The following is a 57,671-nucleotide window of genomic DNA, read 5'->3' on the forward strand; positions in this document are numbered from 1 at the left end:
ACCCTTGGGAAATAGGACAACTAAAGAAGCATTAACAAAAAAATAAATTAACTTAGCAACTGATACTTTTGGTCCAACAAATGGGGAGTGTTATAATATTACCAATCAAGTCCAATGTCGTGTAGTCTTTTGATTGCTTGTATAAGTAGTAAAATGATGGTTGTGATTAGGACAATTCCAAATGCAACGAAAGATATCAGGTCTGATAATATGTAAATCTCGTATAATTTAATCATTGCGATTACATTTGTCCAATAAAAAATCAAAAACAGAACCCAGTATTTTCTTCTTGAAATTCTTCCTGTTAGTTTAAAGAAACCATTAGGATTATTCATAATAATATAACCTAAAAAAGATATAAATATTCAATAGTTTCTTTTTTAGGTATATAAAACATAGGAATAATTAAATTTTAATGCGTTTCATAGACTGTCTGTGGCTCTTCCACTTCTACAGTTCCATTTTCATTCATAGAAGCAAGAGTGACAGTTTTGAGCTCGTTGATCAGAATTGGGTCATATTTAGCAGTGACTCTGATGTAATTCTCTGTAAAACCATGCATTTTACCGTTTTCTACATCATCTTCAAAAAGCACCGTAAATGTTTTGCCTAGATTTTCTTCGTAGAACTTCCTCTTCTTTTTCTCAGAAAGGATTCTCAACATTTTAGATCTTTCATTTCTCACTTTGATAGGAACTATACCTGCCATATCTACTGCCCGGGTATTTGCACGTTCTGAGTAAGTAAATACATGAAGGTAAGAGATGTCTAATCCGTTTAGAAAATTATATGTCTCCAAAAATAATTCATCCGTTTCTCCAGGAAAACCTACAATGACATCCACGCCAATACAGCAATGTGGCATTAGGTTTTTGATTTTGCTGACACGGTCTTCATAAAGTTCTCTCAAGTATCGACGCCCCATCTTTCTCAATACTTCATTTGATCCAGATTGTAAAGGAATGTGAAAATGTGGAACAAATCGCTTCGATGTGGATACAAACTCTATTGCTTCATTGGTTAATAAATTAGGCTCTATAGATGAGATCCTAAATCTATCAATTCCTTCTACTGTGTCAATCTCTTTAATTAGGTCAATGAATTTTTCTTTTCTCTTTCCTTCTTGAATTCCAAAATCACCAATATTGACTCCTGTTAATACCACTTCCTTGACATCGGTTTTGGCAATTTCTCTGGCTGAGATAAGAATGTTTTCGATGGTGTCACTTCTGCTTTTGCCTCTTGCTAGTGGGATTGTACAAAATGCGCATCCATAATTACATCCGTCCTGAACTTTCAAAAAGGTTCGAGTTCTATCGTGCATAGAATAGGCATTGTTGAAAGTATTAGCTTCTTGAATTTCTGAAGCAAGTACTTTTGTCTCTTGGGCTTTGGCAAATCCATCTAAAAGTTCAATCAATCGGAATTTTTCTGCGGCACCAAGGACAGCATCCACACCTTTTATTTCAGCAATTTCCTGAGGTTTAAGTTGCGCATAACACCCAATGATGGTTACATAAGAGTTTGGGGATATCTTTTTCGCCTCTTTGACGATTTTTTTACACTTCTTATCAGCATTTTCGGTCACTGAGCAGGTGTTGATGATAAAAATATCTGGGTTTTCTTCAAACTCCACTTTCTGATAACCTTTATTTTCAAACATTCTACTGATGGTAGAGGTCTCAGAATAATTCAACTTACACCCCAATGTATAAAACGCAACTTTTTTCACTATACCTCTTGATTATTAAAGCCACAAAGTTAATTAATTAGATTAAGTTTTCAATTTTCTATTTTTTTGACCAAAAACATATAAAAATCGATCAAGTGTATCGTTTTTAACCTTCATTTATTGAAAATAATGTATTTTTATCTGAAAATTGGGTTTAAAATTGACTCATAAGTGAGAAATCACAAATATTTTCTATTTTTGTAGGTGTAAAAATAAACCACTTATTGTAGAAATGGCAACTTTAAGACAAAAAGCGCTTTTGTTAGCGCAAAACAGACCAAAAGTGAGTGTAACAGCACCATCACTTAAAATTTCTGATTACTTTGGAGTAAATGTATTTGGAACCAAGCAGATGAAAGAGTCCTTGGCGCCTTCAGTTTACAAAAAAGTAGAGGAAGCTATAGAGAAGGGTTCTAAGATTGACCCATCTACAGCAGAAGAAATTGCATCAGCAGTCAAGACATGGGCATTATCGAAAGGTGTAACGCATTACACTCACTGGTTCCAACCTTTGACTGGTTCTACTGCTGAAAAGCATGATGCATTTTTTGATGCGCATGCAGGGATAGAAAAATTCAAAGGTTCTGCTTTGGTACAGCAAGAACCCGATGCATCTTCTTTCCCCAATGGTGGTATCAGATCTACCTTTGAAGCAAGAGGTTACACAGCTTGGGATCCTTCTTCTCCGATCTTTATTTTTTCCAACACACTTTGTATTCCTACGATATTTGTAGCTTACACAGGGGAAGCATTGGATTATAAAACACCGCTTTTAAAGTCTATCGAAGCTATCAATGAGGCTTCTGTAGCAATTTGTCAGCTGTTTGATAGGAATGTTAGGAAAGTAACACCTTCATTGGGGGTAGAGCAAGAGTATTTTGTGATTGATAAAGCCCTTTTTGCTACAAGACCTGATTTGGTAATGGCAGGAAGATCTGTTTATGGTCATAATCCGGCTAGAGGTCAACAGCTTGATGATCACTATTTTGGATCTATTCCTACTAGGGTGAAGAATTTCATGTTGGATTTTGAAGTTGAAGCTTTAAAGTTGGGTATTCCAGTTTCTACTCGTCATAATGAAGTAGCTCCTGGTCAATTTGAGGTAGCTCCTTTGTTCGAAGAAATCAATAAAGCCGTAGACCATAATCAGCTTTTGATGGATCTAATGGACAAAGTTGCTGAGAAACATGATTTGAAAGTTTTATTTCACGAAAAGCCTTTCGCAGGTGTAAACGGGTCTGGAAAACATAATAACTGGTCGTTAATTACTGATACTGGAATCAACTTATTTCAGCCGAGTAATTCAGCTAGAGAAAATTTACAGTTTTTGACATTTTTAGTGGCTACTGTTAAGGCTGTTTATGATTATGCAGATTTATTGAGAGCCAGTATTGCTTCTGCTGGTAATGATCATAGATTAGGAGCCAACGAGGCACCACCTGCCATCATTTCTGTTTTCCTTGGGTCTACTTTGACAGGTATTCTGGATGAGTTGGAGAAAAATGGGAACATCAAGATTGAGAAAGGTGATAACATGTATATGAAACTAGGTATCTCTAAGATTCCTGAAATCATATTAGACAATACAGATAGAAATAGAACGTCTCCATTTGCCTTCACAGGTAATAAGTTTGAATTTAGAGCTGTTGGATCCAATGCCAATTCTGCGGGACCAATGACAGTATTGAACGTAATTGTTGCTGAGGTTTTGAGACAGATGGCTAAGGATATCGACAAAGAAATAACTGCTGGAAACGAGAAGAAAATAGCTATAGTCAATGTCTTGAGAAAGTACATCAAAGATTCCAAGAAGGTAAGATTTGAAGGTGATGGATATTCAGAAGAGTGGGAGAAAGAAGCTGCTAAACGTGGACTTTCCAACCTGAAAAGTACTCCTTTTGCTTTAGATACTTATTTGGATAAAAAGGTGATGGAAATCTTCGCAAAGCACAAAGTGCTTTCATCTGTGGAATTGCATGCAAGACACGAGATCATGCTTGAAAATTATATTATGAAGGTTCAGATTGAATCTAGAGTAATGGGTGATTTGGCATTGAACCACATTATTCCTACAGCCATTCTTTATCAAAACAAATTGATTGATAATGCGAATGGACTAAAAGGACTTGGTTTGGACAATACTGCTGCTATAGAAACTATCAAAGATGTCAGCAGACACTTAGAATCTTTGAAATCCAATGTCAATCAAATGATTGAAGCAAGGAAAAGACTCAATAAAGAAGATGATATTGTCAAAAGAGCTAAAGGATACAGTACAGATGTCAAAGAGGCATTTTTTGATAAAATCAGATATGCTGTTGACAAGCTAGAGCTTTTGGTAGATGACGAGTCTTGGCCATTGGTGAAATATAGAGAAATGCTATTTATCAAATAATGAATTGATAACGACAACTAAAAAAGGGAGCCAATAGGCTCCCTTTTTTAGTTGTTTCCTCTTCCCCCTCGGCTACTTGTGCCAGTGGATCTTGAAGAGCTACCTCCACTAGACCTTACTGTACCGCTACTTCTACTGCTTGAAGAGCTATTAGCTCTTACCGCTGGACTAGAAGTTGTTCTACTTTTTTGAGCAGGAGCAGCTTTTGGTGTATTGCTGCTACTTCTTTGCTGCGTCACTCTTGGACTGGACTGTCTCTGCTGAGGTGCCGTCCTGACTTGCTGTTGTCTTTGTTGTGGTGCAGCTTGCCTTGTCTGTGTCTCTCTTTGTTGAGGCGCAGTTCTCACTTGCTGTTGTCTCTGTTGAGGAGCTGCTTGTCTCGTTTGAGTCTGACGTTGCTGAGGCGCAGTTCTAGTTTCAGCTTGTCTCTGTTGAGGAGTTGCTTGCCTAGTTTGAGCCTGCCTTTGTTGAGGGGTGGCTGTTCTAGTTTGAGCTTGCCTTTGCTGACCATTTACAGCTTCACCTCTAGTGGTACTTCTTTGAGTCGGGGTAGCTGCTCTTTGATTGATACGAGCATCGTTTGATTCTCTCATTCTGGTGTTTGCCGCTGCTCGACTCTGTACTGCTGGTCTGCTTCTATATTCTTCAGCATTTACAGCTCTAGAAGGTCTCGCTTGAGCATTTGCACTTCTAGAATTATCGATCTCAGGTCTGTAAATATTTAAACCCCTTCCATTGACTACTGCTCTTCCTGGTCTACCAGAGTCATTCACTTGATAAACTGGTACATTTCTCCTAGTTACTTGTTGAACTTCTCTTCTGCTTGGACCAGATACGTATGTTCTGTTATTGTAAACATAGGTATTGTTGATGATTGTAGTTCTATTATAGATACTGACTACATTGTAAGATGGTACATAATATCTATAGAAGTGTCTATGACCAAATCTTCTTTGAGGTATAAATCTCCAATGATGGCTATGAAAACCGAAAGAAACGTTGATTCCAATTCCAGGACCCAATGGCGCCCATCCATAGTAGCCACCACCAGTTCTCCAGTTTACCCAAGCTGGACCCCACTCGTAGCCAGGAACCCAAGCCCAGCCATAGTAATCATTCCAGAACCATCTTCCATAATGAAACGGAGCCCATCCCCAAGCATAATTAGAAACCCAAGTGTTGCCATAATTGGTCATTGCCCAGTATCCATTTGTTCCATAAGGGTGGAATTCTCCTCCCACATTAGGTATCCAAACGTAGCCATGGGTTGGATCCATTACCCAGTCACCATAAGGACTTAATTCATTGTAAAACACTTGAAAACTAACTCCCATTCTAGGAGGAGATGCTTCTGCTGTGTTCTTTAGAGTCATCCCAATGCCTAGCATCAAGACAAGACTCAGACGGATTAGGATTAGATTTTTCATGATAGTGTGGTTTAGTATTATAGTTTGTTTTACGGGAATTCATAAAAAATTGTTTTGAATAAAATAACAGTACCTTATTAAAACGTTGAAGAGAACACACTTACATTAATAAAATAATATATAAACGTTAATAAAACACTTAAAATATTGTAAAAAAGACAAAAATAAAGCCTGACAAAAATTGTCAGGCTGTTGTATCTACTTTTAGCTTTGGTTCTTTCTCAATTCATCAATTTTCTTAGCGATCTCCTCGGCTTCTGCCATCATTTTATCAGCAGCAGTTCTATTTGAATGTGAGATTTTGTGTGCTTTCTCTAATGTCTCTTTATAAAGGTCTTGGAGCTTCTCCATTTCCGATTTTTTCTTAAATAGTCCAAACATATCTTTTTCTTAAACAACATTGTCGAATACGCATTGTTTTTAATCTTCGAATGTTTTGAACTTAATCTCATCTTCTGGGCCCTTTGGAGTCACTACTTCATCATCTTTGAAAGTAATCACTTGCTCCAATCTCCCATTCATATTAAAGTATCTCCAAACACCTTCTTTTTTACCATCGATCATCTGACCTTCTGAAGCAATTCTTCCATTTTCGTGATAATATGACCATTTTCCTTCTGGTTTGCCTTCCTTGTAGTTGCCCTCAGATTCCTTTCTGCCATCTATGTAATAGGTGATTCGGGTTCCATTCCCATCTTTGAGCGTTCCTTTATTGAGCGTTTTTGATCCATCATATGTGTAATAATCTCCTACATTCATCAGTCGGCCGTTAGACCAAAACTCTTCTTGCGTCAGTTGTTTGTTGTCGTAAAAAAGTCCCCATGTTCCTTGTTCGAAGCCAAGAAAATAGCTACCAACAGATTTAAGCTGTCCCCCATCATAGTAATAAAACCACTGTCCACTTTCTGAACCTAGGCTATATTCACCCTCTGCAATCAATATTCCGATTTTATTGAAATATTTCCAAAGTCCTGTTTTCAAATCATTTTTATATTCTCCTATAGAATACAGCTCTCCATCAGGGAAAAAGTTTTTCCAAAGGCCATCTTTAACCCCACCTTTGTATTGACCACTAACTGAAACGGACCCATCAGAGTGATATTCAATATATTCTCCGACTGGAACTCCTAATTCATAGGTTTTTCTTTTTGCAAGATTCCTATTAGGGAAGAATTCCTCCCAAGTTCCTACAGGAATATCATTTTCATATTTTTCTATTCTAGCAGTTCGTTTGTTTTCATAGTAAAAGGTCCAAGTACCTACCTTATTACCTCTTTCATCATAAAATTTTTCAGACTCTAATGTTTTGCTACCTGGAAAATAAGCCTTCCATTCCCCAACTTTTCTCCCATTCTTGAATTGTCCCTCTTCCCAAATCATTCTTGGCCCTGCATACCGCTTGAAGTCTCCTTCTGGTTTCCCATTGACGTAGGCAACTTCTAGCATCAAATTGCCATCAAAATCAAATTCTTGATAACTGCCATTCAATTCTCCTGCTTGATAAGTTTCTTTGATAGCAATTGTTGGTGGTAATGTATTAAAATAGGTTAACCAAACACCATCTTTTTTCCCATTTACATAATTCCCTTCAATTTTTACTACGTTAGGATTAAGGTTAGATGCTCTGCTTGTTTTTGGAAAATACTCTCTGTAGGGACCAACAGGGATGCTGTCTTTGAATACTAATTCTAATCTGGGATTGCCGAATGTATCAAACTCCCTAAAAGTACCATTTAACTTATTTTGTTTATATTCAGCTTCTAGTCTTTTAATTTTTCCATCATGGTAAGCTACAGTGATTCCCTCTCTTGCCCCATTTACAAAATTTGATGTTTGAATCAATATACCTGTTTTTGGATTCTCAAATCTCCATAATCCATCCATTTGATTGTTTTTCATCACTCCTGTACCTACAAATGTGGAGTCGGCATTATACAATGTGACTATGGAAGAATTTTGGGCTTGAAGGAAAAACGGTACTAATAATAGAAATAGACTTCCTATTATCGTTTTGCTTAATAGTTGTTGAATAAAATGCATATAGAAGAATTCTGATTTAAGCTCTTGATTTAGATCAATAGATTACTTCAATCAATTGAGTGATTAGTATAAATCACAATTTATAGATACGGAATAGTCATTTTGTGGTTCTAAATTAGTTTAATTTCAAGAAAAAACGAACTTAATAGCTTTATATATCTATCAGGTAATTGAGTACATCTAGGATGTCTTTTTTAAGTGAAATTCGAGTTGGAAACGTAATTTTTTTGTAGACGATGACAATATCATTTGCAACAGTATTTACTTTATAATTTTCAGTATCTAATAATAAGGTTGATTGAAATATTTTAAAATAATCAAATGGCTGGTTATGTTGGCTTAGAAAAAAATCTTGTTGGATGAGTCTTTTGATTTTCTCGCCAAGATTACTATTTCTCCTTCCTATTTGTACAATGATGTAAAATCCTTGTCCCCACCAATTCAATAATCTAATGTTGAGTCCATTTTTGTCATCAAAATCTCTTATCAAATCTAAAACTTGATAGGGACGCTTTTCCAAATTCCATCCCTGACTTACTTTGGTTCCTTTTGATGCGGCATAAGTTTTCAAAAGCCTACTTTGAGGAAATTCATTGGCAATCTCAGTGAAAAGCATAACAAAAAGGTCCTTTTGAAAATGTATCTTTTCAAAAAGGACCTTATCATTTATAATATCAAGGTTGATTTCAGAATCCATTCTACCAAGTTAGTAGAGCTGAAGCCCAAGTAAAACCGCTCCCAAATGCTGCAAGGCATACCAAATCACCTTCTTTCAGCCGACCTTGTTCCCATGCTTCGCTCAATGCGATTGGTATTGTACCAGCTGTCGTATTGCCAAGTTTCATGATATTATTGAATACTTTATCATCAGATAAGCCCATTTTTTGTTGGATGTAATTACTGATTCTAAGATTAGCTTGGTGAGGTACTAGCAGGTCTATTTCTGATTTGTTTTTTCCGTTTGCTTCCAAAGCTTCTAAAATTACCTCGTTAAATCTAACTACGGCGTGTTTAAAAACTGTATTACCATTCATGAACATTTTGAAGCTAGGATTATCTACGATCTCAGGCGACAACCTTACTTCTCTACTGCTTCCTGGATCTTTGAGATAGAGTTCTTCTGCAAAGTCACCATCGGCATGTAGATGTGTAGATAATATCCCATCTTGATCCTGATCAACTGCTTGCAGGATAGCTGCTCCAGCACCGTCTGCAAAGATCACGGCACTAGATCTGCCTTGGTCTGACTTATCCAATGCTGAAGATTGAATCTCAGCACCTACCACCAAAATGGTCTTGTACATACCTGTCTTGATAAACTGATCAGCTACAGATAGAGCATATATGAAGCCTGAGCATGCATTTCTGACATCTAATGCAGGTACACCTTGAATGCCAAGTTCTCTTTGTAATAATACACCATTACCCGGCACAAAATAGTCTGGGGTAATGGTAGCAAAAACAATGAAATCAATGTCCTTATTAGCAATTCCAGCTCGCTGAATAGCCATCTTGGAGGCTGCTAGAGACATGCTAGTGACTGTATCTTTACCAGGTGTAAACCACCTTCTTTCTTCAATTCCTGTCCGCTCTACTATCCATTCATTGTTGGTATCCATGATAGAAGAGAGGTATTCATTTGTGATGATTTGATCTGGAACATAGTGACCTACGCCAGTTATTCTTGACTTTTTCATAAAAGTGATTTGATTACTTGGGCCTTATTCTAGATTTAATATTATTTGTTACAAATATACCATCCAGAATTGGGATTGTTTATTTCTGCCCTAAAAATTGAAATCCTTAGATTCTCCCTTGACTTTTTAGTTTCCAATAACGCAGAAGTCCAGCAACTGACATCCAGCTAGGATTTGCATACTCATATATTTTTATGGTTTCGGTACTTACACCTTTTGCAGTTAATTGTGACTTGGTGTATTCCATAAATGCCGGAATGATTTCTTGGGGGTTTTTATCTTGATCAAAATAAGGTTTCATCCAATTGGCCCAATCATCTAGTATCAATTCTAAATTTTCAAGGTGATTTTCAATGTCTGTAACCAAACCAAAATGTGTTAAATACAATGCTTTTGGATGCTGACTTTTAATTAGTGCAATGGATTTTTTCCAATCTTCAATATGTATGTCAGGGGGAGGGCAAGGGGGGACTACTGGTCCATTATTGATTTTTACTCCAGCTACATCACCAGTGAAAATCACATCATCTAACTTCCATGCTATATGGTGTACAGCATGGCCGGGCGTATGTAATGCCTGAAAAGTCACATCGCCAAATTCTAAAAACTCCTCGTGTGATACTCCATATAGTAGGGAATTATCAATTGGCTCCATCTTCCCCCAAAGTCTATCCATATCATCCCCATAAATTTGCGCAGCAGAATTCCATAATTTCTCAGGTGAATTCAAGTGGGGTAGACCTAGAGGGTGAACATAAATTTTTGCACCTTTATTGGCAAATTCCCACGCAGCTCCAGCATGGTCAAAATGAATGTGGCTAAGAAATATATGTTGAATATCTTCGATTTGATACCCAGTTTTCTCAATACCAGATTTTAATTGATCAAAAGTGGTTCTAGGGCCTGTTTCGATTAGTATAGGGCCAGCAGAAGTTTCTATCAGGAAACTTGCTATTGCCTCTGCTGTATCCAAAAAGCGTAAATCAATGAGGTGTATTTGCTGCATTAGCCAAAGAGGGTATAGTTGCCAAATTGATCCATAGGAGAGGTTTTTCTCAAAACTGCAGCGGTGTCGTTGCTGACACTGTTGACAAGTGGAGAGACCGGGTAGCTTGACATTTCTTCTGCTGGAAACGGTCTGAGCATCGCAATTAATTGCTCTTCAGTACTGTAGTTGTCAAGCCACTTTTTTTCATCTTCTTTGCGCAAGATAACTGGCATGCGATCATGCACTTCTCCGACATTTTTATTTGGTTCCGTAGTTAAAATCAGGAAGGTATGGTTAGTCTCTCCTTTGTCATTCTCATATTCCTCCCATATACCAGCAAAAGCAAAAAGGCCCTCATCGCTTAAAGTAAACCTGTAGGGTGTTTTTGTTTTTTTTCCAATTCTTTTCCATTCGAAAAAACCATTTGCAGGGATCAGGCAACGTCTTTTTTCAAACGAGGACTTGAAGGAAACCTTTTGAGTGATCGTCTCTGATCTAGCATTAATTAGTTTTTGTGAGACAGGTTTGTTCTTAGCAAAATCGGGGGTAATCCCCCAATAGAAAAAAGAGAACCCTTTAGGACTATCCGTAGTCAGTACAGGTAACAGCTGAGTAGGTGCTATGTTAAATCGAGGTTTAAAATCACCAAGCATTTCTGCTTGAAACCTCTCTTCCAATTCTATTTTACTTTTGTTGAGTGAGTATCTTCCACACATGTGATTCAGGATATATTGGGTAAATTACAGATCAGTATTGATAAATTCAAATGCTCTTTTTTCTGACCAGTAGATATCGGCTCTTTTTCTAGGGCTAAAACCGACATGACCACCATATTTAGGGAATTCCATCCATATTTGGTCTGACTTTTTTGCTTGAGAAATAGGAAAGCATTTTTCAGTCAAAAATGGGTCGTTTTGAGCATTTAAAATCAAAACAGGAATACTGATCCCTTCAAGAAAGTAAAGTGACGAATTTTGTTCGTAATAATCATGCGCATCTTTGAAGCCATGAATAGGACCTGTAAAATGATCATCAAAATCTTTGAGCGTTTTTATTTTTCTAAGTGTTCCTACGGGGATGTCATCGGGATAAATCAATGCTTTTTTGACTACCTTTTCCTTTAGGGTGGAAAGGAAGCGTTTTGCGTAAATGATGTTTTCTCCTGAGGAAATCTTTTCACAGGAAGATTCCAAGTGTAGGGGTACAGAGATAGCTACCGCTTTTTTGATTTTCGGGTTGATTTGCCTCTTTTCGCCTAGATATTTGAGTGTAAGGTTGCCACCCAAGCTAAATCCAACGAGGTAAATTTCTTGATAATCTTTTGAGGCGTGATTTACTACTGTATCGAGGTCATAGGTCGCGCCTGAATGATAAAATATTGGTTTCTTATTTAACTCATCACTACATCCACGAAAGTTCCAGGTAAGTACATCAAAGTTTTTTTTAAAAAATTGGTGAGCCATTCCTACCATATATGGTCTTCGGCTATTCCCCTCTAACCCATGACTGATAATGACTAGTTTGGACGCATCCGACTTCAACCAATCCAAATCCAAGAAGTCACCATCAGAGGTGTTAATCCTTTCTCTATCAAAGGGTAAGGGGATAGCCTCTCTGAAGAGACTTGGTATGATGGTCTGCAAGTGACCATTGAACATCCATTTTGGATTTTGGTATTCTGTTGTTTTAATCAGTGGCATTTCTGAACTATCCTGCTACTTTATCGATTTCAAATCATGAAAATACTATTATTAAATTTGAATAAAGATATTTTAACGACTATTTTTGACCTGCTTAAAAATTGACTAGGATAGTATAACATATGGCCGAAATTATAAGAATGCCCAAGATGAGCGATACCATGGAAGAAGGGGTGATCGCAGCGTGGTTGAAGAAAGTTGGAGATGAAGTAAAACCTGGGGATATCCTTGCTGAGGTAGAGACGGATAAAGCTACCATGGAATTGGAATCCTATGAAGAAGGAGTACTACTTCACATCGGTGTGCAAGAAAAAGACGCTGTACCTGTCAATGGGGTAATAGCCATCATTGGTGAAAAAGGAGAAAATATAGATGCGCTTCTAAAGGAAGCAAATAACGGGGAAAATGCTCCAGCGGAGCAAAAAGAAGACAAACCAGCTGCTAAAGAAGAGAAATCTGAAAAGGCTGAATCTTCGAAATCAGCTGAGAAAATAGATACTTCTGACATCAATGCCACATTGATCACCATGCCTAAAATGTCAGATACCATGACAGAAGGTGTGATCGCTTCCTGGCTCAAAAAAGTAGGAGATGAAATCAAAGCTGGTGATATCATCGCAGAAGTAGAAACGGACAAAGCTACCATGGAATTGGAATCCTATGAAGATGGTACATTGCTTTACATTGGAGTAGAAGCTGGAGATGCTGTGGCAATTGATGGGGTGATAGCTGTAATCGGTGAGAAAGGTGCTGATTATGAAACGCTAATTAAAGCTCATGCTCAGAAAGATGATTCAGCACCTGCTCAAGAAGAAAAGAAAGATGAGGAATCTGGCCCAAAAACAGAAAGCAAATCAGCACCTTCGGAGATAGTAGCTTCAAATAATAGTACAACATCAGACGGAGATAGACTTAAAGCATCTCCTTTGGCAAAGAAATTAGCTTCAGATAAAGGTATTGATATTTCTCAAGTTAAGGGTTCAGGTGAAGGTGGAAGAATCATCAAAAGAGATGTAGAAAACTTTACACCTGCAACTGCACAAGCAGCTACTGCACAGGCATCTCCTGCTGCACCTGCGCTTGGTCAGGAGTCATACTCTGAAGAGAAAGTGTCTCAAATGCGTAAAGTGATTGCTAAGCGATTGGCCGAGAGTAAGTTTACCGCCCCTCATTTTTACTTGACCATGGAAATCAATATGGACAAGGCAATCGAGGCCAGAAAAAGCATGAATGAAGTATCCCCAGTGAAGATTTCTTTCAATGATATGGTTATCAAAGCAGCAGCAGCGGCTTTACGTCAGCATCCGAAAGTAAATTCTTCTTGGTTGGGTGATAAAATAAGATACAATGACCACATCCACATAGGCATGGCTGTAGCTGTGGAAGAAGGACTATTGGTTCCAGTTATTAGATTTGCTGATTCTAAGTCCCTTTCTCAAATCTCCAACGAGGCGAAGTCTCTGGGAGGAAAAGCGAAAAATAAAGAATTGCAGCCAAAAGATTGGGAAGGGAATACATTCACTATCTCTAACTTAGGAATGTTTGGGATTGATGAATTTACAGCCATTATCAACCCGCCTGATGCATGCATTCTAGCCGTAGGTGGTATCAAAGAAACTGTGGTGGTGAAAAACGGCCAAATGCAGGTAGGCAACGTGATGAAGGTTACTTTGTCATGTGACCATAGAGTAGTAGATGGAGCTGTAGGTTCTGCCTTCCTTCAGACACTCAAAGGTCTACTCGAAGACCCAGTTAGAATCTTGATCTAATCAATTTCAAAATCATATGTCAAAAAGTCCTGTTTATCGGGACTTTTTGTGTTTTGTATGGTTATTGAAAAAAGGTAAGTCTAATCTCTTTAGTCTTAAGTTTTAAAACATCATAAACATGGAAAAAATCAAATCAACCACGGTAGTTGCTATCAAGCACAATGGTGAAGTGGTCATCGGAGCAGATGGTCAAGCTACTATGGGAAATACAGTGGCGAAAAGTACTGTCAATAAAATCAGAAGACTGCAAGGTGGAAAGATTGTCACTGGATTCGCAGGATCTACAGCAGATGCTTTTACACTTTTGGAAAAATTCGAAGAGAAGCTTGGAGCTTATGGCAATAATATGAAACGTGCAGCAGTAGAACTTGCCAAGGAGTGGAGAATGGATAGAATGCTGAGTAAGCTCGAGGCCATGATGATTGTAGCGGACTCTCAAGATATTTTGATCATATCAGGAACAGGTGATGTAATCGAACCAGATATGGAAATTGCAACTATTGGTTCGGGGAGTATGTATGCGCAGTCTGCTGGAAGAGCGCTGAAGAAGTTTGCTCCACAACTGACTGCAGAAGAAATGGTCAGAGAAAGCTTAGGAATAGCAGCAGATGTTTGTATCTATACCAATCACAATTTGGTAGTGGAGAAAGTTTCTCAGTAAGATAAATATTTCACATTATAGTCTTAAAAAGCTAGGAGTTTTATACTTCTAGCTTTTTTTGATTTGTCTGCTAGATACTTTTCGATCTTGCTCATATTTACTATTACTATTTGGCGTTCTGAGTTTAGCTTTAAAAAACTAGATTGTTTGCTAGTAATAATCTAGTTTTTTAAAACTTCATAGAGCTTTCGGTGGTTATAAGAATAGTAATAAATAGCATCATGGAAAAAGCAACTGCTAAAAAAAACACAAAATCAGATCCTAAACGTCAAATTATAGAAGGTTATGTTACTTATATTTTGGAGCAAGGACATGAACCCGCTTCCGTTTTTAAATTTGCCAAAGATTTAAAAATGAAGGAAGAAGAATTTTATAATCATTTCACTTCTTTTGAATCAGTAAAATCAGCTGTTTGGGGACATATTTTTGAATTGACAATACAGAATATAGAATCCCAAGAAGTATATAGGGAGTACAGCGCAAGAGAGAAATTACTTAGCTTCCTATTTACATGGATAGAAGAGCTTAAGAAAAACAGGTCTTATTTATTATCCCTATATGCTAATAAGAAGGACATGAAAAATCTACTTCCTTCCGAAATCAAGAATTTTAAATCCAAATTCAAGGATTTTGCAAATGAGATCATTCTAGAAGGAAAAGAAACAGAGGAAATCGCCAATAGACCAATCATAGCAGATCGCTATGATGAAGCATTATGGATACAGGTTTGGTTTGTGTTTCAATTCTGGTTGAAGGATACTTCACCTGCATTTGAAAAAACAGATGCAGCTATAGAAAAATCAGTAAACCTAGCATTTGATCTGATGGGCAAAAGTGCCCTAGATACTTTCATTGATTTTGCGAAGTTTTTATATCAAAACAAATAATCGAGAGGAATCATGGAGAGCAAGATCAGAGAGCAGGAAAGTATTCCTACTTCCAAAGTTCAGCGAGCAGCGAAGTTTATCAAAACTGGGGCGAAAGTAGGTGGTAACTACGTCAAGCACTACGCAAAGAAGGTGGTCAACCCATCATTGACGAAAGATAATTTACATAATGAAAATGCCAATGACATCTATAACTCCTTGAGCGAGCTCAAAGGCTCAGCTCTAAAGGTTGCTCAGATGATGTCGATGGATAAGAATATCCTTCCTAGGGCATATCAAGATAAATTCACGATGGCCCAATATAGTGCGCCACCTTTGTCTTACCCTTTGGTAGTAAAGACTTTTCAGAAGTATTTTAGCCAAACTCCTGAGAGTTTGTTTGAGTCATTTAGTAAATCTGCTGTCAATGCGGCTTCCATTGGTCAAGTGCATCAAGCTACCATGAATGGCAAAAAACTCGCAGTCAAAATTCAATATCCTGGAGTAGCCGATTCGGTAAGTTCAGATTTAAAATTAGTCCGTCCTTTTGCATTGAGATTACTCAATATGAATGAAAAGGAGCTAGACCACTACATGGAAGAAGTGGAGGAAAAGTTGCTTGAGGAGACGGATTATAAGTTAGAGGTAGCCAGATCTAAAGAGATTTCATCAGCATGTGCTCACATAGCTAATTTAAACTTCCCGAGCTATTATGAAGATTTGAGTTCCGAACGGGTCATTACCATGGATTGGATAGATGGTCTTCATATCAAAGAGTGGCTGGAGCAAAATAATCCGAGTCAAGAAGAAAGGAATAAAATTGGTCAAGCACTTTGGGACTTCTATCATCATCAGGTACACAATCTCAAGCAGGTACATGCAGATCCACACCCTGGAAACTTTATCATACAAAATGATGGTAAATTGGGTATTATAGATTTTGGTTGTGTGAAAGTGATACCAGAAGATTTTTATCAAGGATATTTTTCATTGATTAAAAGAGATTTGTTTATTAAGGAAGAGGAGCTCAATCAAATTTTCTATGGACTAGAGTTTATCTCTGATAAGGATACAGAAGAAGAAAAGAGTTATTTCAAGGGTGTTTTCAAAGAAATGATTTCACTTCTTGGAAAGCCATTTCATGTAGAGACTTTTGATTTCGCAGATGATAGTTACTTTGAGCAGATTTTCCAATTAGGCGACAGAATATCTAATGAAAAGATGTTCAAAAAATCCCGACAAGCAAGGGGCTCAAGACATGGTCTTTATATCAATAGAACTTATTTTGGAATTTATAATCTCCTCAATCAACTTCAAGCGAACATCAAAACGACAAAGCCTGACTGGTTGATATAATTTGAAGAATTTAAAATTGTGCACTTAAAGACAGAAAAGGGCAGCCACATTGGCTGCCCTGTTTCTTTTTGTCTCAGTTTGATCTAGGGTTAATTGACCAATCCTTCTTTTCTTAATTCTTTTTTAATAGCATCTACATATTCTTTAGAGAAACTATCAATATCGCTTGGGTTGAGTGTTTTGGATTGTGCAGACCATAGAAGCTCAAGTGTTGAAGCATCATACAGATTAGTTTCCATAAAGTATTTTTTATCCGTGGTAAAATAGCCTTGATTCCAACCTGCCCCATACCAATGGTTAAAATATCCGCCGAAATTCCCGTAGTATCCAAACCTACCCATTGGCGCAAAAACGGGGCCCACTTGTCCACCTGGGATATACCTTTCTTCCTCTTCTATATCGATCAAGGTGATGGTCATGATGGCTTCTGAACTGGTCGATTTTATAGCTTCTAGGATTTTATCCTTGCTAGGTTCTCCGCTATCAAAGAAATCAGGTGTGAGATTATCGATACTTTTTGTTGTGCTTACATTTCGATTTTGCAATCTGGATGCAAATTCATGTTCCACATTTTGTCTTATTTGTAGGTCTTCAGTCAAAGCTGCTATATAAATACTGTTATAGCCTGATTTGGCTTCTTCTGATTTCCATGTTGCTGTGATTTGCGTGGTGGGAGCACAGCTAGTTGACAAAATTAGAAGAGTGATTACTGAAAATAAAATAGTCCTTTTCATGGTAGTTTTTTATTGATTAAACATCTGTTTTTTCAATAGTGCTACATCTAAAGGAGCAAAGGATGTTCCAAATTACTTTTTATAGCTAATTCTATAAATGCAATTAGCCATATCATCAGAGACGAGTATACTTCCATCAGGGAGTTGGAGAACATCTACCGGTCTGCCCCATACATCTTGACTAGCATGGTCTAGCCAACCTTCAGCAAAGACTTCTTCTTTTTGTACTTTACCACTGTTGTCCAAGATTACCCTTGTAAGTTGGTAACCTGATTTCTTACTTCTGTTCCAGGAACCGTGCTTGGCTACGATGATGGAATTTTTGTATTGACTTGGGAATTGACTTCCTGTGTAGAATCGCATACCTAAAGGGGCGGTGTGAGCACCAAGTTTTGCAGCTGGAGCAGTATAAGCATCTTTGCCTTTTCCTTTATTGCCAAATTCTGGATCCTTCACATCTCCAGCATGCCAATATGGATAGCCAAAATGCATCCCTTTTTTCGGAGCATGATTCAATTCGCAGTCAGGAATATCATCCCCCATCATATCACGCCCATTGTCTGTAAACCATAATTCTTTGGTGACTGGATGCCAATCGAAACCTACCGTATTTCTAACTCCCTGAGCAAAAATTTCTGGTTTGATAACGCTGGCGTTGACATCAATTCTGGTGATAGTTGCATAGATTTCCTCAGGTTCACAGATATTACATGGAGTACCTATAGGGACATAAAGTAGGCCATCTGGCCCAAAAGCAATGAATTTCCAACCATGATGGGCCTTGTCAGGAAATTGGTCGAAGATGATTTCGGACTTTGGAGTGGCAAGGTTTTTCTCAATATCTTTGAAGCGATGGATTTTGCTCACTTCGGCTACATAGAGGTGTCCATCTTTGAAAGCCACACCATTGGGCATGCGAAGTCCTTCGGCAAGCGTGTACATTTTATCTGCTTTACCATCTTTGTTATTGTCTTGAAGTGCATAGACTTTATTGCCCTGTCTGTTACCTACGAATACGGTTCCATTATCGCCAAGAGCTAGAGAGCGAGCATTGGGTACATCCTCAGCCCAGACTGAGATTTCAAATCCAGCTGGAAGTTTGATCGTCTCCAGCTGGATGTAATTATTTTTTTGATTTTGACCATTACAAGCAAAGCTGATTAGCAAAGCTGTGATCAATAGCATGTTTTTATACATATATTTTTTTTTTAGCAATTCAATAGCTTAAATATCAGTAAAATCTTTAAATATTCCCTGTGACTGATATATGAATGTGAGAATCCTTATTTTTGCGCCATGTTATCAATTAATAATCTTTCGTACTTCATCGGAGGCAGAGCATTGTATGAAAATGCCTCATTGCATATCAAACCAAAAGACAAAATCGGACTTGTCGGTCTCAATGGGACTGGAAAGTCTACTTTGCTCAAGTTGATCAACGGTGACTATCAACCAAGCTCCGGAGAGATACAGAAAGCGAAAGATTGTACCATAGGATTTTTAAATCAGGATTTGTTATCCTATCAGTCCGAAGATTCTATTTTGGATGTAGCGTTGGAGGCATTTCAAGAGACGCTTAGGCTTCAAGAAGAAATTGATAAAGTCCTCAAGCAGATGGAGACTGATTATTCTGATCAAATCATTGACAAGTTAGCCAAACTTCAGGATCAGTTCGAAGCCAATGAAGGTTACACAATCAAAGCGAAAGCGGAGGAAGTATTAGAAGGGATTGGTTTCCAGACAGCGGATTTGCAAAGGCCTCTGAAGACATTCTCTGGAGGGTGGAGGATGCGTGTAATGCTGGCAAAGTTGCTTTTAGAGAAGCCTTCCTTACTGATGCTCGATGAACCTACCAACCACTTGGATTTGCCTTCAATACAATGGGTGGAAAATTATCTCAAAACTTATGAAGGTGCAGTAGTGGTGGTCTCTCACGATCAGGAATTTTTGGATAATTGTATCGAAAAAACAGTAGAGGTATCCCACGGGAATTTGACTTTGTATGCTGGCAACTATACTTTCTACAAGGAGGAGAAGAAGGAAAGAATGGAAATTCAGCAAAATGCTTACGAGAATCAGCAGCAGATGATCAAGCAAACTGAGCGCTTTATTGAGAGATTCCGAGCTAAAGCGACTAAGTCTAATCAAGTACAGTCTAGGGTAAAAGCGCTAGAGCGATTGGATCGTGTCAATGAAGTAATTGATGATAACATTGCTGTTAATTTCAAATTCAAATTTTCTCAGCAATCAGGACGTGATGTAGTGACATTGGAGAATGTCTCCAAAGCTTATGGAGACTTGGTAATACTTCGAAATTCTTCAGCTAGAATAGAAAGAGGAGATAAAATAGCATTGATTGGAGCTAATGGTAAAGGAAAATCTACTTTGCTTAGAATCGTAGACGGGACCGAGAAGATTGAGGGTAAGCGTGAAGAAGGTTACAATGTCATCAAATCCTTCTATGCCCAACATCAGCTAGAGGCGCTTAATGTGAATAATGAAATTCTTCAAGAAATGAATCAGGCTGGATCAGCCAAGACTGAGCAAGAATTGAGGAATGTGCTCGGCTGCTTTTTATTTACCAACGAGGATGTGTTCAAAAAAATCAAAGTACTATCAGGAGGTGAAAAATCTAGAGTAGCCTTAGCCAAAACTTTGATTTCTGAGGCTAATTTCCTTTTGTTAGATGAACCAACCAATCACTTGGATATGCAATCTGTGAATATTTTGATTCAGGCATTGGAGCAATACGAAGGTACCTTCATCACTGTTTCTCACGATAGGCATTTTATCAGAGGGGTAGCGAACAAAATTTGGTACATTGAAGACCAAGAGATCAAAGAGTACTTAGGTACCTATGAAGAGTATCTAAATTGGAGTGCTAAGCAGGAAGCGGAAAAAGCACAGTATGCATCTATTGCCAAAGAAGTTATCCTAAAAGAAGTCACTCCAAAGCGCAAAGAAGTAGATCAAAATGAAGCTAATCTTTTAAAAAAGGAGTTGAAGAAGAAGCAAAAGGATCTTGAAAAGCTAGAATATGAAATGATGGATATCGAAGAACAAAAGGGAAGCTTGGAAGAGAAGATGGCCGATCCTGATGTTTTTAGCGATAGTCAAGAGTTAGATAAATTGAATCGACAATATCAAAAAGTCATTGATAAAGAAGCCGAACTTACTGAAATTTGGGAGGCTTTGGTTGAAGAAATAGAAAATATAGAAATTGAGATAGGGTAATTTTAAAATTTATACAGAATGAAATAGCATTTATTCGTTAAGGTTTAGTAGAGATGTTGTAATTTGGTCTGAAACTTGAATTGAATTTAAAATGCGCTATTATTTTGTTTGTCTCTTTTCATTGATTTCATTTACCATCTTTGGACAAGGTCCAATTCAGGATCGTGTATATGAAGAGAATATCCAATCAGTAAGGTTATTTCCACAATCCCAGGATTTTGCTACTCAGATGAGTTCTCCTGCGATTTCATTGCAAGCGGCCTCTCCTTTGCTGCTGTCATTTGATGATATTGCCTATGATCCTGATATGTATTCTGCTAGGATCATACATTGCGATATGGATTGGACTCCATCAGATCTCAAGGAAAATGATTACTTAGATCAATTCAATGAGTTTAATGTAACGGATTACAATTATTCGATTGATACCCGAATACCTTACATACATTACAATTTTGTACTTCCTAGGGTCACCAAAAGTGGTAATTACGTTGTCCAAGTGTATCGCGGTAGAGAGCAGGATAAGACGATTATTACTCGGCGGTTCATGGTTTTTGATAATTCAATACAAGTAGGAGCGAGGGTAGTCCCGCCCAGTCAGACTGAGAATAGGAGAAAGCAACAGCAATTGAATATCAATTTGAATTATAAAGGCAGGGAAGTATTAGATCCTAGGACTGGTTTCAGAATAGTGATTAGGCAAAATCAGCGCTGGGATAATTTAGTAACTAATCTTAAGCCTACCATGGTCAGAGAAGATCTTAAAACAGTCGCTTATGAATTGTTTGATGGATCAAATGCTTTTTTTGCCGGCAATGAATTTCGATTTGTAGACCTGAGATACGTAAGAGCTAGAGGAAATAACGTGGCACGTGTTCAGATGGAAGAAGATGTAGTATTTGCAGAAACTTTGGTAGAAAAATCCAGACCTTCTGCCGCTTATTCTCAATATTTAGACATGAATGGACAGTATGTGATTTATAATTTTGAAAGAAGAAATCATGATCTGGAAGGGGAGTATATGCTAGCTACATTTAATCTAAGTCCTGAAGGTATTACAGATACGCCATATATCGTAGGTGCGCTTACCAATTGGGGTCGCATTCCCGAGGCAAAAATGGAATTGAATAAGAAAAGCAATACCTATCAAGCAACATTACTACTGAAGCAGGGCTGGTATGATTATCAGTTTGCTTACAAAACTGATTCAGGTTGGAATATGTCCCCGATAGAAGGTGATCATTTTGAAACAGAAAATGAGTATGAGGTGCTAGTGTACTTCAGAGACGTGGGTAGCAGGTATGACGAGCTTGTAGGCTATATCAATGTCAATCCAAGCAAAAGAAGGTTATAACAAAAAACCCGACCATATGGTCGGGTTTTTTGTTTAAAGCTTTTTGGTGATTAAGCCGTTTCTGATTCATCTCCATCAGATTCTTGAGATTTGTTTCTTTCTTGCAATGACTTGTAAGGAATGAAACCCTCTCTTTTGAATTTGTAAGGTTCTGTTCTTTGGTTAGGCGCGTGGTTTGCAAGGTCTAGCATACCAAAGCCTTTGTGGGTAAATGCCCCAAGACCACATTTGAACACGAAATCCTGTACTTCAGGTGCTGCATATAAAGTGAAAGGAAGTGTGTATCCTCTTACCTCATACTTGACATCCATGTCGTAAACAGAATAGATTCTAGCAAATTTCTTTTGCTGCTCTCTGAGCTTATTTACATAATTCATATCAGGCACAACTTGGAACTTGTAGAAAGACTCCATCTGCTCCTGTGTATACCAACCTGATCTTTCCATTCTAGTCAGCGTAGACTCATACAACAGATCTGAAAATTCATCAGAATCTGGATTGATGAATCTCTTTCCTGACTCGTCATTGAAAGAAGGGGTCAATAAGACAAGAGGGGAGATGCAGACGAACTTGTTCGAAGTCTCCAATTCTGGCTCTGTTTCTACTTCGGTATACTCCGGAGAGATTACAAGGTTCCCCAATTCAATTTTCGGAGTTGCAAACACTTGCTCAAGTAGGTAGTCCATGAATTCTTCATTGGGTGATGAAAGCACGAGAGTGACTAAGCTTGAATAGTAGTGAAGTCCGCTTCTACTTACCTTGGTCTGACCTTTTAGACCAGAGAAGTTGAAGTAATTGTAATTGAAAAACTCCTCGCGGCCACCTTTTACGATGAGCCCCTTGAGAAACTGTGCCAGAATGTACTGGTGGTGAAATGGTAAATAAGCACCTTTGTTTTTTAACGAAAATATTAATCTTATTCTCACGGTTTGTTAAAAATAAAATTGAAACAATGATTTAACTTTAATTTGACTTTAATTGTGTGTTGTATTTAAAGGTTCTTGCAAAAGTACAAATTTTTTTCAAAGTTTTATCAAACATTGAATCTAAAATGCATAATATCACCGTCTTGGACTACATATTCTTTACCTTCTATTGCAATTTTCCCATTTTCACGGCATGCTGCTTCTGATTTGAACTTTTCGTACTCTGTAAGTTTGATAACTTCTGCCTTGATAAACCCTCTTTCAAAGTCAGTGTGGATAACTCCAGCGGCTTGAGGCGCTTTCCATCCTTTCTTAATCGTCCAAGCTCTCACTTCTTGTACACCAGCTGTGAAATATGTGATTAAATCCAATAAAGCATAAGCAGCTGCTATTAGCCTATTCAGACCACTTTCTTCTAAACCATATTCGGAGAGAAACATTGCTTTTTCGTCTGCGTCTTCAAACTCAGCAATTTGTGCTTCCAATGCAGCGCAAAGTACGATTACTTCAGCATTTTCTTCTTTGACTTTCTCTCTCAGTTGGGTAACAAATTCATTGCCTGATTGAATGCTTCCTTCATCAACATTAGCCACATACAAAACTGGCTTGATTGTCAAAAGGTGTAAATCTCTGACTGCCTCCAAATCTTCTTTTTCGACCTCTACCGCTCTGGCATTTTTACCATCTGTCAGTGCCTGCTTGAATCTATTTAGGATTTCTAATTCCTTTCTAGCCTTAGCATCACCTGATTTAGCTATTTTTTCTAATCGTTGAATTTTCTTCTCAACAGATTCAAGATCTTTTAATTGAAGCTCGGTGTCTATCACTTCTTTGTCAAACACAGGATCTACGCCACCCGCTACGTGCACAATGTTATCATCATTGAAACACCTGATGACATGGATGATGGCATCTACCTCTCGGATATTAGCTAGGAATTTATTGCCAAGTCCTTCGCCTTTGCTAGCTCCTTTTACCAATCCTGCAATGTCTACAAATTCTATCACCGTAGGCATTACTCGCTGAGGGTTGACTAGATTTTCTAGAATCTGCAATCTTCTATCAGGAACAGTTACTACTCCTACATTGGGTTCGATGGTACAGAAGGGGAAGTTTGCAGCTTCTGCCTTTGCACTTGATAAAGCATTAAATAAAGTAGATTTTCCAACGTTGGGTAGGCCAACGATGCCACACTGTAAAGCCATTATTTGTCTTTTATAATTTGAATATTTTGTACTCCTTATATCCTCTGTAAAACTCCAAAATAGAAACTCTAAATACAGTGTATACAGGGATTGCGAAAATCATCCCAGGGATACCTGCGATTTTTGCACCCGCAAAGATAACAACAAAAATTTCAAGTGGATGCGCTTTTACAGATTTAGAAAATATCAAGGGTTGCAAGACCAAATTGTCGGTCAATTGTACTACTGAGAATACTGAAAGAATCTTGATGATGAAAAAAGGAATCTCACTACTCTCTCCAAAACTTCCCGTAGTCAATCCCACCAAAACTCCAAATGTAGCTCCAAGTAAAGGTCCAGCATAAGGGATTAGATTTGCTACTGCTGCAAAAAAGGCAATGGTCAAAGCATACTCGATACCTAAAATAGTCAATCCAATGGAAGCAATAGCAAATATTGCTGACATTTGAATCAAAAGACCAATCAGGTAGTTAGAAAGTAATTTTTCTACTTTATTGAATGTAGATACATAAAGTTCAAAATATGCATTAGGGACTAGATTGATTATGTTTCTTCTTAAAAGGCCATTTTCCAGAAGTAAGAAAAATGTAATGAAAGCCACTGCCATCGTACCGACTAGTAAAGTACTTGTTGTGCTTAAGACAGTGTTTACAAAGCCTTGTATGTTAATGATATTGAAGCTGGAGATTAAGTTTTCCCTTACTTGCGTGATCAAGAATCCTGGTTCGCTATCAATAAGTCTATATTTGATCAATACGTCCTCAATTTTTCCAGCAGGGTTTTGGATTTGTTCGTAAAGAAAATCCAAATCGTATGTCGCGATAATTTGAATCTGTGTAGAAATCAGGGGGATGAATAGTAGTCCCACTATGATTATAAATGTGATGACAACTGTGAATGAAACTAAAATTGAAAACCATCTCGGAATGTGCCTTCCAAGTAGATGGATTGAGCTTATTCTATTGGTTAGTGGTCTTAATACTGCGGCAATGATGACTGATATTAGTATGTAGAAGGCAATATTTGAAAAGTACCACCCTACTATAAAAAAAAGGATGGTAAATATGGAAACGTAAACGATTACCTTTTTCATAAAGTCTTATAAAAAAAGAGAAAGAAACAACGCTGGTAAAGTCATATGACTAACCTAATATAGACAAAATCTGTCTATTCTTGTTTCTTTCTCTTTTTAGGATATTATCATAGATGGAAATCAATCCCATCTTAATTCGTCATCATACTCAGACTCTTCCTCGTCAAATTGTGAAAAGTCAACTTCAGGCATTAAGTCTGTTTTTACATGCTCTACTGTATTTTGTAAAGCTTCCAAAAACTTCCCGAAATCTTCTTTATAAAGGAAGATCTTGTGTTTTTCAAAAGAAAAGGAGTCACCATTGACTCTTCTTTTGCTCTCTGTGATGGTTAAGTAGTAATCGTTTGATCTTGTTGATTTTACGTCGAAGAAGTAAGTTCTTTTACCCGCCTTTACTCTTTTAGAGAAGATCTCTTCTCTGTCATTTCCTCTGTTGTCTTCCACAGCCCTAAGTTTAATGTTGTTGTTTTAAGCAATTAAATCGGGAGACAAGATAAATCAATTCATCATAGAAATTCAAGCAGTCAAACAGTTTTTTTTAAAATATAAGGTCGGATAACCATTTGAACGTTTGATAAGAGAGTTTAAAAATAATAAAAGGGGCTGTAGCCCCACCTTATTATTCTCCATGCATAAATATTTTCTTTGCAAGTAGTTCTTCTTCTGTCTCTCTGTGATCGGGATCGTCCACACAGCAGTCTACAGGACATACTGCCGCACACTGTGGTTCTTCATGGAATCCAGTACATTCTGTACATTTCTCAGTGACGATGTAATAAAATTCGTCAGAAACTGGATCTTGTTTTTCAGAGGCATCTACCACGGTGCCATCAGGTAAAGTCACTTCTTTGAGGTTGGTTCCTCCAGCCCATGTCCACTCGATTCCACCTTCATATATTGCTGTATTCGGACATTCTGGTTCGCATGCACCACAGTTGATGCATTCATCCGTAATCATTATAGCCATTGTTCAGTCAATTTTAAATTCGATTCAAAATTAATAAGCAATTAACATATGCACCAAAAAAAAGTTGTCATGCTAATTAATTTATATTCAATCTAGCTAAGGTTTTTTAATTTAGGTAACTTTGCAGCAGAAATTTTAAGAAATGGAATTAGCAGAAAGAATACATGCCTTTGTCCAACTAGGTGAAAAAATCAAAAACTTAACTAGCGAAGAGTTTGAAAATCTAACTTGGCGGGTGGAAAATAACAATAGCTGGTTTACCCCAGATCATACCAAACTCGCGCTCAATGGGCTTGCCTCGTTTTTAGAAAGGTCTGCTTTGGAAGCTTGGGTTGAGGAGTATGAGATCAATGATGAGTTGGCGCCTAAGGAGATTGGGGTATTGATGGCTGGTAATATTCCAGCTGTGGGTTTTCATGATTTATTAGCAGTATTGATCACTGGTCACAAGGCAGCTGTGAAACTGAGTTCATCGGATACAATTTTGATTAAATGGCTGGTCAATGAATTGATTCAAATTGAGGATAGATTTGCGTTATTGATCAGTTTTGAAGAAATGCTTAAGGCAAAGGATGCCTACATCGCTACTGGAAGTGATAACTCAGCCAGGTATTTCAACTATTATTTCGGGAAATATCCTAGCATAATAAGAAAAAACAGAACTTCAATAGCTATCCTTAAAGGTGACGAAACAGCGGATGATTTCGTGAGGTTAGGTAATGATATATTTCAGTATTATGGATTGGGATGTAGAAATGTTTCAAAGTTATTCATCCCAAATAAGCAGATTTTACAATCCATGTTGGATGCAATGGATGGTTTTCAAATCCTATCGAGTAATCACAAATACATCAATAATTATGATTACAATAAATCCATCTATTTGATCAATGGTGAGGATCATTTAGATAATGGATTTTTGATTTTGAAGGAAAGTACAGATTTGGTTTCCCCTATTTCAGTAGTTTATTTTGAACTATATGATGATTTAGACACACTAAAAAGCCATTTGAAAATAATTGAAGATAAGATTCAGTGTGTGTTAAGTAGTAATGCTTGGTTTAATGAAAGCATTCCTTTTGGTCAGGCTCAATGTCCAAAATTGGATGATTATGCTGATGGGGTAGACACAGTTCAATTCCTATTGGAATTGAAATAATTAATTTTGGGGATACAGGGGAAGCGTAAATTCAAATTCGCTTCCTACATTTAGCTCGCTCTTGATGTTAAATTTCCCGTCATTTTTCAAAATATAGTCTCTTACCAAAATTAAGCCTAATCCAGTTCCTGTTTCATTTCTTCTTCCAGAGGTAGTGAAGCTTTCACCCCGTATCAGTTTTTCGAGATTTTCTTCAGATATTCCAGCGCCTGTATCTTTTACTTTGATAGAAATTTCATTTCCGACTTGAGATGCTTTCAATAACACGGTGTCGCCAGCCTGAGAAAATTTCAAAGCATTGCTAATTAAATTTCTCACTACTAAATCTATCATGTTTTTATCGGCATTAGCGTAAAGCTGACCTAAGGCTTCTAGATGTATATTGATATCTTTCTCTTTGGCTAAGCCAGTGAATAAAACCTGCTCTTGTTTCAAAAGTTGAATCACATCAAATTGGCTCTTTTCGACATATTCTCCCTTGAGTTGAGAACTAGTCCATGCCAATAGATTTTCTAATAGGAGAGAGACAGAATCCATATTCTTAGATACTTCTGGAAGTATTTCAAAAAATTCGTCCTTACTAACTATCCCATCAGATGTTAATTTCACTAAATCTCTAATGCCCAGAATAGGTCCTTTGAGATCATGTGAAATAATTGAGAAAAGCTTATCCTTTAGTTGATTAAGTTTTTTTAGCTCCTCAGCTTGTTGTATAAGTTGAGCACTTGTTTCTTTTACTACTGTAATATCATCAAATTGAATCAGTGTGCCACTGAATATGCTTTTTTTGTCAAGAATGGGAATCACTTGGATTTTGTAAGTTCTTATGCCTGTACCAAAATCCAATTCTAATTCCAATGATTGATTTTTTCTTTCTTCAACAGTTTCGAGAATTTCGGAATTTGTATTGAATATTTCCGCCAAAGTTTTTCCTATTAATTTGAAATTTTTAAGATTCAAAATTTCCAAGACTTGCGTATTGAAATCTATGATTCGATTTCTAGGATCAATGACAAGGACGCCAGTACTCATCGCTTGAATAACCTTAGCTCTTGCGATGGGCTTAATATCAAAAAGGTCAAACTTTAATAATCCAATTCCAATGATAATATACAAAAGGAGAAAAGAGTAAGGTGTGAGGTCAATATGGTCAAACGGTCTATACCCCAGTAGGTAAAATAAGTTGATCGCCCAAGGTAGAACTCCACCTGCTATGATAATGTAGGTCTGTTTTTTGAAAACTGGGTCAGTGTTTCTGAATCTGACAAAAAGCAGGATATTCCCAAATAACAATGAGATGTAGAAAAAAGCTGTATGCACATAATACCAAGGACCAATAGTGATCCCTAGTAAAGGAAAAGGACCTGAGGTAACCAATTCTACGGCTGCATAATGAAGCTGATGGAGGTGGTTGGTAAGGACTAGGATATAGGTTGTAAAGGGGATTAAAAACACTAGAGTAAGTGTGTAAATATTTCTCCATTTCTCTAATCCTACATACTTTAGGCAAAACCAAAGCCATAAACCAGGAGCAAAGGCTATACCTAAATATTCTATTTTGATCCAAAATAGCATGTCTTCCAATCGGGTACTCGCAAGCTCAAACCCATAGGCAATAGACCAAACTGCAACCGAAAGCATGGTGATAGCAAACCATCTCACGTAGTCATTGAGACGATATATGATTACTGAGGACAAGATTGCTACTAATATCCCTGAAATCAGCAAAGTCAAAGAAAAAATATTGAAATCAAGATGCATTACTCTTTGTGGTCTTAAGTAATTCTAAAATTTTATACAAATTAATTGAAAAAACTTTCAAGTAGCATATACCCAGCTAAAAAATCCTTTTTACATTGATATTCAAACACGGAGAATCAAAATGAAACAATCTGATACCTTGTCGCCTACTTTTGTATTGGCACTCGTTCTAAGCCTGCTAGTATTTCTTTTAGCGAATATTTTTACCAATCCTGGAGATCATGGCTTTTTAGTTTACAGTTTTGAGGTCTTGAAATTTTGGCAAAAAGGATTCTGGGAACTATTGGAGTTTACCATGCAGATGGTTTTAATTTTGATTTTTGGACATGCATTGGCAATCTCCACACCGATAGCTAGATTTTTGAATTGGTTATCATCAGGAGTGAGGAGTAATACACATGCGGTACTTTTAACAGGTTTTACTGCTATGTTTGCAGGTTATGTCAACTGGGGTTTTGGCTTGATTTTAGGTGCTATTTTGGCCAAGGAAGTGGCTATCCAAGCAGATAAATCAGGAGTGAAAATCAACTATCCTTTGGTGGCGGCTTCGGGTTATTTGGGGATGTTGATTTGGCATGGGGGGCTATCTGGTTCAGCACCTCTCAAAGTAGCCGAAAAGCAACATTTTCTTTCATCTCAGATAGGAGTAATTAGTGTCTCAGAGACTTTGTTCTCTAACTTTAACCTTGGTGTCAATTTAGTCCTTCTAGCAGGACTTTTCATTATTATGTGCCTGCTTTCTAAAGGTAATTTTTCTCCAAAGAATCATTTGGTAGTTGATGAGATTAGCAAGCCTTTAGTAGGAAAAGATAAGGTAGGGCTAGTTTTAGGAATAATTATATTAGGCTTATCCATATCAGATATTGCGGTGAATTGGGGTGGATTTTCTTTCATAGATCTAAATTATGTGAATTTTACATTGATGGGTCTAGGTATGCTAGCTTTTGGAAGTTTGACAGCATATATTAAGGCCATCACAATAGCAGTCAGTGGATCGGTTGAGATATTACTTCAGTTTCCTTTTTATGCGGGAATATTGGGGATTATGAAGTATTCAGGACTATTGGTTTTGATATCAGAAGCAATCGTGTATTATTCCACTGCAGAGACCTTTCCAGTTTTAGCTTTTTTTAGCGCAGCATTTGTAAATTTCTTCATCCCCTCAGGTGGAGGTCAATGGGCGATTCAAGGACCAGTGATCATGGATGCCACCTTGAAACTGGGATTAGACCCATCCAGGATGGTTATGGTTTTTGCTTATGGAGATCAGGTGAGTAACATGTTGCAACCATTTTGGGCTTTGCCACTTTTGGCGATTACTGGAGTTGCAGCAAAAGATATATTGAAATATACTTTATACTTTTTTGGACTGGCAATATTGGTTTTTGCCATTTGTATTTATTTTTTTCTGCCTTAGATGTACATTTTTAGAGTCTATATAAATTACCAACACATTTCCCATTTTACTTCTCTTTTAAGCCTATTTTTTTATCTTTGCGGTCGATTTAAATAAACCTTTTCAACACTCTAAACCATACATTTCCAATGGCATTTGATATAGAAATGATCAAGGCGGTCTATGATAAATATCCGACTAGGATAGCTGCTGCAAGAAAAGCGACAGGTAGACCACTTACATTGACAGAAAAAATATTATATGCTCACCTTTCAGAAGGTGAAGCAAAAGTAGCATACGAAAGAGGTGTTTCTTATGTTGATTTTAAGCCAGATAGAGTAGCTATGCAAGATGCTACAGCTCAGATGGCATTGTTGCAGTTTATGCAAGCTGGTAGAGATCAGGTGGCGGTTCCATCTACTGTTCATTGTGACCACTTGATTCAAGCAGAAGTGGGTGCTGTAGCTGATTTGACCAAAGCAAAAGATAAAAATAGAGAAGTATACGATTTTCTAGCTTCTGTATCTAACAAATATGGTATTGGCTTTTGGAAACCTGGAGCAGGTATCATTCACCAAGTAGTTTTAGAGAACTATGCTTTCCCAGGTGGTATGATGATCGGAACAGATTCACATACCCCGAATGCAGGCGGTCTTGGAATGATTGCGATTGGTGTAGGTGGTGCTGACGCTTGTGATGTAATGGCAGGCCTTCCATGGGAACTGAAATTCCCTAAATTGATTGGGGTAAAGCTTACGGGGAAACTTTCAGGTTGGACTTCTGCTAAAGATGTGATCTTGAAAGTAGCGGGTATCCTTACTGTAAAAGGTGGAACTGGTGCCGTAGTAGAATACTTTGGTGAAGGAGCAAATTCCCTATCTGCGACAGGTAAAGGTACCATTTGTAATATGGGAGCTGAGATTGGTGCTACTACTTCTATTTTTGGGTATGATGAAAAATCTGCTGCTTACCTCAGGGGTACTGATAGATCAGATATCGCAGATATGGCTGATCAGATCAAAGAACACCTCAATGCAGATGCTGAAGTTTATGCAAACCCAGAACAATATTTCGATCAAGTCATTGAGATTAACCTTTCAGAATTAGAGCCACATATCAATGGCCCTTTCACTCCAGATTTGGCGTGGCCTTTATCAAAATTTGCTGCTGCTGTTAAAGAAAATGGTTGGCCTGCAAAATTGGAAGTTGGTTTGATCGGTTCATGTACCAATTCTTCTTATGAAGATATCTCAAGAGCCGCATCGTTGGCACAGCAAGCTGTAGACAAGAAGTTGCTTGCCAAATCTGAATACACAATCACTCCAGGTTCAGAGCAGGTAAGGTTTACAGTAGAGAGAGATGGATTCTTGAATGTGTTTGACAAAATGGGTGGTGTGGTGCTCGCAAATGCTTGTGGTCCGTGTATCGGTCAATGGGCAAGACATGGTGCTGAAAAGCAAGAGAAAAACTCAATTATCACTTCTTTTAACAGGAACTTTGCTAAAAGAGCTGATGGTAACCCAAATACACATTCTTTTGTAGCTTCTCCTGAGATTGTTACAGCGATGGCAATAGCGGGTGATTTGACATTCAACCCGATGACTGATACCCTAACCAATGAAGAAGGTCAACAAGTGAAACTCGAAGAGCCTAGAGGTCTAGAACTTCCAACAAAAGGATTTGCTGTTGAAGATGCAGGCTACCAGGCTCCTGCTGAAGACGGGTCTTCTGTAGAGGTGATTGTAGATCCTAAATCTGATAGACTTCAACTCCTTGATCCATTCCAACCTTGGGAAGGTACAGACCTGAAAGGTTTGAAGCTATTGATCAAAGCAAAAGGTAAATGTACTACAGATCATATATCGATGGCAGGTCCTTGGTTGAGGTTTAGAGGTCATTTGGATAATATTTCTAACAATATGCTTATTGGTGCGGTCAACTTCTACAATGAAGAAACCAATAAAGTGAAAAATCAACTATCAGGTGAATATGGAGAAGTTCCTGCCGTTCAACGTCAATATAAATTGCATGGAGTTGGCTCTATCGTAGTAGGAGATGAAAACTACGGAGAAGGCTCCTCTAGAGAGCATGCGGCGATGGAACCTAGGTTCCTAGGAGTAAGGGCAATCTTAGTGAAATCTTTTGCTAGAATCCACGAGACTAACTTGAAGAAACAAGGTATGTTGGCTTTAACTTTTGCTAATCCTGCAGATTATGAATTGGTTCAAGAAGATGATAGCATTGACATCGTAGGTCTTGAATCATTTGCTCCTGGTGTTCAGTTGACTGTTGTCTTGAACCATGCAGACGGAAGCAAGGATGAAATCAAAGTAAACCATACATACAATGCAGGTCAAATTGAGTGGTTCAAAGCTGGTTCAGCCTTGAACTTGATCAAAGCAGGAGTATAATGTTTCGCTAAAAGACCTAAATTAAATAGATAAAAAAGCTGTGTTTCATCACAGCTTTTTTATTTGATTATTAGTTATAATTTTGATGGAATTTCAATTTTCAAGATATGTCTGTTAATCTAAAGTCTAAGATTTATGCAATTGTTTCTTTCGTAATCTTAGGTCTGATTTTTATCAATTCGGGATCATTACATGCCCAAACAGTTGAGTCAGATGAAAGAGCGCTCTTAAATGTTGACGAGGGGATCAAGTTTTCAAAGGATTCCCTTTTTCTCATGAATTTGAGATTTAGGATGCAGAATAGAGCGGGTTTCAACTCAATATATTCTGGGAGCAATCTTGGGATTGAGCAGTTCGAAATGCGGGTTAGACGACTCAGATTGAGGTTAGATGGTTATGTTCTAAGCCCAAAATTCCAATACTATATACAGCTTGCATTTTCAAAAGCAGATTTAGATTTAGAAACAGGTGATATTGCTCAGCCTGTAAGAGATGCTATTTTATATTACACTGTCAATGATAACTTTTATATTGGCTTTGGTCAATCCAAATTGCCTGGAAACAGAGAGCGTGTCATTAGTTCTGGAAACTTGCAATTTGCAGATCGCTCCATTGCCAATAGTCTTTTTACCTTAGATCGGGATTTTGGAATCTTTGGTTATTACACGATGAGGACCAAAACACCAGCAATTTTCCTATTAAAAGGCGCGATCTCCTCAGGAGATGGGAGAAATGCTTCCGCAATTAACAATGGACTTTCCTTCACGGGAAGACTTGAAGCTTTACCATTTGGTCTATTCAAAAACAATGGAGACTATTCAGAAGGAGATTTAGAATTTGAAGAAAGCCCAAAACTTTCAATTGGTGTTACATTATCCGAAAATCAAAAAGCTGTAAGAACAGGTGGTCAATTAGGTCCAGAACTTTTTGAATCTCGTACTTTGAATAGCATTATTGTTGATGCCATGTTCAAATACAAAGGATGGGGAGTCATGTCTGAATATATGAGTAGATCCAGTTCAGATCCGATCACTCAAAATGATGCTGGTGATATACGTTTTGTAGTTGTGGGCCATGGACTAAATACCCATATTTCTAAAATGATTTCTAGGAAATCTGAATTGGCAGTTAGGTATGCTTATGTTATTCCTAATGAAGCAATTTTGGGCCTACAAAATAGAGTTGATGAGACATTACTTGGCTATACCCATTATTTAAACGGCCATAGAATCAAAGTTCAAGCAAATATAGGCTACAGATGGCTGGAAGGACTATATCAGTTAGAAAATGCAGGGAATTCTTGGACGGGGATGTTTCAGGTAGAATTTGGGATTTAAAAATAGGCTGAAACACAATTTTTGTTATTTTAAAAACAAAAAATTTGTTATGAAAAACAAATTGTTGTATGTTTACGCATCAGAGAAAAAGAAAAGTAGTTCTTAATCACACCATTTGCTTTCTTTATCTTTTCTCTGTCATAAATCTATGAAGGAAAGGGGGATAAATAGTACTTTTAAAAAGATAATATATGAATCATCCGAGATGGTATTTCTCGCGGATGATACATTCCCCTATAATATTTTTTATAGCAACGTTTTGTTTGATAAGCTAATTGGTCAAAACCTCAAAGATAAGAATTTGGTAGGTTTAGGATTAGATATTAATTCCTACATATTTAAAGAAGAGCTTCTGATCAGTTATCAAAATAAAGAATATTCTTTTCAACTTGAATTACCTCAAGAAAATGGATCTAATTATTTTCTATTCTATAAAGGAAAGGAAATAAGAGGAATTGGCTTACCTCCAAAAATTGAAGCGCAGCAATTTTTCAGAAACTCAATCGACCTGATTGCCATCGGTCAAGAGAACTTTCTCACTTGGGTTAGTGAGTCTATCAAGCCTTTACTAGGATATGCGCCAGAAGAGGTCATTAATATGGATTTGTGTCAATATTTCCATAAAGATGATCTAACAATAGCACAATCACATCTGTTGGAAGTCAAGAAGGGTATAGAAGCTTCTCAATTCATTTCAAGGATGTTGCATAAGTCAGGCGATTATAGATCGATAGATTGGCAGATTCAATTCAAAGACGGGAAGTTTTATGTTATTGGTAGAGATGTAACAGAATCTGAGATTGAAAAAAAGAATACTGCAAAGCAGAATGAACTATTTAAGCTTGGAGAAGAAGTAGCTAAAGTTGGTGTTTGGGAATTGAATTTAGAAGAGGATGCTGTCTACTGGAGTGATGAAGTCTATGCCATCCATGAATTAGAAGAAATCAAAGATAGCTTTGATCTGGCTAATGCTTTGGATTTTTATCTTCCAGCATTCCAGCCAGTCATCAAGACGGCCGTGGATCAGTGTATCAAGACCGGAAAAGAATATGACCTTACACTCAAAATCAAATCTTTCAAAGGAAATGAAAAGTGGGTGAGAACCCATGGAAGAGCCAAGGTTGAAGATGGAGTAGTAAAAAGGGTTTTTGGGACTTTTCAGGATGTATCAGAAGAAAGACAACTAGTAGATGAGCTAGGTTTATTCAAAGAACTCTTTGATTTGTCCCCGGAGGCAATATTGATTTCAGACACAGCTGGTAAGATAATATTCATCAACCAAGAAGCAAATAAGCGTCTTGGCGTTTTTGAAGATAATTCCACCGATCACAGTGTTTTTCAATTTGATCAGAAGTTTGGTTCTGAAGATGAGTGGAATAAACACCTCGATTCGCTTAAGATGGATAAAACTCAAAGATATAGAAGTGTACTCAATCACCAAGAAGGCAGGGAGTATCCTGTAGAGGTGAGTTGTAATTTGATTGAGATTCAAGGTGAACAATACGTCATATCATTCTCTAGAGATATTACAGAGAGAATTCAATTAGAAAAATCCCTTCAAGATTCTTCTGACTTTTTACTACACTTGACTGAGCAAGTGCCTGGAGCTTTGTACCAGTTTGTCTTGGATAAGGAAGGAGAGATGAAGTTTTCATACCTAAGCCCAGGTATCAAAACCCTGCTTGATCTAGGAGAGAAAGATATATCAAGCATGAATGATATCGGATTGGTGATTTCTAAAATTCATCCTGAAGATATTGCGCAAGTTTTGATGAGCTCTGTGGCTTCTGCCAAAAGACTATCATCTTGGAATTGTCAATTTAGAGTGAAAGACTCGGACACCAATGATTATAAGTGGGTAATGGGAGCTGCTAAGCCTGAGCATTTAGAAAATGATGATGTAGTTTGGTATGGGTACTTGGCAGATATCACTGAGCAAAAAGTTTTTGAAGAGACACTTAAAAATGCTCGTGAAACTGCAGAGAAGGCTAATAAAATCAAGTCTGAGTTTTTGTCGATGATTAGCCATGAATTGAGGACACCACTCAATGCCATATCTGGATCGGTTTATTCACTCTTGCAGGACGAGCATACACCTTCTCAAGAATCAGCCTTGAATACTATCAATTTTGCAGTAGATAACTTGATCATCATGATCAACGATTTACTGGATTTTCAAAAAATTGAAGCTGGTAAATTGAATCTAGAGATGAACCCAATGGGGCTTCAGGATGTGATCCAGCAGGTGATCAATGGTTTGGAGTTCCATGCAAGTGATAGTCAAAATATGCTTAATTTGCATTTTGATGACTCAGCAAAATTAAGAGTTCTTGGTGATAAAGTTCGCTTAGCTCAGATAATGAATAATCTGATTACCAATGCATTGAAGTTTACTAAGAAGGGTAAAGTAGATGTGACCATCAAAGCAAAGTCTATAGATGGTACCAAGGCAAAGGTTTATTTTGAAGTCAAGGATACTGGGATAGGAATAGCCAAAGAACACCAAGAAAGAATTTTCCAAGACTTCGATCAGATTCAGCATTCATTCAGTAAGAAATATGGTGGAACAGGTTTAGGTTTATCCATTACCAAAAAACTTCTTGACCGTATGGGTAGCACCATTCAAGTTGAGTCAGAGGTTGGTGTAGGATCTACCTTCTACTTCGAAGTGGAGTTTGAAAAATTGCCTGAGCCTACCGACAATGGTGTCATACAACCCATAAGCCAAGCGCTGGATTTGTCTACTTTGAAAATTTTAATGGCAGAGGACAATGACGTAAATTCTTTGGTTCTAGGTAAAATCATTAAAAAATGGGGATTCCATTTTGAGAGAGTTGTCAATGGTCAAGAGGCTGTAGAAGCAGTAGAAAAAGGGAATTATGACATCGTATTGATGGATATTCAAATGCCAGTCATGAATGGCTTCGAGGCAACAGAAAAAATCAAATCCTTTTCCAAAGTTCCTGTGATAGCCCTGACTGCAGCGGCTAAATTAGAAGTGATGGAAAACATCGAAAAAAGTGGGTTTGATGGATTTGTTGCAAAGCCAATTGATGCAGCAGAATTGCTGAAGCGTATCAAGGAAGTACTTGCAGCTACTAATTATAAGTCTTGAGATTTTTTGAAATAAGCCTGAGCTAGATCCATCTCAGGGTCAAAACTCAAAGCATCACTCAGGTATTTAAGAGCAGATGTTTTGTCCCCCTTCATGTAGTAATAGATACCTTTATTTCTCCAAGCATAAGCGTTTTTAGGGTTTTGTTTGATGCTAAAGTTGATGTCTTCTATGCCTTTTTCCATGTCACCTAAGAATAAAGCATATAATCCCCTATTGTTATAGTAGTAGGATTCACGAGAATTTAATTGGATGGCTTTAGAAACCCAGTCATATGCTTTTTGGTATTCTTGTAGATCAAAAGCTATCATTGACCTGAGATTATAAATGTTTGGCTCTTTATCATTTACTTGCTCAGCTTTTTCTAATAAGGATATGGCTTGATCATAGCTTTTTTGGTAAAAAAGTATGGTCGCCATATTTACGACTAAGTCGGGATTATTGGGGTTGAGGTCCAGACCTTTTTCAAAAGCTTTTAGTGCAGCATTATTGTTTTTGAGTTTTTCATATACCAATCCCATCAAAAAATAAGTTTTCCAGCTTTCGGAGTTTATTTTCTCGAGTTGTTGTGCATCATTGAGCGCTTTGTAAAATTCTCCATTGTCAAGGTACGCTAGACCTCTTTGAAAATATACTGTAGTATCTATTAGTGAGCCTTTTTCCAAGATTTTGGAATAATCTGCAATGGCGGCATCGAGGTTGTTCAACCTTTCATGAATTATTCCTCGATTAAGAAGGGCATCGGCAAAATCAGGATCGATTTTTAGGGCCTCTGTATAATACTCCGAAGCTCCTTTGAGGTCATTTTCTTTCAATTTTTCATTCCCTTTTAAAAAAAATCTACCCTTTTTGTCTTCTTCAGAAGCACAAGAGGGCAAGTAAATTATCAAAATTGATAAAATGAAGATCAAACTAACTTTCCGTATTGAGATTGCCATTTTTTTGATTGTTTTCTTCTCCAAGTAAGAGGGCAAAGGGTTTGGTTGATTCACTGAGTTCAAATATTTTTCTTAATACAGCAAGCGTAGGGATGATTATCACCATTCCAATTACTCCCCAAATAGAAGCCCCAACTAATAAGCCTATAAAGGTAATGAAGGCATTCAGATTTACATTGTTTCCAACAATCTTTGGCGTCAAAAAGTTACTTTCTATCAGCTGAATGATCAAAAATGAAATAACTACGCCCAATGGATAAAAAAGGCTGTCTTTGGTTAGAAAAGCAAAAATTGTTGGTAAGATAGCTCCTAGGAACGGCCCTAGATAAGGAATGATATTTAAGATAGCCGCAAAAACAGCGAAGAATATGGCATGCTTGATTCCTAATCCAAACAATACCGCTGTATTCAGGACAGCTAGGATAGCCATGACTTTGAGGATACCAATGATGTACCTTTGAACGACTTTTCTCAGTTCTCTGATCTCACTTTTGATATTTTCCTGTTTGCTTTCTTTGAATAGGTGTACTAGAAATTCTGTCAAATGATCTCTGTAAATCAGAAAAAAGAAAATGAATACAGGGAGTAAAATAATACCTGATAGTGATCCAATGGTATTGAGGATGAACTCTGCTAAGCTTGAACTATTGGATTGAAGTAAGTCTATCAGGTATCCTTGGTCTATTCCTTGACCTACGCCTGTTTCGATGTTGAAATTATCATAAACCCAAGAGTCGAAATCACTCAAATAGCGATTGAGTCTATCACCTACATTTTCCAAATCCCTACTAAAGCTTGCTACTTGTAAAATTACAAAAGCCAAAAAACCACAAATTATCAGAAGACCTGAGATCAAAGAAATTAACGCGCTGAATACCCTTGAAACTCTTTTGGATTCTAACCAATTCCCGATTGGTGTCAGTAAAATAGAGATAAAGCCACCTAAAAAAAGTGGAATTAAAATACTTTTTCCAACAATCAAAATAAAGATGATAGAGGTAGTCAATAAAATCACGAATAAAACCTTTAAGTAGCCAGGAATAATTAATTGTTTGTTTTCCATGATATTTAAAAATTGTTGATTTTAGATTACTGTTTATATTTTCAATATTGTCATTATTCGGGAGTTTTCAATAAAATAAGTTCTATTTTTGAAGCCCAAAGAAAGAGACTGATAAAGTGGAAAACCAAAAAGCCAAGTGGATTAAATTTTCTTTTGTAATAAGCATCATCTTACTGATGGTGAAGTTTTATTCATTTTACATCACTAATTCCACCGCCATACTTACCGATGCCCTGGAAAGTATAGTCAATGTGGTCGCTGCCAGTTTCGCCTCTTATAGTATTTACCTGAGTTCTCAACCAAAGGATGCCAATCATCCTTATGGTCATGGTAAAATAGAATTTTTTAGTGCAGGTATCGAGGGAGTTTTGATCATGCTAGCTGGTATATTCATTATCTATCAAGCGATTTATAATTTTTTCATTCCAAATGAATTAGAGATGCTTTTGGAAGGGATGGCTTTAGTTGGATTTTCTGGCTTGGTCAATGGTATACTTGGATTGAAGCTCAAAAATGAGGGAAGGAAATTGAATAGCTTAACCCTTGAAGCTAGTGGTAAACATTTATTGACAGATACTTTTACAAGCTTTGTATTGATAATAGGAGTAGGTGTCATTTATTTTACAGGAATTTATATACTTGATTCTATATTATCGATACTATTTTCCTTGTACATCTTATATTCTGGATATTTTCTGGTTAGAAAATCAGTAGCTGGCCTGATGGATGAAGCTGATCCTCAGGCTGTCAAACAGGTCGTAGAGGTTTTGAATAAGGAAAGAAAAGCTGAGTGGATTGATATACACAATATGCGGGTACAGCAATATGGAGGAGATCGGCACGTAGATCTTCATTTGACTTTACCTTATTATTTTGAGCTCAGACAAGTACATGAAGAAGTGGAAGAAGTAGAGGAGTCTTTGGAGAAATCTTTTGAAGGAGATATGGAGGTTTTTATTCATTCAGACCCATGTATACCAGAGAAATGCTGCCACTACTGTCAGATGACAGCGTGTCCAGTCAGGAAGTTTGAAATGAATACAAGAATAGTTTGGACAGCAAATAATATGTCAAAAAATCAAAAACATTATCATGACATCACAGATGATGAAAAACACTTTAAACTGTAAAATTCCAAGAGTTATTTGTAAAAAATATCTCTAATCTTAGAGTTAAGTGCTAATTGTAATTTTTTGATATCTAGTCAGTTATGATTATAATCAGTTGTAGGAATGATTTTTACGTCAAATGACAAAATTTATTGTATGTCAATTAGAATATTAATTAAAAATTGATCACTTTTGTTGAAATTCAACAGATTCTATTGTATATTCAACAAAAAAACAGCTATGAACGAGGATAAACAATTCAGGCTACTACTAGCAATTTCGTCAGTAGTATGGTTAGTCTTGATAGGGTTCATTATGGTGATGTAAGATAAAGACTAATAGCTAGCAGGTCTGCTAAAAACAGTATTGCTTTTCAAATGGATTAATAAGTTTTAAAAGGATGCACCTTTAGTGCATCCTTTTTTCCTTTTTCTGATTAAAGGTTTACTTGCCAGTATTATCAATTCGTCTGACTTATCTGTTGTCATTAACCAATATCCAAGTATCCAATAGCTCTAAATATCAATATTAAGCTAAATTGTTTATCAAAGATTTACTGGCAAAAGTCCGTATATCCACATCCTTTTTTAGATTAGTCCAGCTCTTTTTAGTAAAGCGTCAGGTTTAGGATCTCTCCCTCTAAATCGCTTATAAAGTATACTTGGGTGCACGCTACCTCCTGCTGATAGGATATGCTTTTGGAATGATTTAGCTGTATTTGAGTCAAAAATTCCTTTTTCTAAGAATAGTTCAAAAGCATCTGCATCCAAAATTTCTGCCCACTTGTAACTATAGTATCCCGCAGCATATCCACCTTGAAAAATATGAGAAAATGAAGTGCTCATCATCGTACCTTCTGTATCAGGTAGGAGGGCAGTTTTTTTCATTTGCTCTTTTTCGAAAGTGGGAATGTCACTGATCAGCGAAGGATCAGTACTATGGTAAGCCATGTCCAATAAGCCAAAAGAAATCTGCCTAACTGTCTGATATCCTTGTTGGAAATTGGAGGCATTTTTAATTTTTTCAATTAAGGAGCTAGGAATCGTCTCCCCTGTTTCGTAGTGACTAGCGAATAAATCTAAACAAGCTTTTTCGTAACACCAATTCTCAAAAATTTGGGAAGGAAGCTCGACGAAATCCCAATAAACACTTGTGCCCGATAGTGACTCGTAAGTACCCTTTGCCAACATGCCATGCAGTGCATGCCCAAATTCATGAAAAAGCGTAGTTACCTCCTTGAAGGTAAGTAATGAAGGTTTGGTTTTTGTTGGTTTGGTGAAATTACATACGATGGATACATGTGGTCTTTGATCTTTGCCGTCAATGATTTTTTGCCCTCTATAACTTGTCATCCATGCGCCATTTCTTTTTCCTGCTCTAGGGAAATAGTCAGCATAAAAAACGGCTATATGATTTCCATTTTCGTCTTTGACTTCATAGGCAGTGACATCTTGATGGTATACAGGAATATTTTTATTCTCTATGAAAGTCAATCCGAATAGTTTATTGGCAGTGGTAAAAACACCCTTAATTACATGCTCAAGTTTGAAATAGGGTCTTAGTAATTCATCATCGACCTCGTATTTTTCTTTTTTTAATTTTTCTGAGTAATAGGCGAAATCCCACTTTTCAAGTCTATCTATTCCATCCAAAGATTTGGCATAAGCTTCTAACTCCTTTACTTCTTCTATCGCTTTTGGTTTCGCTTTCTCCAATAGGTTATTGAGGAAATCCAAAACAGCGGTACCGCTTTTTGCCATTCTTTCTTCTAGCACAAAGTCAGCATAAGACTCATAACCTAGGAGTTGAGCTCTTTGATTTTTAAGCTTTAGCATATCTTTGATGGATTGTTTATTGTCCAATTCATCGCCTTTGCAAGCTTTGGTATTGTATGCGAGAAATAGTTCTTTTCTCAATGCTCGATTATCGGCATAAGTCATGAAAGGAATATAGCTAGGGAAAGCCAATGTAAATACCCATTTCCCTTTTAGTTCTTTTTCATCTGCTAGTTGTGAAGCGGCTTCTTTAATGGCGTCGGGAAGGCCCGATAGCTGAGATTCATCATCAACTACCAAGCTGTATTTATTAGTCTCTGCAAGTACATTTTCTCCGAATTTTAAACCTAGTTGGGATAATTCTTGATCTATTTTTCTGAGATTTTCTTTTTGGTGTTCATTGAGATTTGCACCGTTACGTACAAAACCTTTGTAAGTTTTTTCTAAGAGTGTACTTTGTTCTTCAGAAAGGTTGAGCTGATCTTTTTGCGCATAGACTTGCTTGATTTGCTCAAATAGATCAGCATCTAACAAAATATCATTACTGTGAGCTGTAAGTAATGGAGAAATTTCCCTAGCTAGTGCTTGAATTTCATCATTCGTTTCAGCAGAATTGAGATTAAAAAAAATAGAGGAGATCAAACTCAATCTATCGCCCGCATTATCTAGGGCAACAATGGTGTTTTCAAAGTCTGGAATCGGCTCTGATTTGATCTTCTGAATATCTGTTTTAGCTAAAGTAATTGCTGCTTTGATTGCTGGTAGAAAATCTTCAGTTTTAATCTTATCAAAAGGAGGTGTTTCAAAAGGGGTGTTGAAATTTTCCAATAATGGATTCATATAATAATTGGTTTTGGTGATGTTATTTTAAAAACGCTTCTAGGGCAGCAAAGTTAAAAATATCTTCTAAGACTTTCCTTTGAGGCAGCTACTTACCTGTATGCTAATACATAAAATGTTAACCAGCTCAAAAATGGGAGCAAATAACCAACAATTACAATCAAAGCTGATTCTTTAAGATTTCTTTTACTGTACGTGTGTACACCCAATACCAAAAAGAGCGCATAGAAAACTTCGAACAGGTTGAGACTTTTGAGTGGATAATGATACTTGCTCGAAATAATTGAAAGATCGACCAATGCAGCTAAAGAAAGTGGGAAATATTGTTTGATTTGCTCAAACTGAATGCCTTGGCCTGCGTTTAGAAATACTAGCATGGTAATAAGCTCAGGAAGCAAGAAAATCGCCTCTGCAACTAGCACAAACTTCCATAAATCTAAGTAGCTGATCTTGAAGCCCAAACCAAAGGATCCAGTCCAAATAAAAAAACAGATAACAGTTACTTTCCAGAGAATTGAGAAAGGTGTCCAAATGTAATTCAAGCCATTGAAGATATGAAAAAAGGTAAGAGAACCATCTTTGCTGAGTTCTTCGTGTCCCGGGATGGTTTCGAGAATAATGTCATTGATAACAAACCTGACAAGAATAAATAACAAGGACAGAAGGATAAAAAATATTCTTTTGTCGAAATTAATCGCAGAGATAATTCGTTGTGAAATTTGAGTGTCAGGTTTGCTCATTAAACAAAAATTAATTTTGGTTAAAAGTAATTTTTTGTTTTGAATACCTGATAGTTTTGCATCAAGAAAATAGCAAAGAATGAAATTAAAATTATTCATAACAATATTCATGATTTTGACTTCAATGCACCAATCATTTGGACAAGAAGAATTGACCATGGATAATTTTGAGCCGACGGGTCCAGCTTATTTATTACTGGACAAAGGTCTACAGTTTAGAATCACTGATGCAGTCAATAGTCTCTATAATTTTGACTTTGCAACAGCCGAGAGGGGTTTTAGAGTGATGGAATACCAATATCCTGACCACCCTTTGCCTTATTTCTTGATGGGGTTGAGTACTTGGTGGAAGATTGCTGTCGACTTGGAAAATAAGCGCTATGATGATGTATTCATCAAACAAATGGATAGAACAATAGAGAAAGCAGAAAAGCTTTACAAAAAGGATCCTACAAATAAAGAAGCTGCTTTTTTCTTGTCTGGAGCATATGGTTTTCAGGGAAGACTTTATAGTGAAAGAAGAAGTTGGACCAAAGCAACATTTGCTGGTAAAAATGCCATGAAGTACTTGAATCTTAGCAAAGGAGATGATGAATTGAACCCTGAGCTATTGCTTGGAGATGCTTTATTTAATTATTTTTCTGTCTGGATTCCAGAGAATTACCCATTATTAAAACCAGTGGTGGCATTTTTCCCAAAAGGTGATAAGAACCTTGGACTCAAACAATTGGAAGACGTGGCTCAGAATGCATTCTACGCTAGGGTAGAGGCTCAATATTTTCTATTTAGACTATATGCCTCGGAAGAAAAGCAACCTTATAAAGCACTTGCTATTACTGATTATTTGTATAATAAATTTCCCAATAACCCTTATTTTCATAGATCCCATGCCAGACACTTGTATGCCGTAGGAAGAATAGCGGAAGCAAAAGATATGTCTCTTGAAATTCTGCGTAGGATAGAGGCTGGTTGGACAGGTTATGAATCGAATGCGGGTAGATATGCAGCATTTTATATTGCTCAATACAACGAAAGAACTGGGAATAAGTCTGAAGCGAAGAAATATTATTTAAAAACCCTTTCATATGGAGAGGAGTCCGAAAGTCAAGAAAGTGGTTACTACCTATATTCCTTGATTGCTTTAGGGAAAATGGCTAATGAAGAAAAGGACAAGAAGAAAGCTAAGGATTATTTCAATAAAGTTAAGAAGTATGCCAAGCGAAAACATCCTGCTCATAAAGAAGCTAGAGATTATATCAAAAAGAATAAACTTTAGTCAAATTATCTCGTAGTAGAAGGGGTGGAATCAGGAGATAATTTGAATATTTTCAATTACTTAATAAAAATCAATCGATTTATTCTATCAAAATAGGTTAAGAAATAACAATATTTTGTATTAACGGTCGTTTTTTGTTGAGTTTGTGTTTAAAATAAATTCAAATTATATTAACTTTGTGCCACATAAAATTTTGCAAATTCTTTATAATATGGATAACAGCGTAAGAGTAAAATTCGACAAAATAGACAGAAAGATCTTAGAGATTCTTCAAGCTAACGCTAAAATCACCAATGCACAGCTTTCGAAGGATATAGGATTGTCTCCAGCGCCAACTTTGGAAAGAGTAAAAAAATTAGAGCAATCAGGTATTATCAAAAGTTATCATGCTAAGCTTGATCCAGAAAGAATTGGACTTGGTGTGAGCACTTTTGTTTTGGTGAGCTTAATAGGTCACAATAAAGGAAACATCGATGCTTTCATGAAAGAAATCAATGACATCCAAGAAGTGATCGAATGTCATCACATCACTGGTACAGGTGACTTTATTCTAAAAATTATTGCTAAAGACATCACAGCATATCAGAAATTGATGTTGGAAAAAGTAAGTGAAATCAAAGAAGTGGATTCGATGCAGTCTATGGTGATTTTGTCTACTTTCAAGGATAGCAAAGTACTTCCTATTCCAGCCTAATCTTATAGATTTACTATCTCAATTTGGGAGGCTAGCGATAGTCTCCCTTTTTTATTTCTACTTTTGTAATTATGGAAAATCCTTGGACCACTAAATCGATCAAAGTAGTCTATGACAACCCGTGGATCAGTGTCAGTCATAGAGAAGTGATTACGCCGAATCAGACGGAAGGAATCTACGGTAAAGTTCACTTTAAAAACAAAGCGATCGGAATAATTCCTGTAGATCAACATGGGAATACTTGGCTCGTTGGTCAATACAGATATATCATTGATACGTATTCTTGGGAAATTCCAATGGGAGGTGGTTTGATTGATCATGACCTTTTGGAAGCAGCCAAGCGAGAGCTTCAAGAAGAGACTGGTTTGAAGGCAATGAAATGGACGCAATTATTGAGGATCCATACTTCTAATTCAGTTACAGACGAAGAGGGCTATGTTTTTTTGGCAGAAATGCTTGAAGAAGGAGAGACGAGTTTCGATCCTACAGAAAAGCTAGAAATCAGAAAATTACCTTTAAAGGAAGCTTTAGCAATGGTGATGCAGGGTGAAATAACTGATGCGATTTCCATAGCTGGGCTTCTTAAAGTTGCAAAATTGTTGAATATTTGACCTTTCATATCTCGCTTATTAAGCTATCATGTCTCAGTTCAATTTCAAAGATCATTTTTCCAAAACGTTTACACTGGCCTATCCAGTCATGTTGAGTCAACTTGGACAGGTGTTGGTAGGTGTTGCTGACTCTATGATGGTGGGTAGGCTAGGTGCTGAACCGCTTGCTGCAGCTTCCTTGGCGAACAGTATTTTCTTTGTAGTACTGATGTTTGGTATAGGAGTTTCTATGGCCATCACGCCTCTAGTAGCAATGGCTGACGGTAAGAATAAAAGCAATAAAATTGGAAGACTTTTTAGACATGCCTTCTCGATCAATATGGCTACTGGGACCTTCTTGTTTTTGTTGATTATCCTCTTCTCGCCAATGTTGAATTATATGAATCAGCCCTCAGAGGTTGTTCGTTTAGCAATTCCATATTTGGCGATCATTACACTTTCTATTTTACCATTTATGTTTTTTCAGACTTTCAAGCAGTTTGCTGAAGGACTCTCTCAGACCAAACAAGCCATGTATATCACTTTGATTTGTAATGGGTTGAATGTTTTTTTAAACTGGGTATTCATTTATGGAAATCTAGGGTTTCCAGCTATGGGCTTAAATGGAGCAGGTTGGGCGACTTTAATTTCGAGGGTAATAATGGGTGGCATCATAGCCTATTATGTATTGAAGTCTAGGAGATATAAGTTGTTTGATCTTGGTTTCAAGATCAAAAGATTTTCATTTCCGATGGTTTCCAAAATGATTCGAATTGGTGTACCTACTGGTTTCCAGTATATCTTTGAAGTGGGGGCTTTCAGTACAGCGGCGATTATGATGGGCTGGATTGGAGTTTCCGCTCTAGCAGCACATCAGATTGCGATCAACCTAGCATCTATCAGCTATATGATGGCTTCAGGGCTTTCTGCTGCAGCCATGGTAAGGGTAGGGAACCAACTGGGTAGAAATGATATTCATACACTCAGATCTGCTGGTTTCACAGTGTTTGCAATGGCAGCTTTATTTATGCTGGTATCTGCAGTGATTTTTATAGTTTTAAGGGAATTCTTGCCTTCCCTTTACATAGATGATGATGTGGTTATTCACATGAGCGCCAGTTTGCTTGTGATTGCTGGGTTTTTTCAGCTTTCAGATGGGATTCAGGTAGTTGGTTTGGGTGCTTTGAGAGGGATGGCTGATGTCAAAGTTCCTACTATTGTGACTTTGATTGCCTATTGGGTAATCGGTTTACCATTAGGTTATTTTTTTGCTTTCAACTTGGGTCTTCAAGAAAAAGGAATTTGGTATGGCCTATTAATAGGACTTTCAGTAACTGGCGCAATGTTATTATATAGATTCCATGCACTTAGCGCTAATTTGCTTCAAAAGCAGCATAGTGCCCGGGCCTTTTAGCTTTTTCAATATACTATCAGTCATCTCAAATAAACTTTCTTTCGGGGTAGGTTAGCATTTTCCTTCATTACTTTATATTTTCAAATCAAAAAGAATGGTGGAAGCAAAAACCTCAAGTTTTTCAAGAGTCACAATGACAGAATTGATGATTCCCGCTTATGCAAATTTTGGAGGGAAGATTCATGGTGGGATTTTACTATCCTTGATGGATAAGGTGGCCTATGCAGCTGCATCCAAGCATAGCGGAGCCTATTGCGTGACTGTATCTGTGGATACAGTGGATTTTTTACAACCTGTGGAAGTCGGGGAATTGGTCTCTTTGATGGCATCTGTAAACTATGTTGGAAACAGTTCGATGGTCATCGGGATCAAAGTGATTTCTGAAAATGTAAAAACCGGCCAAGTTAAGCATACCAATACCTGTTATTTTACTATGGTTGCCAAAGGAGAAGACGATAGACCTTCTATGGTTCCGAAATTGATTTTAGAAAATAAAACTGATGTTCGCAGGTTTGTAGAAGCGATTTTCAGAAAACGATTCAAGAAAGATTATGAATCGAACTTAAAGCAAATAAAAAAATCTTGGGATAAACAAGAAATAGCCACCTTATTGGCTTCTGAAAGATGTATCAATCAATCCAAATAAACATGAAGCAACTCTTACTTAATTTTATCATTTTGTTGGTTTTGAGTCCTTTAGTCTTTGCTCAAAGTCCAGCTATCCTTACTCAAAGAGCCCAAGCAACTGTTGTTGATCAATGGCTTGAAGAGCGTATTCAAACCGTTTTGCCTCAAATCATGGAGCGTGAGGGAATTGATATGTGGCTGATCATCTCTAGGGAGTATAATGAAGATCCTGTCATCAGGACATTTTTACCAGCAACTTGGTTTGCCGCGCGAAGGAGAACCATGCTATTGATGTATAAAGCTCCAGGAAGCAGTCAAGTAGAAGCGCTAGCAGTAGCTAGATATGATGTGGGGAAATCCTTCAAAAAGGCTTGGGATCCAGATACGGAACCCGATCAGTGGAAGGCTTTAGCTCAATTAATTGAGGAGAGAAACCCCCGAAAGCTTGCGCTCAATATTGCCGACAACTATGGTCATGCTGATGGATTGACAGTGACAGATCACGAGCAACTCAAGAAATATCTTAGCCAAGCCACCATGTCGAAAGTCGTGTCTGGAGAAAGATTATCTGTGGGATGGTTAGAGACCAGAACTCCATCTGAAATGGCGACTTACAAGCATTTGCAAACCATAGCCAATAGTATAATTTCTGATGGATTATCAGAAAAGGTAATCACACCAGGCGTGACTACCACAGATGATGTGGTATGGTGGTATAGAGAAAGGATTAAGGAGTTGAAGCTTGATACTTGGTTTCAGCCTACAGTGGATATTCAGCGTCCTGATCCAGAATCCAAAGAGCATCTAAGGTCATTTGCCGTTAGGCCAGAATCTCAAGTGATTATGCCTGGAGACCTGCTACATATTGATTTTGGGATTACATACCTTAGGCTCAATACAGATACGCAACAACTAGCCTATGTACTCAAGCCTGACGAAAAAGAAGTCCCAAAATACCTCAATGATGCATTTAAAGTGGGAAATAGGCTGCAAGATATCCTGACTTCTCAATTTATCACAGGTAGAACAGGGAATGAAATTTTGAAGGCCACCAGAAACATTATGGAGAAGGAGGGGATTAAGGGAAGTATCTATTCACATCCCTTGGGTTATCATGGCCATGCTTCCGGCCCTAGCATTGGAATGTGGGATAATCAAGGTGATACCAAAGGGGCCGGTGACTATCCATTATTCCCGAACACAGCCTATGCTATTGAGCTTAATGCAGTGGTATTCGTAAAGGAATGGAATAAGGAAGTCAGAATTATGTTAGAGGAAGGAGCCTTTTTTGATGGAGAAAAAGTCACCTATTTAGATGGACGCCAAAAAGAAATTATGGCGATACCTAGGCATCGAAATTATCTTGGGAATTAATTAATTTTTGATAGGAAAGGCATCTTTAAAAGGTGCCTTTTTTGCTTCTTTTTCAATCTGCATCATCATGCCATTGATTACAAAATAATGACCTATCACATAGAATATCATTACCAAAGCAAGTGTGAAATTCCTAGTAAAAAATAAGTCGTCACCCATCAATGCATCACTCATAAAGAATGAAAAAACTCCCATCAATGTCACAGTATAACTTTTTTTAGAAACATAAAACCTTCTATTGAGTGCAAAGATGATCGTGAAGACTGTTACCAAGGCATAGATTACCCCGGGAACTACAAAATCTCCAAGTGAAGGATAAACAAACCCTGTAGCCGAAAGTGTAATGATTAATGCCAAAGCTTCAGGCCATCTTTGTTTCCATGAAATGATTTTTTTGTTTTTATGCTTGATAGAAATAGCATACAAAACTCCGTAGCTAGCTTGAGCGATGATGAAAGTGCAAATTCCCAGAAGTTTGAATAAGGCCTCTTCTAAAGTAATCATCAAAAATATATCTCCTAAAAAGGAAAAAAAGGTAGCTACCATGAGTAGCGGAATCAAAGGATGCTGTATTTCTTTGAATTTCAGAAATAAAAAAACAAGCAAAACTGGAACGATCAAGGGTTTGGTGACATAAAATCCTATGTTGAGATCCATGAAAAGAAAACTAATGCTTACTGCCGAGACAATTATAAATATTGTATTGTAAAGCTTATTTCCTTTCATTTTTTGACCTAAAATCCCCTTGATTCAAAAGCAATTTAGACGAAAAAAAACAAAATAAAATACTAGGTACTAATGAATTAAATTAGAAAAATTCTTTCATAACTCTAAGGTTTTAAAGTGTTAAAAGTCAGGGCTATGATCTGAATTTTTATATTATTTCATCAAAAAATTTAAACCTACCTATTTATTTAATTTTATAAAGAAATATTTTGATTTTTTGGTATTGTAAGCAGATAAATAAAAGCCAATAATGAAGTGATAGTGCCGAGAGAAAAAACTAGAAAAAAGTTCTCTACTTTATTTTGAAAAACAAAACCAGAGGTAATTGCTCCAATTCCTATACCTGCTTCTAATGCAATATACATTGTTGCTAAAGCACGTCCTCGAAACTTATCAAGTGACAAGTCAATTGTCCATGCTGAAATAGTAGGTGAGTTCATACCTACAGAAGCTCCAAAGATTACTCCGCCAAATAAAAGCATCAACTTAGTATCTGCTAAAGCTATAATCAGCATTGCAAGTGCCATGGAAAGAGTTGCCACTTTCATAACTGGAATTCGTCCATATTTATCAGAGGCTTTGCCTGCTATGATTCTTATTCCTAAAGATGATAAGGTGAACACCGCAAAGAAAAGACCTTTATTTTTGATGCCAAGATATTCCGAATAATCTGGGATGATGGTTAGCACCACACCAAATGAAAATACAGTCAGAAATAAAACCAACGAGGGAGGCAGCACCCTATTCTCTATAATTTCATGTCTTTGTAGTTTAAAATGATGCAAAGCTAGCGTCTCTTTTTCTTGCAAAGTTTCCTTCAATCTTAGAATAATCAGTATTGATAATATTGCTGTGGCAGCAGAAGCATAAAATAATGGATTGATACCATATTCAGCAGCAATGTATCCACCAGCTGCTGGTCCTGCAGCCATCCCAAGGGAACCGAATAAAGACTGAATACCCATAGCTTCTCCACGTCGATTGAATGGCACAATGTCAGCTACGAATGCTGAAGTACCAGTAGGGGTGAAGCCAGTTGAAAATCCATGGATAAATCTCAAAAGTAAAAACCCAGCTACGGATGTGATGACAGGGTAAAGCATACTGATAACAAAGCATACAATTGCTCCAAAGACCATAACGGGAATTCTACCAATTTTGTCAGCTAACTTCCCACTAAAAGGCCTAGATAATCCAGCAGTTAGGGTGAATAAGGAAATGATCAATCCTTTGTAATCTTCTCCACCTAGTGAACTGAGATAGGAGGGAAGCTCTGGGATGATCATATTGAAGCTAGCAAAAAACAAAAAAGAACTCAGGCAGAGAACGAAAAAATTCAATGTAAAAAAGGGTGGGAGTATGCGATTTAATTTTCCCGAAGTTCTAGACATACCTTATTGGCTATGATCAAAAAACCTCCCGACATGAAAAAGGTTTTCTTTCGGGAGGTTTACAAATGGGTAATATTATTCTTTATTTGCTTCTTCTTCGTTTTGAGCGAGTAGAAATGCCTTGATGAATTCATTCAGCCCTCCATCTAAGACAGCTTGCGCATCAGATGTTTCATGACCAGTTCTTGCATCTTTCACCAGCTTATATGGGTGAAGAACATAGTTTCTGATCTGAGACCCAAAGTCGATTTTCATTTTTCCTGACTCGATCTTAGCTCTTTCTGCATTTCGCTTTTCCATCTCTAATTGGTAGAGTCTAGACTTCAACATCTGCATGGCTTTTTCTCTGTTAGCGAGTTGAGATCTTTCGATTTGGCAGACTACAACGATTCCGGTAGGCTTATGTGTCAATTGTACCTTGGTTTCTACCTTGTTGACATTTTGGCCACCCGCACCACCAGATCTCGAGGTGTGTAATTCTACATCAGAAGGATTGATTTCGATCTCAATAGTGTCATCAATCACAGGGTATACATATACTGAAGCAAAAGAAGTATGACGCCTTCCACTACTGTCAAACGGTGATATCCTCACCAAACGGTGGACACCAATTTCCGACTTGAGAAAACCATAGGCCAGTGGACCATCAAACTCTAGCGTCACAGACTTGATTCCAGCAACTTCACCTTCTTGAAGATCTACTTCTCTGACTTTATAGCCATTCTTTTCTCCCCACATGATGTACATTCTCATCAAGATGGAAGCCCAGTCATTACTCTCGGTACCTCCAGCACCTGGGTTGATTTCCATCAAGGCGCTGAGCTGATCTTCCTCGCTGCTGAGCATTTTCTTCAGCTCGAGATCTTCTACCTCCTTGAGAACCCGACTGTATTCAGATTTGAGTTCCTCTTCAGATACTTCTTCCATAGAGTAAAACTCATATAATACATCCAAATCCTGAATACCTGTTTCTATTTTTTCATAAGAGTTGGTCCAGGACTTCTTGCTTTGGATTACTTTCATTGTTTTTTCGGCTTCTTCTGGATCGTTCCAAAAGTCAGCCTGGGCAGAAACTGCCTCTAAATCTTCTATTTCTACTTTCTTACGATCGTAGTCAAAGATACCTCCTCAAAGCCGAAACGCGGGCTTTCAAGTCTTTCAACTGGTCTGATGTCATAATTTATTTAGTTTTTGGAGGGGCAAAAATCGGAAAAATATCACTCTAAACCTATTCCTTTTCAATCTCCATAAAGGATAATCAATTGTATTTTATTTCTACCCTTTTTTTTGAAATGCTTGTATCGCACCTTGGATAATACAAATCCACTACCAAATAAAGCAGCAGAAGTAATTAAAGAACCATCCGATATACTGACATTACCTTCTTGATAAAGACTATTGATTACATTAGCGGAAAGAAAAATTGCACCAGCTCCATAACTTAAAAATGATAGGTTTTTCAATGTCTGATTTCTTGGATCCTTGTCTTGAATGTAGACAGCAGTAATATCTTCAGGTCTAAGCACATTCTCAGACAAAACAATGATCTCTGGCTGAATATCTCTAATGACGTCTGAGATATAGTAGTCATTGTTTTTGGTTTTATAAGTAAATACTTCGCCAACTTCGTATTTGATTCTAGTTTTTTGATTGGTACCTTTTTGAAGTAAAATAAATTTTTGTGCATGAATGTCAAAATTGCTACTCAGCAGGATTACTAGAAATAGGATAAAAGTTTTATAAAAAGAGTTTTTCATAGCCATATTACTTGATGGAGGAATATAGTAAAAATTGAGTCACTTAAAAAGTAAGGATGTCAAGTTTAGCTATGACACCCTTCGGTTTTTTACACTTATTGTACACTACTTTACCAGAAATCCCAATTCTTTGGATTTAGAGGTTGATCTGGGAAAATATCAATTCGTATCTATTATCAATGAATATCAAGTTGATACAATGCCACATTTAAATTGGTTAATAGTCTAATTGCAGATTTACAAATTTTATAATTTGATGATCCAGCCGTGAGTATCAGCTATTTTACCGTATTTGATATCATCCAATGTTTTCAGAACCCGATTACTGAACGCAGTGTCGTCTTTTTCAGGCAATATATAGTCATTGCCATTGACATGGATTTTGGCAATATGTGCTATTGTTGCAGCGGTACCCGTACCAAAAGCTTCCTTAAGCGTATTGTTTCTGAGGGCATCTTCCAATTCAGCAACCCTGAGGAATCTTTCTTCAACTTTAATCCCCATTTCTTTGGCTAAAGTTAAAACTGAATCTCTGGTGATGCCTTTTAGGATAGTACCAGTAGTGGTAGGAGCGGTGATTAAGGTATCATTGATCATGAACATCACGTTCATCGTGCCGCTTTCTTCTATATGTTGGTGAGATTTGCCATCAGTCCAAAGCAATTGATCAAAGCCATCTTTTTGTGCTAGTAAAGCAGGATACAAGGAGCCTGCATAATTTCCAGCAGCTTTTGCAAAGCCTGTCCCTCCTTCAGCAGCTCTTGTGTATTTGCATTCCACTTTTACTGAGACTGGCTTGGAGTAGTAGTTCCCTACGGGGCATGTGAAAATGATGAATTTATATTTCTCAGATGGACGAATACCTAGGTAATCATCTGTTGCAAAAACAAATGGACGAATATATAATGAACAACCTGGTTTATTCGGAATCCAAGCACTATCAATCTCCAATAACTTCATCAGGCCATCCATGAAAATCTCCTCTGGAACTTCAGGGATACACATTCTCTTTGCTGATTCATTCAGGCGTTTTTGATTGGCATCCGCTCTGAAGAGTAAGGTTTCACCTGCGTCATTTTTGTAGGCTTTCATTCCTTCAAAGACCGATTGGCCGTAGTGCAATGTTGCATTGGCAGGATTCAGCTGTAATGGCGCATAAGGTTCAATTCTGAAATCTCCCCAAGCCCCGTTTACATAATCAGCCACAAACATGTGGTCACTGATTGTTTGGCCAAACTTCAGATCGTCAAAGTTGGTGTCTTGAAGTTTTGACTTAGCTGTTTTATTGATTGCTATGGTTAATGTAGTATTCATAAGCTTAGGTTCTTGGTTTCCAAGTTACCTCTTCCACTCCGAGCTCGATAGCCATCAATCTCCCTAGCACAAAGAGGTAATCTGAAAGTCTATTTAAATATTTTACAATAATTTCGTCAACTGGCTCTATTTCCATGAGATCAATGACACATCTTTCCGTTCTTCGGCAGACAGTCCTTGCGACATGACAAAATGAAACAGCAGTATGACCTCCTGGTAAGATAAAGTTTTTCAAAGTAGGAAGCTTTGCGTCCATTTGATCAATTTCCTTCTCCAACAATTCTAAGTCAGAATCGTGAAGATCAGGTCTTTTGATGTTTTGCTTCCCATGCTCAGTGGCAAGTGTTGCTCCAATAGTAAATAACCTATCTTGGATTTCCTTCAAAATCACCTGTCTTGGTGTGTTGACTTCTTGGTCACGAAGCAAACCTATGAAAGCATTGAGCTCATCGACAGTGCCATACGCATCTATTTTGAGGTGACCTTTGGGCACTCTTTTACCCCCCAGCAAAGAGGTAGTACCTTGATCTCCAGTCTTGGTGTATATTTTCATAAAAAAACCTGATAGTCAATTTGAAATGTTTCTGCTATTGAGCACAAAAGTAACATTCTAATTTCAGAAAAGGTTAATTTACTGCGCTAATTGTGGTGCAAATGATTGGGTTGGATTTGCATTAATTTCATCAGACTCAACTAGTCCATCTCTTAACCTGATCACACGATGCGCATAATGTGCTATGTCATCTTCGTGAGTTACCATGATGATGGTATTACCTTTTTGGTGCAATTCATGAAACAATTCCATGATGCTATAGGAGGTCTTTGTGTCTAAGTTACCCGTGGGTTCATCTGCTAGGATGATACTTGGATCATTTACAAGTGCTCTGGCAATGGCGACACGCTGACGTTGACCACCTGAGAGTTCGTTTGGTTTGTGATGAACTCGGTCAGCAAGACCTACGTTTTTCAAGGCTTGATAAGCTTTGTCATCTCTATCAGCCTTGTTGAAACCAGCATAGATCAACGGTAAAGCTACATTCTCTAGACAACTTGCTCTAGGTAAAAGATTGAAAGTCTGAAATACAAAGCCAATTTCCTTATTCCTAATTTCTGCCAATTCATTTTCAGACATGTCGCTGACATCTTTTTCATTGAGGATGTATGTACCTGAAGTTGGCGTATCGAGACAGCCAATGATATTCATCAAAGTGGATTTCCCTGAACCAGAAGGTCCCATAAATGCCACATATTCCCCCTTATTGACAGTAATAGAAACTGACTTTAGTGCTTGTACTTCCTCAGCACCCATTCTATATACTTTTCTGATTTCTGATGTTTCTATTATTTTTTTCATGTCAATTCAAGTTAGATTTCTAAATTAATTAAAAGTAGTTGAAAGGGGAAATAGATTTGATAAACGGTTAAAGTTATTCTTGGTTTTCTAGCATTAGTTTTTCTAAATCTTCTTTTGTAATCCATTTTTCCATTTCTTCTAATGCTCTAGTCCCATAATTACCCAATCCAATCTCACGACTCTGATTCACAAAAGCAAGCCATAATTTTGGATCCTTGTTATACTGTATGGCTTCTTGGAGAATTTCATATTTGAGCATAGGGTCAGATTCTTCCCTGAGACCTTTCCATAAAAGAGGTGTGAAATAGGCGTTCCTAAAAGGTGAAAATTCAGGCTTGATTAAATTGGTTAATCCAGAAGAAAATTCAGTTTTTTTGTTGTTGAAAAGAAAATCGACATAACTCTGAAAGTCTTCCTTTGTCCAGATGGCATTCTGTCCTTCTGTTAGGTATGCGTTGATGATTGCTAGCTGTTTATCTGACAACCAGTGACCCTTATGTATCAAAATGAAATATGCTAAATCAACCTTAAGATTATGATGTTCTAAGGCGGCCATTTGATCAAGAAGGGAATCAGCTGTCTTGCCATGAAAATCGGTCAAAATTGAAAAAAACTCAGCTTGGGGAGTTTTGGCAAGGTTCCCAGCTTCATTGAAAATCATCCAAGAAGGGAAATCAATATCAAACTTATTTTGATATGCAAAGGCGATATCTGCACGTCCTCCGAAATAAAGAATGGCTAAATGAATTGGTTTGATTCGAGTACTTTGGACAGCAGCAGCCAAAGCTAATTCTTTTGCAGCTTTCTCGAAGTCTAATTGGCTCGCGAGAACCTCTGCTGCAATTATTTGATAAGTATCTGATTGATTTGGGAAATTAAAAACAGCACCTGAAAGATACTTTAGAGCTTCATTGATTTGATTTTCTTGAAGCGTCCTTATGATTTTAGAATCTCGGTAGTTTCTCTCTAATCCTACACTTGATGTTTGATTGATCAAGCTATCAATCAATTGAAGATCTGCTTCATAGTGATTAATAGATTGATTTGTCCATTGATTTCGGATGGCTGATGATTGCACAAAATCACTTTTAGGAAGCTGATCAAAGGCTAGTTTGATTTCCGATAGATTCCCATTCTTATTTTCAAATGCCAATAAATTGATCTGCGTAATGGGATAAGTAGTTTTTTTGACATCTTCTTCGATTGAAACTTGATGTTTGATTGATAGACCTATTAGATTAGAAAGAGCTACTTCTTGAGATTTTTCAAAATCATAAAGCAGTCTTATGGCATCAGATCCTTTATTAGTTTTAGAATAAAGAAGAGCAAGATTGTTTTTTAAATATGGATTGTTTGGGAAATATTC

49 protein-coding genes (1 of these 49 running past the window's edge) are annotated in these 57,671 nt (G+C 37.3%); 19 read left to right on the top strand and 30 right to left on the bottom strand.

From position 1 onward, the window contains the following. Positions 1 to 98: 98 nt before the first annotated feature. Positions 99 to 335 carry a DUF805 domain-containing protein gene (locus tag BW935_RS14995; RefSeq protein ID WP_084565965.1) on the bottom strand — a complete coding sequence of 79 codons (237 nt, stop codon included), beginning with the start codon at positions 333 to 335 and terminating at the stop codon, positions 99 to 101. A gap of 77 nt (positions 336 to 412) precedes the next feature. Further along, positions 413 to 1,732 carry a tRNA (N(6)-L-threonylcarbamoyladenosine(37)-C(2))-methylthiotransferase MtaB gene (mtaB, locus tag BW935_RS15000; protein ID WP_076502606.1) on the bottom strand — a complete coding sequence of 440 codons (1,320 nt, stop codon included), beginning with the start codon at positions 1,730 to 1,732 and terminating at the stop codon, positions 413 to 415. Positions 1,733 to 1,964: 232 nt separating this feature from the next. On the opposite strand from mtaB, the gene BW935_RS15005 reads away from it, so the two are divergent. Next, positions 1,965 to 4,127: a glutamine synthetase III family protein gene (locus BW935_RS15005; protein ID WP_076502607.1), complete on the top strand. Its 2,163-nt coding sequence runs from the start codon at positions 1,965 to 1,967 to the stop codon at positions 4,125 to 4,127. A 47-nt stretch (positions 4,128 to 4,174) separates the two neighbouring features. Here BW935_RS15005 and BW935_RS15010 read toward each other — a convergent pair whose 3' ends face one another. The 8 genes from BW935_RS15010 to BW935_RS15040 all read right to left on the bottom strand — a co-directional run bounded on the left by BW935_RS15010 (position 4,175) and on the right by BW935_RS15040 (position 11,979). Continuing rightward, a complete protein-coding gene (locus tag BW935_RS15010) occupies positions 4,175 to 5,554 on the bottom strand; it encodes a DUF6600 domain-containing protein (protein WP_076502608.1) in 1,380 nt (459 codons plus the stop codon). 204 nt (positions 5,555 to 5,758) lie between these two features. Continuing rightward, a complete protein-coding gene (locus tag BW935_RS18230) occupies positions 5,759 to 5,935 on the bottom strand; it encodes a Lacal_2735 family protein (protein ID WP_139325561.1) in 177 nt (58 codons plus the stop codon). Between the two features lie 39 nt (positions 5,936 to 5,974). After that, positions 5,975 to 7,594 (bottom strand): toxin-antitoxin system YwqK family antitoxin, encoded by a 1,620-nt coding sequence (locus BW935_RS15015; protein WP_076502609.1) that lies wholly within the window; start codon positions 7,592 to 7,594, stop codon positions 5,975 to 5,977. A 151-nt stretch (positions 7,595 to 7,745) separates the two neighbouring features. Next, positions 7,746 to 8,291, bottom strand: coding sequence for a hypothetical protein (locus BW935_RS15020; protein WP_076502610.1), 546 nt, complete (start codon positions 8,289 to 8,291; stop codon positions 7,746 to 7,748). Between the two features lies 1 nt (position 8,292). Next, positions 8,293 to 9,291, bottom strand: a complete 999-nt coding sequence (locus tag BW935_RS15025) for a 3-oxoacyl-ACP synthase III family protein (protein WP_076502611.1) — start codon at positions 9,289 to 9,291, stop codon at positions 8,293 to 8,295. A gap of 106 nt (positions 9,292 to 9,397) precedes the next feature. Further along, the gene (locus tag BW935_RS15030) at positions 9,398 to 10,297 is read right to left on the bottom strand and encodes an MBL fold metallo-hydrolase (RefSeq protein WP_076502612.1); all 900 of its coding nucleotides are present in this window, start codon (positions 10,295 to 10,297) and stop codon (positions 9,398 to 9,400) included. Continuing rightward, entirely contained in the window at positions 10,297 to 10,995 is a 699-nt protein-coding gene (locus BW935_RS15035) for an SOS response-associated peptidase (protein ID WP_076502613.1), read from the bottom strand. Before BW935_RS15035 ends, BW935_RS15030 begins: the two co-directional genes overlap by 1 nt. 24 nt (positions 10,996 to 11,019) lie before the next feature. Next, the gene (locus BW935_RS15040; RefSeq protein ID WP_076502614.1) at positions 11,020 to 11,979 is read right to left on the bottom strand and encodes a YheT family hydrolase; all 960 of its coding nucleotides are present in this window, start codon (positions 11,977 to 11,979) and stop codon (positions 11,020 to 11,022) included. Between the two features lie 122 nt (positions 11,980 to 12,101). Between BW935_RS15040 and BW935_RS15045 the strand changes: the two genes are divergently transcribed. The 4 genes from BW935_RS15045 (at position 12,102) to BW935_RS15060 (ending at position 16,631) form a co-directional block, all read left to right on the top strand. After that, entirely contained in the window at positions 12,102 to 13,748 is a 1,647-nt protein-coding gene (locus BW935_RS15045) for a pyruvate dehydrogenase complex dihydrolipoamide acetyltransferase (protein ID WP_076502615.1), read from the top strand. A 118-nt stretch (positions 13,749 to 13,866) separates the two neighbouring features. Then, a complete protein-coding gene (hslV, locus tag BW935_RS15050; protein WP_076502616.1) occupies positions 13,867 to 14,409 on the top strand; it encodes an ATP-dependent protease subunit HslV in 543 nt (180 codons plus the stop codon). A gap of 221 nt (positions 14,410 to 14,630) precedes the next feature. Further along, entirely contained in the window at positions 14,631 to 15,296 is a 666-nt protein-coding gene (locus tag BW935_RS15055; protein ID WP_076502617.1) for a TetR/AcrR family transcriptional regulator, read from the top strand. A 12-nt stretch (positions 15,297 to 15,308) separates the two neighbouring features. Then, on the top strand, positions 15,309 to 16,631 hold the full coding sequence (locus BW935_RS15060; RefSeq protein ID WP_076502618.1) for an ABC1 kinase family protein: 1,323 nt from the start codon (positions 15,309 to 15,311) through the stop codon (positions 16,629 to 16,631). Between the two features lie 89 nt (positions 16,632 to 16,720). On the opposite strand, the gene BW935_RS15065 is transcribed toward BW935_RS15060, so the two are convergent. Continuing rightward, positions 16,721 to 17,365 carry a hypothetical protein gene (locus BW935_RS15065; protein ID WP_076502619.1) on the bottom strand — a complete coding sequence of 215 codons (645 nt, stop codon included), beginning with the start codon at positions 17,363 to 17,365 and terminating at the stop codon, positions 16,721 to 16,723. A gap of 72 nt (positions 17,366 to 17,437) precedes the next feature. Continuing rightward, a complete protein-coding gene (locus BW935_RS15070) occupies positions 17,438 to 18,562 on the bottom strand; it encodes a PQQ-dependent sugar dehydrogenase (protein WP_076502620.1) in 1,125 nt (374 codons plus the stop codon). A 99-nt stretch (positions 18,563 to 18,661) separates the two neighbouring features. Here BW935_RS15070 and BW935_RS15075 point away from each other — a divergent pair, with 99 nt between their 5' ends. Beyond that, the gene (locus BW935_RS15075) at positions 18,662 to 20,599 is read left to right on the top strand and encodes an ABC-F family ATP-binding cassette domain-containing protein (protein WP_076502621.1); all 1,938 of its coding nucleotides are present in this window, start codon (positions 18,662 to 18,664) and stop codon (positions 20,597 to 20,599) included. Positions 20,600 to 20,690: 91 nt separating this feature from the next. Continuing rightward, positions 20,691 to 21,953 carry a type IX secretion system plug protein gene (locus tag BW935_RS15080; RefSeq protein ID WP_076502622.1) on the top strand — a complete coding sequence of 421 codons (1,263 nt, stop codon included), beginning with the start codon at positions 20,691 to 20,693 and terminating at the stop codon, positions 21,951 to 21,953. Between the two features lie 50 nt (positions 21,954 to 22,003). Here BW935_RS15080 and cas6 read toward each other — a convergent pair whose 3' ends face one another. From cas6 to BW935_RS15105, 5 genes are all read right to left on the bottom strand, one after another. After that, entirely contained in the window at positions 22,004 to 22,879 is an 876-nt protein-coding gene (cas6, locus tag BW935_RS15085; RefSeq protein WP_076502623.1) for a CRISPR-associated endoribonuclease Cas6, read from the bottom strand. 107 nt (positions 22,880 to 22,986) lie between these two features. After that, positions 22,987 to 24,084, bottom strand: coding sequence for a redox-regulated ATPase YchF (ychF, locus tag BW935_RS15090; RefSeq protein WP_076502624.1), 1,098 nt, complete (start codon positions 24,082 to 24,084; stop codon positions 22,987 to 22,989). A 10-nt stretch (positions 24,085 to 24,094) separates the two neighbouring features. Next, on the bottom strand, positions 24,095 to 25,177 hold the full coding sequence (locus BW935_RS15095; protein ID WP_076502625.1) for an AI-2E family transporter: 1,083 nt from the start codon (positions 25,175 to 25,177) through the stop codon (positions 24,095 to 24,097). 120 nt (positions 25,178 to 25,297) lie between these two features. Further along, positions 25,298 to 25,621 carry a DUF3276 family protein gene (locus tag BW935_RS15100; RefSeq protein WP_076502626.1) on the bottom strand — a complete coding sequence of 108 codons (324 nt, stop codon included), beginning with the start codon at positions 25,619 to 25,621 and terminating at the stop codon, positions 25,298 to 25,300. A 175-nt stretch (positions 25,622 to 25,796) separates the two neighbouring features. After that, on the bottom strand, positions 25,797 to 26,144 hold the full coding sequence (locus BW935_RS15105) for a 4Fe-4S binding protein (protein ID WP_076502627.1): 348 nt from the start codon (positions 26,142 to 26,144) through the stop codon (positions 25,797 to 25,799). Between the two features lie 142 nt (positions 26,145 to 26,286). Here BW935_RS15105 and BW935_RS15110 point away from each other — a divergent pair, with 142 nt between their 5' ends. Beyond that, positions 26,287 to 27,303 (top strand): aldehyde dehydrogenase family protein, encoded by a 1,017-nt coding sequence (locus tag BW935_RS15110; RefSeq protein WP_076502628.1) that lies wholly within the window; start codon positions 26,287 to 26,289, stop codon positions 27,301 to 27,303. Here the strand turns inward: BW935_RS15110 and BW935_RS15115 are convergent, their stop codons facing one another. Then, positions 27,304 to 29,064, bottom strand: a complete 1,761-nt coding sequence (locus BW935_RS15115; RefSeq protein ID WP_076502629.1) for a sensor histidine kinase — start codon at positions 29,062 to 29,064, stop codon at positions 27,304 to 27,306. Positions 29,065 to 29,185: 121 nt separating this feature from the next. Between BW935_RS15115 and BW935_RS15120 the strand changes: the two genes are divergently transcribed. The 4 genes from BW935_RS15120 (at position 29,186) to BW935_RS15135 (ending at position 37,323) form a co-directional block, all read left to right on the top strand. After that, positions 29,186 to 30,481, top strand: a complete 1,296-nt coding sequence (locus BW935_RS15120; protein WP_076502630.1) for a TIGR00366 family protein — start codon at positions 29,186 to 29,188, stop codon at positions 30,479 to 30,481. A gap of 128 nt (positions 30,482 to 30,609) precedes the next feature. After that, positions 30,610 to 32,871 carry an aconitate hydratase gene (locus tag BW935_RS15125; protein WP_076502631.1) on the top strand — a complete coding sequence of 754 codons (2,262 nt, stop codon included), beginning with the start codon at positions 30,610 to 30,612 and terminating at the stop codon, positions 32,869 to 32,871. A gap of 107 nt (positions 32,872 to 32,978) precedes the next feature. Further along, positions 32,979 to 34,208 carry a porin gene (locus tag BW935_RS15130; protein ID WP_076502632.1) on the top strand — a complete coding sequence of 410 codons (1,230 nt, stop codon included), beginning with the start codon at positions 32,979 to 32,981 and terminating at the stop codon, positions 34,206 to 34,208. A gap of 205 nt (positions 34,209 to 34,413) precedes the next feature. Beyond that, positions 34,414 to 37,323: a PAS domain-containing hybrid sensor histidine kinase/response regulator gene (locus tag BW935_RS15135; protein WP_245802716.1), complete on the top strand. Its 2,910-nt coding sequence runs from the start codon at positions 34,414 to 34,416 to the stop codon at positions 37,321 to 37,323. Here the strand turns inward: BW935_RS15135 and BW935_RS15140 are convergent. Both BW935_RS15140 and BW935_RS15145 read right to left on the bottom strand, forming a co-directional pair. Beyond that, positions 37,311 to 38,261, bottom strand: coding sequence for a tetratricopeptide repeat protein (locus BW935_RS15140; RefSeq protein WP_076502688.1), 951 nt, complete (start codon positions 38,259 to 38,261; stop codon positions 37,311 to 37,313). The genes BW935_RS15135 and BW935_RS15140 overlap by 13 nt on opposite strands. Beyond that, complete coding sequence (locus tag BW935_RS15145; RefSeq protein ID WP_076502634.1) at positions 38,236 to 39,324, bottom strand: AI-2E family transporter; 1,089 nt, start codon at positions 39,322 to 39,324, stop codon at positions 38,236 to 38,238. The genes BW935_RS15140 and BW935_RS15145 overlap by 26 nt, the downstream gene beginning before the upstream one ends. Before the next feature lie 116 nt (positions 39,325 to 39,440). Between BW935_RS15145 and BW935_RS15150 the strand changes: the two genes are divergently transcribed. Beyond that, complete coding sequence (locus tag BW935_RS15150; protein ID WP_076502635.1) at positions 39,441 to 40,454, top strand: cation diffusion facilitator family transporter; 1,014 nt, start codon at positions 39,441 to 39,443, stop codon at positions 40,452 to 40,454. A 566-nt stretch (positions 40,455 to 41,020) separates the two neighbouring features. Here BW935_RS15150 and BW935_RS15155 read toward each other — a convergent pair. Together BW935_RS15155 and BW935_RS15160 are read right to left on the bottom strand one after the other, a co-directional pair. After that, positions 41,021 to 43,048 (bottom strand): M3 family metallopeptidase, encoded by a 2,028-nt coding sequence (locus BW935_RS15155; protein ID WP_076502636.1) that lies wholly within the window; start codon positions 43,046 to 43,048, stop codon positions 41,021 to 41,023. 92 nt (positions 43,049 to 43,140) lie between these two features. Continuing rightward, a complete protein-coding gene (locus BW935_RS15160) occupies positions 43,141 to 43,788 on the bottom strand; it encodes a sulfate ABC transporter permease (protein WP_076502689.1) in 648 nt (215 codons plus the stop codon). A 124-nt stretch (positions 43,789 to 43,912) separates the two neighbouring features. Here BW935_RS15160 and BW935_RS15165 point away from each other — a divergent pair, with 124 nt between their 5' ends. The 6 genes from BW935_RS15165 (at position 43,913) to BW935_RS15190 (ending at position 49,763) form a co-directional block, all read left to right on the top strand. Next, positions 43,913 to 45,064: a tol-pal system protein YbgF gene (locus BW935_RS15165; protein WP_394333612.1), complete on the top strand. Its 1,152-nt coding sequence runs from the start codon at positions 43,913 to 43,915 to the stop codon at positions 45,062 to 45,064. A gap of 211 nt (positions 45,065 to 45,275) precedes the next feature. Next, complete coding sequence (locus BW935_RS15170; RefSeq protein ID WP_076502638.1) at positions 45,276 to 45,758, top strand: Lrp/AsnC family transcriptional regulator; 483 nt, start codon at positions 45,276 to 45,278, stop codon at positions 45,756 to 45,758. A gap of 71 nt (positions 45,759 to 45,829) precedes the next feature. Then, entirely contained in the window at positions 45,830 to 46,369 is a 540-nt protein-coding gene (locus BW935_RS15175; protein WP_076502639.1) for an NUDIX domain-containing protein, read from the top strand. Positions 46,370 to 46,397: 28 nt separating this feature from the next. After that, a complete protein-coding gene (locus BW935_RS15180) occupies positions 46,398 to 47,762 on the top strand; it encodes an MATE family efflux transporter (protein WP_076502640.1) in 1,365 nt (454 codons plus the stop codon). 94 nt (positions 47,763 to 47,856) lie between these two features. After that, a complete protein-coding gene (locus BW935_RS15185) occupies positions 47,857 to 48,408 on the top strand; it encodes an acyl-CoA thioesterase (protein ID WP_076502641.1) in 552 nt (183 codons plus the stop codon). A gap of 2 nt (positions 48,409 to 48,410) precedes the next feature. Next, positions 48,411 to 49,763: a M24 family metallopeptidase gene (locus BW935_RS15190; RefSeq protein WP_076502642.1), complete on the top strand. Its 1,353-nt coding sequence runs from the start codon at positions 48,411 to 48,413 to the stop codon at positions 49,761 to 49,763. Here the strand turns inward: BW935_RS15190 and BW935_RS15195 are convergent, their stop codons facing one another. The 8 genes from BW935_RS15195 to BW935_RS15230 form a co-directional block, all read right to left on the bottom strand. After that, positions 49,764 to 50,489, bottom strand: a complete 726-nt coding sequence (locus BW935_RS15195) for a lysoplasmalogenase (RefSeq protein ID WP_076502643.1) — start codon at positions 50,487 to 50,489, stop codon at positions 49,764 to 49,766. Positions 50,490 to 50,683: 194 nt separating this feature from the next. Next, a complete protein-coding gene (locus tag BW935_RS15200) occupies positions 50,684 to 51,880 on the bottom strand; it encodes an MFS transporter (protein ID WP_076502644.1) in 1,197 nt (398 codons plus the stop codon). Positions 51,881 to 51,955: 75 nt separating this feature from the next. Next, positions 51,956 to 53,057 (bottom strand): peptide chain release factor 2 gene (gene prfB, locus BW935_RS15205; RefSeq protein ID WP_139325562.1). Its coding sequence is split into 2 segments (ribosomal slippage): positions 51,956 to 52,996 and positions 52,998 to 53,057, totalling 1,101 coding nucleotides; the frame shifts between segments, so codons are not numbered across the junction. A gap of 61 nt (positions 53,058 to 53,118) precedes the next feature. Then, positions 53,119 to 53,637 carry a hypothetical protein gene (locus tag BW935_RS15210; protein WP_076502690.1) on the bottom strand — a complete coding sequence of 173 codons (519 nt, stop codon included), beginning with the start codon at positions 53,635 to 53,637 and terminating at the stop codon, positions 53,119 to 53,121. A gap of 246 nt (positions 53,638 to 53,883) precedes the next feature. Next, a complete protein-coding gene (locus tag BW935_RS15215) occupies positions 53,884 to 54,951 on the bottom strand; it encodes a branched-chain amino acid aminotransferase (RefSeq protein ID WP_076502646.1) in 1,068 nt (355 codons plus the stop codon). 4 nt (positions 54,952 to 54,955) lie between these two features. Next, the gene (locus BW935_RS15220) at positions 54,956 to 55,504 is read right to left on the bottom strand and encodes a cob(I)yrinic acid a,c-diamide adenosyltransferase (RefSeq protein ID WP_076502647.1); all 549 of its coding nucleotides are present in this window, start codon (positions 55,502 to 55,504) and stop codon (positions 54,956 to 54,958) included. A gap of 78 nt (positions 55,505 to 55,582) precedes the next feature. After that, the gene (locus tag BW935_RS15225; RefSeq protein WP_076502648.1) at positions 55,583 to 56,305 is read right to left on the bottom strand and encodes an ABC transporter ATP-binding protein; all 723 of its coding nucleotides are present in this window, start codon (positions 56,303 to 56,305) and stop codon (positions 55,583 to 55,585) included. A gap of 73 nt (positions 56,306 to 56,378) precedes the next feature. After that, positions 56,379 to 57,671, bottom strand: the final stretch of a protein-coding gene (locus BW935_RS15230; RefSeq protein ID WP_076502649.1) for a tetratricopeptide repeat protein. Its footprint extends 1,521 nt past the window's final position; 1,293 of the gene's 2,814 nt are visible here — the last part of the coding sequence; its start codon lies beyond the right edge, outside the window; the stop codon is at positions 56,379 to 56,381.

Source organism: Belliella pelovolcani, from assembly GCF_900156785.1.
GTDB lineage: Bacteria > Bacteroidota > Bacteroidia > Cytophagales > Cyclobacteriaceae > Belliella > Belliella pelovolcani.

Coding starts and splice junctions, on each gene's coding strand:
- BW935_RS14995 (WP_084565965.1), bottom strand. CDS start 335: ATGAATAATCCTAATGGTTTCTTTAAACTAACAGGAAGAATTTCAAGA.
- BW935_RS15005 (WP_076502607.1), top strand. CDS start 1,965: ATGGCAACTTTAAGACAAAAAGCGCTTTTGTTAGCGCAAAACAGACCA.
- BW935_RS15010 (WP_076502608.1), bottom strand. CDS start 5,554: ATGAAAAATCTAATCCTAATCCGTCTGAGTCTTGTCTTGATGCTAGGC.
- BW935_RS18230 (WP_139325561.1), bottom strand. CDS start 5,935: ATGTTTGGACTATTTAAGAAAAAATCGGAAATGGAGAAGCTCCAAGAC.
- BW935_RS15015 (WP_076502609.1), bottom strand. CDS start 7,594: ATGCATTTTATTCAACAACTATTAAGCAAAACGATAATAGGAAGTCTA.
- BW935_RS15020 (WP_076502610.1), bottom strand. CDS start 8,291: ATGGATTCTGAAATCAACCTTGATATTATAAATGATAAGGTCCTTTTT.
- BW935_RS15025 (WP_076502611.1), bottom strand. CDS start 9,291: ATGAAAAAGTCAAGAATAACTGGCGTAGGTCACTATGTTCCAGATCAA.
- BW935_RS15030 (WP_076502612.1), bottom strand. CDS start 10,297: ATGCAGCAAATACACCTCATTGATTTACGCTTTTTGGATACAGCAGAG.
- BW935_RS15035 (WP_076502613.1), bottom strand. CDS start 10,995: ATGTGTGGAAGATACTCACTCAACAAAAGTAAAATAGAATTGGAAGAG.
- BW935_RS15040 (WP_076502614.1), bottom strand. CDS start 11,979: ATGCCACTGATTAAAACAACAGAATACCAAAATCCAAAATGGATGTTC.
- BW935_RS15045 (WP_076502615.1), top strand. CDS start 12,102: ATGGCCGAAATTATAAGAATGCCCAAGATGAGCGATACCATGGAAGAA.
- hslV (WP_076502616.1), top strand. CDS start 13,867: ATGGAAAAAATCAAATCAACCACGGTAGTTGCTATCAAGCACAATGGT.
- BW935_RS15055 (WP_076502617.1), top strand. CDS start 14,631: ATGGAAAAAGCAACTGCTAAAAAAAACACAAAATCAGATCCTAAACGT.
- BW935_RS15060 (WP_076502618.1), top strand. CDS start 15,309: ATGGAGAGCAAGATCAGAGAGCAGGAAAGTATTCCTACTTCCAAAGTT.
- BW935_RS15065 (WP_076502619.1), bottom strand. CDS start 17,365: ATGAAAAGGACTATTTTATTTTCAGTAATCACTCTTCTAATTTTGTCA.
- BW935_RS15070 (WP_076502620.1), bottom strand. CDS start 18,562: ATGTATAAAAACATGCTATTGATCACAGCTTTGCTAATCAGCTTTGCT.
- BW935_RS15075 (WP_076502621.1), top strand. CDS start 18,662: ATGTTATCAATTAATAATCTTTCGTACTTCATCGGAGGCAGAGCATTG.
- BW935_RS15080 (WP_076502622.1), top strand. CDS start 20,691: ATGCGCTATTATTTTGTTTGTCTCTTTTCATTGATTTCATTTACCATC.
- ychF (WP_076502624.1), bottom strand. CDS start 24,084: ATGGCTTTACAGTGTGGCATCGTTGGCCTACCCAACGTTGGAAAATCT.
- BW935_RS15095 (WP_076502625.1), bottom strand. CDS start 25,177: ATGAAAAAGGTAATCGTTTACGTTTCCATATTTACCATCCTTTTTTTT.
- BW935_RS15105 (WP_076502627.1), bottom strand. CDS start 26,144: ATGGCTATAATGATTACGGATGAATGCATCAACTGTGGTGCATGCGAA.
- BW935_RS15110 (WP_076502628.1), top strand. CDS start 26,287: ATGGAATTAGCAGAAAGAATACATGCCTTTGTCCAACTAGGTGAAAAA.
- BW935_RS15115 (WP_076502629.1), bottom strand. CDS start 29,064: ATGCATCTTGATTTCAATATTTTTTCTTTGACTTTGCTGATTTCAGGG.
- BW935_RS15120 (WP_076502630.1), top strand. CDS start 29,186: ATGAAACAATCTGATACCTTGTCGCCTACTTTTGTATTGGCACTCGTT.
- BW935_RS15125 (WP_076502631.1), top strand. CDS start 30,610: ATGGCATTTGATATAGAAATGATCAAGGCGGTCTATGATAAATATCCG.
- BW935_RS15130 (WP_076502632.1), top strand. CDS start 32,979: ATGTCTGTTAATCTAAAGTCTAAGATTTATGCAATTGTTTCTTTCGTA.
- BW935_RS15135 (WP_245802716.1), top strand. CDS start 34,414: ATGGTATTTCTCGCGGATGATACATTCCCCTATAATATTTTTTATAGC.
- BW935_RS15140 (WP_076502688.1), bottom strand. CDS start 38,261: ATGGCAATCTCAATACGGAAAGTTAGTTTGATCTTCATTTTATCAATT.
- BW935_RS15145 (WP_076502634.1), bottom strand. CDS start 39,324: ATGGAAAACAAACAATTAATTATTCCTGGCTACTTAAAGGTTTTATTC.
- BW935_RS15155 (WP_076502636.1), bottom strand. CDS start 43,048: ATGAATCCATTATTGGAAAATTTCAACACCCCTTTTGAAACACCTCCT.
- BW935_RS15160 (WP_076502689.1), bottom strand. CDS start 43,788: ATGAGCAAACCTGACACTCAAATTTCACAACGAATTATCTCTGCGATT.
- BW935_RS15165 (WP_394333612.1), top strand. CDS start 43,913: ATGCACCAATCATTTGGACAAGAAGAATTGACCATGGATAATTTTGAG.
- BW935_RS15170 (WP_076502638.1), top strand. CDS start 45,276: ATGGATAACAGCGTAAGAGTAAAATTCGACAAAATAGACAGAAAGATC.
- BW935_RS15175 (WP_076502639.1), top strand. CDS start 45,830: ATGGAAAATCCTTGGACCACTAAATCGATCAAAGTAGTCTATGACAAC.
- BW935_RS15180 (WP_076502640.1), top strand. CDS start 46,398: ATGTCTCAGTTCAATTTCAAAGATCATTTTTCCAAAACGTTTACACTG.
- BW935_RS15185 (WP_076502641.1), top strand. CDS start 47,857: ATGGTGGAAGCAAAAACCTCAAGTTTTTCAAGAGTCACAATGACAGAA.
- BW935_RS15190 (WP_076502642.1), top strand. CDS start 48,411: ATGAAGCAACTCTTACTTAATTTTATCATTTTGTTGGTTTTGAGTCCT.
- BW935_RS15195 (WP_076502643.1), bottom strand. CDS start 50,489: ATGAAAGGAAATAAGCTTTACAATACAATATTTATAATTGTCTCGGCA.
- BW935_RS15200 (WP_076502644.1), bottom strand. CDS start 51,880: ATGTCTAGAACTTCGGGAAAATTAAATCGCATACTCCCACCCTTTTTT.
- BW935_RS15210 (WP_076502690.1), bottom strand. CDS start 53,637: ATGAAAAACTCTTTTTATAAAACTTTTATCCTATTTCTAGTAATCCTG.
- BW935_RS15215 (WP_076502646.1), bottom strand. CDS start 54,951: ATGAATACTACATTAACCATAGCAATCAATAAAACAGCTAAGTCAAAA.
- BW935_RS15220 (WP_076502647.1), bottom strand. CDS start 55,504: ATGAAAATATACACCAAGACTGGAGATCAAGGTACTACCTCTTTGCTG.
- BW935_RS15225 (WP_076502648.1), bottom strand. CDS start 56,305: ATGAAAAAAATAATAGAAACATCAGAAATCAGAAAAGTATATAGAATG.